Genomic DNA, 55,325 nt, shown 5'->3' with positions numbered 1-55,325 from the left:
CAGCCACAGCGGAAGCCAGCCCATCGCATAGTGCGCGGCGGGCCGCAGCCGGCCCGCATAGTGGTGGTGCAGGAACTCCGCCTTATAGGTGGCCATGTCCACCCCCACCGGGCAGTCGCTGTGGCATCCCTTGCAGGACAGACACAGGTCGAGGGCCTCCCGCACCTCCGCCGAGCGCCACCCGTCCGTCACCACCTCGCCCGCCAGCATCTCGTGCAGCAGCCGCGCCCGGCCGCGGGTGGAGTGCCGCTCCTCGCCCGTCACCCGGTACGAGGGGCACATCACCCCCGTACCCGGCCTGCTCTCCCGGCACTTGGCGACCCCCACACAGCGGCGGACCGCCGCCGAGAAGTCCCCGCCGTCGCCCGGATAGGAGAATTCGACATCGACCGGCCGCTTGGGCAGCACCGCGAAGCGCAGGTTCTCGTCCAGCCGGTACGGGCGGACCAGCATCCCCGGGTTCAGGCCGCCCGCCGGGTCCCAGAGGTCCTTGAACCGGCCGAACAGAGCGACCAGTTCGGGCCCGTACATCTTCGGCAGCAGTTCGGCGCGCGCCTGTCCGTCGCCGTGCTCCCCCGACAGCGAGCCGCCGTGCGAGACGACCAGCGCGGCCAGTTCGGCGGAGAACTCGCGGTACTTGCGCACCCCGTCCCCGCTCAACAGGTCGAAGTCCAGGCGCACATGGACGCATCCCTCGCCGAAGTGGCCGAAGGGCGCGCCCCGCAGCCCATGGCGGCCCAGCAGCGCCCGGAACTCCCTCAGATAGGCGCCGAGCCGGGCGGGCGGCACGGCGCAGTCCTCCCAGCCGGGCCAGGCCTCGCCGCCGTCCGGCAGCCGGGTGGCGGTGCCGGCGGCATCGTCCCGTACCCGCCAGAGGGCGCGCCGGGCGCGGGGTTCGGCGACCACCAGACGGCTCTCCGCGGCGCCCGCCCGGCACAGCTCCTCGGCGCGCGCCCTGGCCTCGGCCTCGCTCGCGCCGCCGGCCTCGGCAAACAGCCAGGCCGCTCCCCGGGGCAGTCCGAGGTGCCCGTCGACCAGATCGGCGGCCATCCCCTCGACCGTCAACGGACCGTATGGCAGCAGCAGTTGCGCGGCATCGGCGGCCGCGGCCTCGTCGGGGTAGCCCAGCACCGCCAGCACCCGGGCGGCGGGCGGCTCCACCAGCCGTACCGTTGCCTGGGTCAGCACCCCCAGGGTGCCCTCGCTGCCGGTGAAGGCCCGGGCCACATCGGTGCCCCGCTCCGGCAGCAGGGCGTCCAGCGCATATCCCGAGATGCGGCGCGGGAGTTGGGGGAACCCGGTGCGCAGCAGCGCCAACTCCCCGCCCACCAGCTCCCGCAGGCCCTTGGCCAGCCGGCCGGGGAGCTCATCGGTGCCCCGTCCCAGGCGGGCGGACTCACCGCCGTAGGTGAGCACCTCCAGCCCGACCACATTGTCGGCCGTGGTCCCCCAGGCCACCGAGTGCGCGCCGCAGGCATTGTTGCCGATCATCCCGCCGAGGGTGCACCGGGCGTGGGTGGCGGGGTCGGGCCCGAAGGTCAGTCCGTATTGACCCGCCGCCGCCCGCAGGTCGTCGAGGATCACCCCGGGCTGCACCACGGCGGTACGGCCTTCCGCGTCAAGCCTCTTGATCGCCCGCATATACCGGCCGAAGTCCAGCACCACCCCTTCCCCGGTGGCCTGCCCCGCGGTCGAGGTGCCGCCCCCGCGGGCCACCACCGGCACCCCGTGCGCACGGCAGACGGACAGTGCCGCCGCCACATCGTCGGCGTCCCGGGGAGCGACCACGCCGTGCGGCACCCGCCGGTAGTTGGACGCGTCCATGGTCGTCAACGCTCGGGCGGCGGCGGAGAAGTCCACATCCCCGCGCACCGCGGCCCGCAGGGCCGCCCGCAGTCCCTGAAGATCACCCATGGCCAGAGCTTGCCCGCGCCCTGCCCCCCACTACCAGTACCGCGTCTCAACGGGTGGACGCACTGTGGCACCCTTCCGCAACGGTTTACTGACGTTCCCTTCCCGATGCCGGTCAGGGAAGCCGCGGTGACCTGCGGTTCCGGCCGGGGGTCCGGGGGTTGCCCCCCGGGAAAGCGCAGTAGGCTGCCTCCGTGGCTGATATCCAGATTCCCGCTGACATCAAGCCCGCCGACGGTCGCTTCGGCGCGGGCCCGTCCAAGGTGCGTCCGGAGGCACTCGCCGCCCTGGCGGCAACCGGCACCTCCCTCCTCGGCACCTCCCATCGGCAGGCGCCGGTGAAGAACCTGGTCGGCAAGGTCCGCGAGGGCATCCGCGACCTCTTCTCGCTCCCCGACGGCCATCAGGTGATCCTCGGCAACGGCGGCTCCACCGCCTTCTGGGACATCGCCACCCATGGCCTGATCGAGTCCAAATCCCAGCACCTGTCCTTCGGCGAGTTCTCCTCCAAGTTCGCCAAGGCGGCCCGGCTGGCACCCTGGCTGGCCGAGCCGACGGTCATCGCCGCCGACCCCGGTACCCACCCCGACCCCCGGGCCGAGGCGGGCGCCGACGTCTACGCCTTCACCCACAACGAGACCTCGACCGGCGTCGCGATGCCCATCAGGCGGGTGGCCGGCGCGGACCAGGGCTCGCTGGTCCTGGTCGACGCCACCTCGGGCGCGGGCGGCCTGCCGGTGGACATCGCCGAGACCGATGTCTACTACTTCGCCCCGCAGAAGTCCTTCGCCTCCGAGGGCGGCCTGTGGCTGGCGGTCTTCTCCCCCGCCGCCCTGGACCGCGCGGCCCGCATCCACGCCTCCGGCCGTCATATCCCCGAGTTCTTCTCGCTGCCGACCGCGATCGACAACTCCCTGAAGAACCAGACCTACAACACCCCCGCCCTCTCCACCCTCTTCCTGCTGAACCAGCAGCTGGAGTGGCTGAACGGCCAGGGCGGCCTGGACTGGGCGGTCCGCCGCACGGCCACCTCGGCCCGTACGCTCTACGGCTGGGCCGAGGCGTCCAAGCACGCGGCCCCGTTCGTCACCGACCCGGCCAAACGGTCGCAGGTCATCGGCACCATCGACTTCTCCGATGACGTGGACGCGGCGGCCATCGCCAAGGTGCTGCGCGCCAATGGCATCGTCGACACGGAGCCCTACCGCAAGCTGGGCCGCAACCAGCTGCGGGTGGCGATGTTCCCGGCGGTCGACCCGGCGGATGTCGAGGCGCTGACGGCCTGCGTGGACTATGTGATCGAGCGGCTCTGACCCGCCCGGTGGGCCCGTGGCGAACGGGCCCACCGCCCCTCGACCGGTCCTAAACGGCGCCCGCCGCCGGCCGCCGACGCAGCACCAGCCAGCCGCCCACCAGCAACACCACCCACACGCCCATCACATAGAGCGCGATCCGGGTATCGGCGCTCCAGGCGATCAGCACCGTCACCACGGCGAAGAAGCCCAGGGCGAGCACATTGGTGACCGGAGCGCCCGGCATGCGATATGCCGACGCCCCGGTCCGCCCGGCGGCCACGTCCCGCCGGTACCGCAGATGCGTCACCAGGATCACGCTCCACACCAAGATGGCGCCGCCGGTCGAGACCGCCGTGATATAGGCGAACGCATGCTTGGGATCAATGGCGTTGACCAGCACACCGAGGCTCATGACCAGCGCCGAGACGCCCAGGGCGAAGGCCGGCACCCCCCGGTCGGTCAGCCGCGCCAGCACCTTGGGCGCATGCCCGTTCACCGAGGCGGTGCGCAGCATCCGGGCCGTGGAGTACAGCCCGCCCGCATTGCACGCGGACAACGCGGAGGTCAGCACGATGAAGTTGACGATCCCCGCCGCGCCCGGGATCCCGATCTTCTGGAACGCCGTGACAAACGGGCTGTCCCCCGGGTGGAACACATTCCAGCTGACCACCGACAGAATCACCAGCAGGGTGCCGATGTAGAACAGCCCGAACCGCAGCGGCAGGCTGTTGATGGCCCGGGGAATGTTCTTCTGCGGATCCTGGGCCTCCCCCGCCGTGACACCGACCAACTCCACGCCCAGATAGGCGAAGAGCACGATCTGCAGGGTCATCAGGGAGTCGTGCGCGCCATTCGGCATGACGCCCCCGTCCTTCCACAGATGGGTCACCGAGGCCGTGTCCCCGACATCGCCGAAGCCGATGATCAGCACCCCGAGCCCCACCAGGATCATGGCGACGATCGCGACGACCTTGATCAGTGCGAACCAGAACTCCAGCTCGCCAAAGGCCTTTACCGAGATCAGGTTGATCGCCGACAGCACCACCAGGGACACCAGGGCCGTCTGCCACTGCGCGACCCCGGGGAACCAGTACTTCACATAGGTTCCGGCCGCCGTGATCTCGGCCATGCCGGTGGTGACCCACATGATCCAGTACGTCCATGCGGTGGCATAGCCCCAGAAGGGGCCCAGGAATTCACGGGCGTGCTCGGCGAAGCTTCCCGACACCGGCCGGTGGGTGAGCAGTTCACCCAGCGCGCGCATCACAAAGAAGAGCACGATGCCCGCGACGGCGTACCAGATGATCAGGCTGGGCCCGGCCTGGGATATCGCGGTCCCGGCGCCCAGGAAGAGCCCGGTGCCGATCGTGCCGCCGATGGCGATCATCTGGATCTGCCGGGTGCCGAGGCCGCGTTTGTAGCCCTCCGGGGAGCCGGTGCCCGGTGGGCCGTCCGCGGGCGAGGCAACTGTGGGCGGCGTACTCTCGCCCGTTCTGGGTGGCTGCATGCGCGCGACCCTAGGTGGTGAAGAAGCCGTTTACCAGCCCATTTAAGCGGTGATACGCCGGAGTTGACCCGTTTTGGATGGGCGGGTTTTCACCGCTCCCCGGGCCTCCAGTGCGCGGGGCGGGTGAGCCCGGCCGGCAGCGTGGTCCTGGCGTCCCCCTTGGCCGCGTTGAGCTGCGACTGGGTGAGGAAGATACTCCCGGTGAGATCGGCACCGCCGAGGTCGGCATCCCGGAGGTCCGCCCCGATCAGGTCGGCCGACCTCAGGTCGGCGTCCTTGAGGTCGGCCGCGATCAGACGGGCCCCGCGCAGATTGGCACCGCGCAGACCGGCACCCCCGAGCCGGGCCCCCATGAGATCGGCCCCCCGGTGGTTGCGCTTGCGGCCCGGAACCTTGGCCCGCACCAGCTCGCTGGTGCGCAGCAGCAGGGCGTTGGCCTCGTCGCGGAGCGCCGCCACATCGACGGCCACGATGGCTTCGGCGCTGCCGAGGGTGAGGCGCTCGACCTTGTCCAGGGCACCGCGGAGATCGCCGTACAGGGGGCGGGCCGGCGGCAGGGACAGGGCCTCGGTCAGATACCGGAGCAGCTCATGAAGGTGCCGCATCACCGGGAACACCTCGGACATCCGGCGTGCCGTCCCGGGGTCCTGCCGCCAGTCCCGCCCGCCAAAGGTGACCTGCGAGACCTTCTGTCCCGCACCGAAGCAGTCGAAGACCGTACAGCCGGAGAAGCCCTTCTCGCGCAGCTTCGCATGGATGCCGCAGCGGAAATCCGCCCGCAGGTTGGCGCACGGCTTCCCGGCGTCCTTGTCCACCGCGAAGTCGGCCGAGGCCGAGAAGGGCAGCGCGACACAGCAGAGGCCGAAGCAGCTCGCGCAGTCGGCCTGCAGGTCGGTGGGGATCTGGGGCACCTGGGTGATCTCCTGCTGCTGCGTTCCGGGGCGGGGTGGGCCTCCATTCTCCCCGACCGGGCACCGTCGGCTCACCGCCCCGGTCAGGGGTGGGCCGCACAGGCCTCCCGCTATTCGGCATCCTGCGCGGCGGCGGTGGCGGTGGCCGGGAGGGCCGGGCAGAGGGCGGCGCAGAGCACAAAGGTCCCGATCACCCAGGGCATCGCCGTGGACAGGGCGTCCGTCATGCCGCCCGCCGTGTGCCCGAAGAACACCGTGCCGATCACCGCGGCGCCCAGGGCGCCGCCGAACTGCCCGGCCGTGGAGAAGATTCCGGACGCACCGCCCGCGATGTCGGCCGGGACGGCGGACAGGACGACGTTCACCAGCGGGACGATCAGGAAGCCCAGGCCCGCGCCCGCGATGACCAGCCCGGGGACCAGCGGCCAGGCTCCGGTGTGGACGGTGTCGGACCGGTCCGCCGCGTACCACACCCAGGCCAGGCCGCCGGCCATCAGCAGCGAGCCGGCCATCAGCACCAGTCGGCCGGCTTTGAGCGCAAGCGCGTCCGCGGCCGGGGCGGTGAAGAAGCCGCCGACCGAGAAGGCGACCGTGACGAGACCCGCCTGCATCGGGCTGTAGCCCTCGCCGCTCTGCAGCCAGATCGCGAAGACCAGGAAGAAACCCTGCATGCCGATCGCGAACAGCAGCTGCACGGCCATGCCCACGGAGAAGGCGGGCAGCCGGAAGGCCGACGCGGGCAACAGCGGCACGGTCGTACCGCGCCGGCGCGCCTCGAACAGTGCCAGACCGACGACGGCCAGGACACCGGCGGCGAGGCAGACCCAGCCCCACAGCGGCCAGCCGTTGGGGCGCCCCTGCACAAGCGGCAGGACAATGGCGATCAGACCACCTGCCAGTACCAGGCTGCCCAGCAGGTCCGGGCTGCGAGCCGAGCGCTTCCTGGTCGCCGGTACGAGGACGATCCCGGCGATGAACGTCGCGACGGCCACCGGCACGTTCACCAGGAACACCGAGCGCCAGCCCCAGCCGAACAGGTCGGCGCTGGTGAGCAGGCCGCCGAGCAACAGCCCGACCGCGGAGGCGAATCCGGCGACCACTCCGTACATCCCGAAGGCGGCGCCGCGCTCCTTGCCCTGGAACAGCGTGCGGAACGAGCCGAGCACCTGTGGCGTCAGTATCGCGGCCATGACGCCCTGGAACGCACGCGCCGCGATCAGCTGTCCCGGGCTCTGCGCGATTCCGCAGGCGAGGCTGGCGACGCCGAATCCGGCGGTGCCCACGAGGAAGAGCGTCTTGCGTCCATACCGATCGCCGAGGTGCCCCGAAACGACGAGCGCCGCCGCGAAGCCCAGCAGGTAGGCGGAGACCGTCCACTGCAGGGCGCTCTCGGAAGCACCCAGGTCACTCCCCAGGGACGGGATCGCCACATTGACGATCGTCACGTCGAGGAGGTCCATCAGCGCGGCCACCATCATGACGACGGCCGCCGCCCAGCGGCGTGGATGGGGTGCCGCAAGGGGTGCGGTGTCCGTACTTATCGTGGTCATCTTGGTTCCTCTGACTTCTCATGACTTCTCAGGTTTATTTCGTTCATCCAAACGAAAGACTTTCATGTGCACCGCCGCACCCACAAGTCTTTCGTTTGGACGAACGAAGTGCCTTGCTAAACTTGCGTCATGACCAGGGACGACAGCTCACGACGGGCCGAGGCGATCGCGGCTCTGACCGCCGTGGGCCGGGACTCCAGCACGGCGGCCGTCGCGTTCCACACGGCGGTCGCGGCCAGGCAGGGTCTCGGTCCCACCGAGACCAAGGCCCTCGGCCTCCTCCAGCGCCACGGCGCCCTCACCGCCAAGGACCTCGCCGAGCACTCGGGGCTGGCACCCGCGTCGGTGACCGGGCTGGTGGACCGCCTGGAGAAGAAGGGCTACGTCCGCAGGGTGAAGCACCCGACCGACAAACGCCGGGTGCTCGTCGAGTCCCGCCCGGAGAAGCTGGCGGAGCTGGCCCCGCTCTTCGATGACTGGGTGCGCGAAATCACGGAACTCTACGAGGAGTTCACCACGGAAGAGCTCGAGACCGTCATCCGCTTCCTGACGGGCGCGAATGAACGCCAGCGGGCGGCGACAAAGCGGCTGCTTCCATGACGGAGCCACCCGGCCCGGCCCGGCGGCTTTCGCGCCGTCAGGCTCGATCCAAGTCGAGCCGGTGGAAGTGGAACTGACAGTGCGTACCGCCCCGGCCGATCGTCATGGGACGCTCGAAGCGAAATCCATGACTCCCGGGATCGATGCCCTCGATCCAGTTGCCGTCGAATGCGCACATCGCCGGGGTCAGCTCGGGCGCCCCGTTGGCGGCCAAGACGTCGTGATAGAAGCAGCGGTGGATGTCCAGGAGGTAACTCCGGTCGTCATCCGTGGGGCGCCGGAAGGTGAAGCCCTCGCCGTATGAGCGCACTTCCGCCGCCTTCGACAGCCGGACCATGGCGGCGAACGGGTCCGGGGCGGCGTCGAGCGTCGCACGGGTCGCGTCCCGTACCGCATCGCCGAGCGGCGCGACGACCGCCTCCTCGATGAGACCGACGGCGACGGCGCGCCCCAGTTCGGGCAGCAACCCCTGGTAGGCGGCGACCAGGGCCAGCGTCACATGCAGGTTGTAGCGCGCGGGCGGATCGACGACGAGGGGCTCATTGGCGCTCTCGAGTTCCCGGTGCCGGGCGCGCATGGCGTCCAGGAGGCTCAACGGGAGCTCCCGCCGCCGTACTTCGGCCGCGATGTGGCCGAAGAACGCCTCGGTGACCAGGGCCATGTCGCGCTCCGCATCGGGAGCGTATTCGCCACCGCCGGCGGTTTCGAAGGGGTCGGTGTTGTTCAAGGCTGTCCTCTCGAGGATGACCGCAGCCTCGAGCACGGACCGGGAGCCTGATCGCAGCCCTGACCGCGCTCGCGACTGAGCGAGCGCATCAGCGCACTCCACCGACCAACCAGGCACTGACGAACCCCATGGATTCTGACCGCCCCAGCCTACACAACTCCCGGCGCCTGGCCAGACTTTGAGCTCTCGTCACTTTGAGCTCTCGTCACTCCCGGGCGGAGCCACGCTCCCGCCGCCACAGCAGGGCCACGGCCACCAGCCCGGCCAGGCACGGCAGTGCGCTGGGTATCGACAGCGCGACGGGCAGGACGGGGCGTCCGTACTGCCGGCCGCCGACGACATAGCAGGCGACGCACGCGGCGAGGACAAAGACGGCGGTGGACACCGGGCGGGCCCAGCACTTCCCCCGCCTGACCGCCCGGGCCATCAGCAGCCATAGGACGATTCCGGTCCCCCCGATCGCGAACAGGATGGTCAGGATGGCGGACCTGTCGCTGTCGATCAGGCTGGACTTGTAGTCGGGATAGGACTCACGCATATAGCCGGCCAGCGAATCACCGGTGGCCTGATCGACGATCGGGACGAGTACGGCGATCAGGGAGAGCGCCAGCCCGGCGTACATGACCATGACGGTGCGTCGCGTGGACGGCGACGGCGTCCCCGTCGATGCGGGTGTCGGCATCATTGCTCCTCTTGGGCGTGCACATCGAGAACCGTTCTCATTCAGAATCGTCCGAAGCTCGAATCGTAAAGTCAACCGATTATTGTGAGCCTGTGAGACAAACCCCGGGGGCAGCCACCCCTCTCGTCGAGACCGTCAGCTTCCGGCTGGGCGTCCTGGGCTCGATCGTCACGGACCAACTCGCCGAGCGGATCAAGGACCGTGAGCTCAAGCCCAAGCACCTCGGACTGATGGCCCTGCTCGATGCGCGGCCCCCGGCGTCCCAGCTGGAGCTGGCACGGACCATGGGGGTGGCACCGAGCCTGATGGTCACCCTCGCCGACCACCTCTCCGCACTGGGCGCGATCCGCCGCGACCGCGACCCGGCCGACCGCCGCCGCCAGGTCCTCACCCTCACCGACCACGGCCGCACCCTGCTGGCGGAGTGCGCCGAGGTCGCCTCGGCACTGGACACCGAGTTCACCGCCGCGCTGACGGATCAGGTGATGACGGGGCTACGGGACGCACTGCGGACGCTGGCGGCCGGCTTGGGACTGCCGACGGCGGAACGGTGAGCACCCTCACGACTCCGGAGGCCCGCGCCCGTTTCGCGGCGTCGCCGGTTGCCCGGTTTGCGACGGCCGATGAGGCGGGGGGTACCGCACCTTGTGCCGATCACCTTCGCATTGAGCAACGACGTCCTGTACTTCGCCGTCGATCAGAAACCCAAGCGCGCACAGAACCTGCGCCGCCTGCGGAACATCCAGCAGAATCCCAGGGTTTCGGTCCTCGTCGATCACTGTTCGCCGCTGGAGCAGCTGGACGTACGCGAGTTGAGCGGGCGCCAATATGCCCACCGCTCAGACGGCAATCCCCAACATCTCCGATAGACCGCCATCCCCCGGGATACCGCAGCTGGGTCCGTCACTGCGGCCTCGTCCGATCGTCTGTCTCCTGGGATGCGGAAGAGCCCAATGCCTTCGAGTAGGAGCCTGTCAAACGGATCAGCGGTGGGTGGTGAGGAAGTCGCGTCCACGTTCGTCGAGTTCGGCAGCACAGCGTACGCCGCGCGTGCGGAAGCGGGAGAGGTCGCGGCGCATGTTCTTGACCGCCTTGCGGGTGCGGACGGAGGCGACGCCGTCCATGTGGTCCATGGCCCGGCCCCAGGTGGCGCACGCCTGCTCGATGGCGCCCTGGCCGGCCTGAAGTTCAGCCTGGGCGACGAGGTCGAGGGCGATGATGCGGGCGTAGGTGCCCGCGGGGCGGCTGGCGGCAGCACGAGCGTACTGCTGGGCGGCGTTACGCGGGTCGCCGAGGGTGTCGAAGACCTTGGCAGTGCGAGAGCAGACGGTCGCTTCGATGGGCCCCCAGAACAGGGCCCAGAACGGTGTCGGGTCGCCCTTGGCCGCATCGAGGCGGGTGCGGGCCTGTTCGACGGCGCGGACAGCCTGGTGGCGTTGTCCGGTCTTGGCGAGCGCGTGGGCGCGGGTGATGTGGAACAGGGCTTCGGTGGCTGGGTCGACGTGGCCTTTGACGCGGTCCAGGCCGGTCTCGGCGAGGGCGAGGCAGTGCTCGGCGCGGTGGATCTTCATACCCTGCTGGGACATGGTCCGCATGACGAAGCCGTCGTGGCCGGGGACACCGGACTCGGCGGCGAGCGCGTAGGACTGCAGGTAGTACCGCTGGGCGAGCCCTTGTTCCCCGGCGTCGTAGCTCTTCCACCCGGCCAGGTGCACTCCGGAGGCGGCGGCGGAGAGCATCTGCCGGCGGGCGTCCTCGCTGCGGAAGCGGCCCCGGCACAGGGTGGCGACGTCGGTCATCAGGTACTGGACCAGGGCGGATCGGCCGTGCTGTCCGCCGTGGAGTTCGTCCATGGCAGTGAAGACCTGCACCATGTCGCGGACGGCGGCGACTTCGGCGTCTCCGGCGATGGCACCGCTGCGGGCAGCCACGGCGCGGTCGGCGATATCGCGGACGTAGTCCAGGGGCAGGGCAGCGGCGGCCACGGAGTAGGCCGAGGTGGCGAGGAAACGGCGGCGGTTCACGTCGGCCTCTCCTATCCGGGTCAGGGTCTCGATGGGGTCGGGACCAAGCGACAGTCCGATGCTGTCATCCCCTGAACTGGTCTGGACAAGGCCCAACTGGTCCACCGTCACCAATCGGCCCAGCAGGCGGGATAGCGCCTCGGCGAGGTATCGGGACGTGTTGCCGGCGGGCTGTGCGCCGGAGAGCCAGTGCTCGACGGTGGAGCGGTTGGTGCGTAAGCCCTCACCGGACTCGGCCGCGACGAGACGGACCATGCGGGCGACGGTCTCGTACGGCAGCCCCTTCTCATCGATCAGGGCTTTGAGCTGCGTGTTCGGTGTGCGCTTGGCCATGGACCCGCCCCGGTATACGCGATATACGGCTCCCCCGCGCTCACACGGTACCGGCCAACTCCCTTGGAGAGTTCACTGTTTGACGCACCCCAAGAATGCGGTCCCTCCCGGGCCGTGGAGGGTGAGTAAGTCCCGTTGCCGCGCGCCCGCTCGGGGTGCGCGGGACGGTGAAGTGACGGACGAAGGAGGAAGACGATGGAGACCACCGAGTCGGCGGCGTATGCCGCGCCGGTTGTGCTGGATGCGGGCGATGTCGTGGAGGTGACGCTCGGCAACCAGAACTTCGACACGGTCGACGACACCCAGTACAAGCAGGGCACCTGATCCACGCCGAGGCCGGGTGCGGTGATCGCCGCATCCGGCCTCGGCCTTTGCTGGTCCAGCTGTTGAAGGTCGAGACGGGAGGCATCACGGTGCGGTGGTGTGCGGGATGGGAAGGCGGTCCAGCGGTCCGGCAGCCCCGGGAGGGGCAGTCGGTGCAGGGCCTCGGGGAGGTGTGGTCGGTCGGCTGGCCTGGTGCCCAGGTCCGTACGGCCGGGACGGGGGCCCTCGCGCTGGCGGTGGTCGGGGTGTGCGGGGCCACCGACCACCAGCTGGACGCAGGCTTGCCGGTGGTACGGGCGGGAGGGTGGCGGGAGTTGACGCGGTGGCCCGGCTCCTTTCTGGTGATCGCCCGCAGCGGTGAGACGCTGACCGTGATCGGGGACCTGTCGGGCCTGCACCCGGTCTACTACCGCCGTGAGGCAGCTGGGACGTGGTGGGCGACCTCCGCCGCCGCCCTGGCCACGCTGGACGGGGCGCCACGCGACCCGGTCGCGTTGGCAGCTCATCTGGCGTTCGGCCAGCCCGACATCCTGACGGGCCGAGGACTGTTCCGTGCCGTGCACCGGGTGCCGACCGGGCACCTGCTTCAGGTCACCCCCGAGAGTGCTCGGACGGTGCGGTACGAGCCGGCCGAGTACGCGCCGGTGGGGCTGCGTGAGGCGGCACCGGTGGTGCGGGCGGCGCTCGCCGAGGCCGTCGCCGTCCGCTTGGACGGCCGTCCGGTGAGCGCGGATCTGGCGGGTCTGGACTCCACCACCCTGGCCTGCCTCGCTGCCCGCCACCAGCTGGTGACAGCCGTGACGTTCGCCGACGGGCGGCTGCGGGACGACGATCTCGCCTACGCGAAGCGGACCGCGGCCGCCGTCACCAACCTCCGGCACCACCCGGTGCCGGGGGCCCCGGGGACGGTCTACTACGCGGGCCTGGAGGATCCCTCCGCGCTGCCGCTGACGGACGTGCCGAACGCCTTCGCGGTCTCGGCACCGGTCAAGCGGACCGTGCTCGATACCGTGCTCGCCCACCAGGCGCCGGGGGTGCACCTGACCGGCGTCGCCGGGGACGGCCTGCTCTCCGCTCCCGCCTCCTACCTGGCTGATCTGCTGCGCGAGCGGCAGCGACGGAGGGCCTGGCAGCACGCCCAGGGCCACGCGCGGCTGCGGCAGACCTCCGTATGGCCCGTGCTGGCCCGTGCCCGCCCCGCGGCCCGTACGGGGCTGGGGGACTGCTGGCGGCAGACCGCCGCCGACCTGCGGCAGGCACCCCGGCCGTGGGTGCCGCAGGCCCGGCGCCCTCTGGCCTGGTCGCCGCTACTGGCCACGGCGGACTGGATGGCCCCGGACGTCCGCCGCCAACTCGCTGACGCCCTCACTCAGGCTGCCGACGAGTTGACCGAGGCGCCCGCGCGGCTGGCGGCGTGGACGGAGAGCCAAGACCTTGCCCGCATCGGTGGCGACGCCCGCGGGTGGCAGACGCTCGCCTGGTCCGAGCACGGCATCGAGATCGCGGCCCCCTACCTGGACAACGAGGTCCGCCGGGCCTGCCTGGCCGTGCCGGCCGACCAGCGCGGGGCACCGGGCCGGTACAAGCCCTTGCTGGCCGAAGTCTTCGCGGGCACCGACGTGCTGCCTGATTTCGTCCTGACCCGGGCCACCAAGGGCGGCTTCAACGCGCTCTCCTATGCCGGGCTCGTCCAGCACGCCCCTGTCCTGCGGCATCTGCTGGGCCCGTCGTCGCGTCTGGGGGCCATGGGGCTGGTGGCCGACGGGCCGGTGGGGAAGATGCTGGCCCGCGCGGCGGCCGGGCAGGCCACCGCCCAGGGCGCCCTTCACGCGGCCGTCGTGACCGAGGTGTGGCTGCGACAGCTCGAACAGAGGGCCACCTGGTGGGAGGTGACGGACCATGTGGCAGCTGCGTGAGGGCATCCACCCGATCCTCACCGACGAAGGCGGGGCCATCCTCAACGAGCACACCGGCCGCTGGACCTACCTCACCCCTACGGGCGCCGCTGCCGTGCTGGCCCTCCTCGCCACCACGGACGTGGACCAGGCTGCGGCCCAGTACGCGGTCGTCTGCGGGATCGGCCGCGAGCAGGCGGCTGCCGATGTGCAGGGCGTCGCCGACTCGTTGACCACGCAGGGCTTGGTCCGCACGGAACCGTCTCGCCGCCTACGGAGGTGGCGGCGATGACCACCATGGAGTCGTTCTCCACCACCCGCACCGGGCCCTTCCGCGACCGCCTGGCGGCGGCCACCGGGCTCGCCCTGGCCCTGGTGCTGCTGGCCCTGCCCTTCCGCTACACCGTCCGTGCCACCCGCCTCGCCCGCCGCACCGGCCGCCGCCCGATCACACCCGAGCGGGCCGAGACCCTGGTCGCCGCCGTCCGGCACACCGGCCGCCTGTGGCCGGTCCGGGCCGCCTGCGCGGAAATCTCGCTCGGGGCAGTCCTGGCCGCCGCCCTCCTCGGACGGCGCCTGGACTGGTGTCTGGGGGTCCGCTTCTCCCCGCCGCCGGTCGAGTACCACGCCTGGGCAGCCCTCCCCGGCAGCGGCCCGGTCGGCGAGTACACGCAGGCCGGATGGCATCACTACACCGCTCTCGTCATCTGAACCTGTCAATGAGCGCGTCAACTTGGCGCCTCATTGACACGTGTCTCTCACCCACTCGGGCCAGTTGAGGAACGCGTACCGACCCCTCCCCTAAGGAGTGAACACCGATGACCACCGTCGCCGCTGCTGCCGAGAGAGTCCCCGAGCAGCACTACACCCACCACGAGACCCGCGGCGAGACCGTGCACCGCACGAACCCGATCTTCATCCACCGAGAACTGGAAGCCCTCGACGTCCACAAGGGCATGAAGGTCGCCGAGATCGGCACCGGCTCCGGCCTGTCCGGCGGCCTGCTCGCCGAACTCGTCGGCCCCGTCGGCATGGTCACCAGCCTGGACATCGACCCATACCTGACGCGGTGGGCCAACCACATCCACGCCGAGCGCGGGCTTGGCAACATCCGCTGCTTCGCCGCGGACGGCACCGCCGGCTACCCCGACCAGGCCCCCTACGACCGGCTCGTGGCCTGGTGCACCCCGCCCCTGCTGCCCACGGCCTGGGTCAACCAGGTCGCCGACGGCGGCCTGATCGTCGCTACCCTGCCCATCGCTCCCGTGCCCAACGTGACCATCGGCGCCGTCATCCGCGTGATCAACGGTCAGCCGCAGGTCGAGTCCATCTTCCCCGGCTCCTACATCGAGACCGGCTCCTCCCCCCGCACTGACTTCTCCGTCCCCGCCCGGTGGGTCGACTGGGAGAACCGCATCCCCGCCATCTCATGGATCTCCATCACCTGGCGTCATCAGGACGACTGGCGCGCATCCGGGGCCCGAGCAGCCCTCGAGCGCCTCCGCGAGCCCGGCCACACCGAGCCATACACCGGCGGGGCGATCGACTGGGCCAGCCTGCGGACCTATCTCGCCGCCACCGCCACCGGCCATCGCCTGACCATGACGGAACTGCGGCTGAACGTCCTCGGCCTCGGCCGCTCGACCGGGGACGGCGCCGCCGTCATCGAGCAGGACGGCACCATCAGGGCCGACGCAGCGGACTCCGCCTCCCTGACCGTGTTGCGGGGCTGGCTGGCCGCCTGGGAGGAGGCCGGACGGCCCGCACCCGAGACCTACACCCCGGCCCTGGTACCCGGCTCGGAGGGCAGCGTCACCGGTTGGAACCTCCGGCTGACCCGGTAGCTCGCAGTGTGCCCCTCCAGCTCCCTGAGCTGCCCGGGGGCCTGCACCCACTGCGTGATCCGGGCGTGTCCGAGGACGAGTAACGTGCGCGGGCCCGCGCGACCGTGCGGCAGCGGATCAAGGGGTGCCGGCGCGTACGGCGGTGGTCGCCAGAGTGGTGTAGTGCATCGTGAAGCGGCTGCCCAGAGCGTCGATGGCTTGGCCGACCGCGCCCAGTATCTCGGCCAGCTGATCGGGACGAAGTCGGGTAAGGCCGCCGGTAGTGGGGAGCAGGTCCAGCCATTGGTCGCGCGTGTAGGACTGCTCCCAGTCGAATCGCCACTGTTCCGGGTCGTTGAACTGCCCGGTCTCGCGGATCCTGTCGGCGATCTTCGCGTACCCCGCTTGGTACATGTCCAGCGGACGTCGCGCCTGCTGATTGCTGAACGGGGAGTCGGGCGCCACCCGACGGTAAGCAGCCGCGAACGGCTCGGCCACCTCGGCAGGCGGCTCGAATACGTGCCCGAAGATCGCCAGGCGCCCGCTCGGACGCAGCACCTGGGCTGCCTTCACGGCGCCGGCGACCGGGTCCACCCAGTGCCACGACTGGGCGGCTATCAATGCGTCGAACACTCGGCCGGCCGGCTCCCAGGCTTCAAAGGTTGCCACCTCGACCTGCAGGCCGCGGGCTTGCGCGAAGTCGGCCATCCGCGCATCCGGCTCGACACCGAGCACGGCGCAACCGGCGGCCTGGAATTGACGGGCCGCAATGCCCGTGCCGCAGCCGACGTCGAGCACGTCAAGCCCCGGGCTCCCGGCGACGATGCGCGCCACCAGGCCATCGGGGTAGCCCGGTCGGGCCTGGTCGTAGCGTTGCGCATCCGTGCCGAAAGACTCGGCCGTCTGTCGAGCCCGATGCAGTTGCGCTGGCTCTGGTTGCTCTCGCGGTAGAGTGGGCATGCGTTCACCTTAGTGGGCGAGCGCCCATTTGCCAACGGATGCCAGGAGCCTGGCGCACGAGAGGATCTGTAAGTGCCGACCGGGGTACACCTTCGCGACGCGCGGCAGCAGCTGTTCGACGCCGCAGAACGCGTGCTGCTGCGGGATGGCCCGAACGGGCTGACCAGCCGGGCCGTCACCGACGAGGCAGCCTGCGCCAAAGGCGTCCTGCACCGGCACTTCACCGACTTCGACGCTTTCCTCACCGAGCTCGTGCTCGACCGGGCCGCACAGCTCGAGACACAAGCGCATGCGCTGCGCGAGACCGTCGGCACCGGCACCGTGGCCGATAACCTCACCGGCGCGCTGATCACCCTGTTCGGGCCGGTTCCCGTGGCGATCATCCCGCTCATCACTTTCCGGGACGAGTTGCGCGCGCGGCTGCGGCAAGCCAGGCCCGGAGGCGGCATCGCGATCCTCGCCCAGGTCACGACCGCGGTCTCCGCCTACCTGGCCGACGAGCGCGCAATGGGCCGCATCTCGGCCGACGCCGACATCGACTCACTCACCCTCTCCTTGGTCGGAGGCGGGCATCTCCTGTTCGCAGACCGCGACCCCGACCCACCGACCACGGCAACCGTCAACAAGCTGGTGACCACGGTGCTCGCCGACGTCGTGCAACGGCGGCCACGCTGAACCTGACTTGCAGCCTGCAACGGTCCGCGCCGAAAAGAGGCCCCCTCGTGCCGATCACCGACGTCCGCGAGTTGAGCGGGCGCCTACGTGTCCGCCGCTACGGCAGCGCGGCAACAGCCTCGTCCCACGGGTAGGCGCTCGCACTCACCGCGCTTGGGCATGTGCGGGATAGAGCCCCCTGAAAGGCGCAACATGACATTGCAGGGCCACTCGGAAATCAATCGCACATACTCCCGGCAACCCCTTCCTTGGGTGTTCAACCGGACACCGTCCGCCAGATGCAGTCAGCATGAGGCAGACGTCGATTGAGGAGACCAGCCGCCATGAGCGACCAACCCGCCGACACCCCGAATCCGGCGGAGCATGAGATCACTGCCAAGGTGACCGTCACCGGCCCCCGAGCTGCGCTGATCCGCGATCTGGCCGCCGTCCTGGGCCGCACCCCTGAGGCTCTGGCGATCGAGTGGGCGGCCGGGTCCCTCGTCCTCCCCGAAACACCGGTCGGTGAAGTTGTCAGCGCGGACGACTGGGGCCTTTTCAACGGCCCGACCGACTTGGCCGCACGCACCGACGAATATCTGCGTGCGGGGTTCGGGCGGTGAGCACCCCTCTGACCCACACAACTGCCGTTGTCGATACCTGCGTGTTGGTCGGCGCCTTCAACCGGAAGGGATCCGACCACGACAGGGTGGCAAGGGCATGGGTCACCCCCGGTCCCGTCCGCTGACCAGAGGCGCCATACCACTGCTCACCCCGACTGCTTGAATGCACCCATGCACGCAATGTTCGTCGGCGACTCCATGACCATCGGCAGCGTCGGTGACCTCACCTGGCGCTACCGCATGTGGCAGCACCTGTGCGCCACCTACGGCGGCCCCTTCCGCATCGTGGGCCCGCGCCGCGAGCTGTACGACCCGGCCACCGGCGAGGCCACCTCGCTCGACTACGGCTCCCCCGACTTCCCCGAGCGCTCCCGGGCGCATCTGGCCGGGTGGGGAGAAGGCTGGCATCACCTGGCGCCGGTCATCGGCGAGGCGGTACGCGCGCACCGGGCCGACACCCTGTTGGTCTCCCTCGGCCTCATCGACCTCGGCTTCTACACCGACGCCGGGCAGACCACCGCCAACGTCCGCCGCTTCCTCGCCGAGGCCCGCGCCGCCAACCCGTCCATACGGGCCGTGCTGCTGCCCGTCATCCACAACATCCGGGCCCTGAGCGAGCCGACGTTCGCCGCCGAATGCGAGCGCTTCAACGAGCTGCTCGCCAAGACCATCGCGGACCTGGACGCACCGGGCTCGCCGCTGCTGCTCGCATCGGTGCCGGACGGCTGGGACATCGACCTCGACACCTATGACGGCACGCACCCCAACGCCCGGGGCGAGCACCGCATCGCCGCCGCCTTCGCGGACGCGATGCACCAGGCGTGGGGAGTGGGCGGGCCGTACCACTGCGTAACCGGATGACCGTACGTATCGTTGTACTGCGCGGCTGTACGCGACCATGCGGCAGCGGGGAGGAGCGCCACGATGACCGTCGTAGAAGTAGCGACCGACAGGATCGAGATGGCCGACACCGGCGACGACAAGCTGGACCTGGACGCGATGTTCAACTGGCTTGAGAAGCTGCCCGTCCCCGAGGGAATCCACGCCGAGATCGTCGGGGGGAACATCTTTATGTCGCCGCAGCGGGACGTGCACTGGGAGATCATCCGCAGGATCGTCCGGGCACTGGAAGATCAGTTCGGCATGGGCGTGAAGGTGCTGTCCGATGTGCGGCTCGACTTCCCCGGGCACTTGAACGGCTTCGCTCCGGATGTCGCAAAGCTTCGCGACGATGCCACCAAGGGCGATAAGAAGCGCTGGCACAGCAAGGACGTCGAGTTCATCGCCGAGGTGATCTCCAAGGACACCGCCGCCAACGACTACGGTCCCAAGAAGATCGCCTACGCCACCGCCGCCGTCCCCGCCTATCTGATCGTCGACCCCTACACCGGACGGTGTCACCTGCACACCCAGCCCAAGGACGGCGAGTACATCAGCGAGCTCACCGTCGCCTTCGGGGTGCCGATCGACTTGTCGGAGACGCCTGTTGGGCTCACCCTCGCCACCGACGAGTTCCCCCGCGACTGAACAAGCCTCCCCCGCCGCGCCCTCGAAAGAGTCACCCTTGAGTCGATCACTCCCCAGGGCGTTGGCTAAGGGCCCATGGAGTACACGCAGCTCGGGCGCACGGGCCTGACCGTCAGCCGGATCGTCCTCGGGACGATGAACTTCGGACCGCGGACCGACGAACCGGACAGCCACCAGATCATGGACGCCGCGCTCGCCGCGGGCGTCAACTTCTTTGACACCGCCAATGTCTACGGTTTCGGCGAGGACCGGGGCCGCACCGAGACGATCATCGGGAACTGGTTCGCCCAGGGGGGCGGGCGCCGGGACAAGGTGGTGCTGGCCACCAAGGTGTACGGGGCGATGGAGCCGGGCGCGGAGAGTGAGTGGCCCAATCGGTCGCGGCTTTCGGCGTTGAACATCCGGCGCTCGGTGGAGGGAAGCCTCAAGCGGCTGCGGACGGACCACATCGATCTGTACCAGTTCCACCATGTGGACCGGGCCACGCCCTGGGACGAGATCTGGCAGGCGATGGACCTCCTGGTCCAGCAGGGCAAGATCCTCTATGTGGGGTCCTCCAACCACGCCGGGTGGCACATCGCGCAGGCCAATGAGACGGCCCGGCGGCGCGGGACCACCTTGGGGCTGGTGAGCGAGCAGTGCCTGTACAACCTCGCCGAGCGGCGGGCCGAGATGGAGGTGATCCCGGCGGCGCAGGCGTATGGGCTGGGGGTCATTCCGTGGTCGCCGCTGGCGGGCGGGCTGCTGGGCGGGGCGATCCGCAGGGCGGCGGAGACCGGGAGGTCGGCGGAGGCGCTGGCGAACACCAGGCTCCGCGATCAGGTTCAGGCATATGAGGACCTGGCCGACAAGTACGGCCTGGTGCCCGGCGAGGTGGCGCTGGCCTGGCTGCTCACCCGGCCCGGGGTGACGGGGCCGATCGTCGGGCCGCGTACCGCCGAGCAGCTCGGGTCCGCGCTGCGGGCGGCGGCGCTGAAGCTGCCGGAGGAGCTGTTGGCCTCGCTGGAGGAGGTGTTCCCGGGGCCGGGGGCATCGCCGGAGGCGTTCGCCTGGTGACACCGGCGAGCAGCCTGCGGGGGGTCATTTCACCGCTGCCACCACGGCGACGACGACAAGCATCAGGGCGAGCGCACCGGTCATGATCCGGTTCCTGGTCTTCGGGTCCACCCCTGGAGCCTAACCGCCCGGCTCAGTGCCCCAGGGCCCAGGCCCGTACGGTCTGGTACCCGGGGCGCTCACCGGGGACGCCGGAGCGGGGCAGCCTGCTGTGGATGAGCTCCAGGCGCTCGGCCGTCCAGGGGGCGCCGGTGAACTCGGCGAGCGCCTCCGCGTAGGGGCGCAGGCTCACCTTTCCGTCGGCCCGGGCCAGGGTGAGGTGGGGGTGGAAGGGGCGCGACTCGTCCACCGGTACCCCGGCGCGGCGGGCGCCCGCGGCGGTCGAGCGGGCGAGGCCGCGCAGGGTCTCCAGCTCGCCCCCGGCACCGGCCCACAGGGTGCGGTCGCCGAACCGGCCGCCGCCGGACAGCCGCAGCCGGTGCGGCGGGTGGTGGTGCGCGGCGCGGCCGAGGCGCTCGCCGAGTTCCGGGAGGAGGCCCTCGTCGACCTCGCCGAGGAAGGCGAGGGTGAAGTGCCAGCCGGCCGGGTCGGTCCAGCGCAGCCGGCCGGCCTGCGGGAGGGCGCGCAAGCGGCCGACGGCGGCGGCGAGTTCGGCCAGGGCGGATGCGGGCGGCGTCACAGCGGCGAAGAGGCGCATGGGATTAGTGTCGCGTGCATGGACACCAACGCGCTGGAGATCAGAAAGGGCGGGGAGGACGACCTCCCGCTCATCCTCGGCATGCTCGACAATGCCGTCGAATGGCTGGTGGCACAGGGCATCACGGGCCAGTGGGGCACCGAGCCCTGGTCGGTGCGGCCGCAGGCGGTCGAGCTGGTCGAGGGGATCGTCTCCGCCGGCACTCCCTGGCTGGCCGAGGCCGGCGGGATGCCGGCCGGGGCGCTCGTCCTGACCCCGCAACCCACCAGGTATGTCGCGCCGGCGGACGAGCCGGAGCGGTATGTCCAACTGCTGGTCACCGACCGGCGCTTCACGGGACGGGGCGTGGGCGCGGCGCTGCTGGCGCACGCCGTGGCGGAGACCCGGCGACAGGGCATCGGGCTGCTGCGGGTCGACTGCTACGCGGGTGGCGGGGCGAGGCTGGTCGACTACTACCGGGGGCAGGGCTTCACCCCCACGGAGACGTTGACGGTGGGTGAGAAGGAGGCTCCCGTGCAGGTGCTGGCGCAGCGGGTGTGAGGTGTCCGCCGGGGCGCGCCCCGGCGGACACCCCGGTGCGAAGCGGACACCTCGGTGCGAAAGCGCCTCAGGCCACCGTCATCGCAGCCTCCGGCCGCTCCGGTTCGCGGGGTATGAACTCCAGGTGCCGGTGGCCACGGCGCAGGTCGACCCTGAGCCGTACCCCCACCGAGCGAGCCAGCGCGATCCCCACGCCCACCGCGGCGAGCGCCGAGACCAGGCCGCCGGAGAGGAAGCCGATGCGCGCGCCATAGGTGTCGGTGACCCAGCCGACGACGGGCGCGGCCAGCGGGGTGCCACCCATGAAGACCATCATGAACAGGCTGATCACCCGGCCCCGCAGTGCGGGATCCGCGGCCAGCTGTACGCCGGAGTTGGCCGTGACGTTGATGGTCAGGCCGCACATGCCGATGGGCACCAACAGCACGGCGAACACCCAGAAGGCGGGGGCCAGGGCCGCCGCGACCTCCAGGATCCCGAACAGCAGGGCCGCGCCGAGCAGCAGCCGCCGACGGGAGCTGCCGCGGCGGGCCGCCAGCAGGGCACCGGCCAGGGAGCCGCTCGCCATCAGGGTGTTGAGCAGACCGTAGGTGCCGGCCCCGGCGTGGAAGACATCGTCCACGAACGCCGTAAGCCAGATGGGGAAGTTGAAGCCGAAGGTGCCGATGAAGCCGACCAGCACAATGGGCCAGATGAGGTCCGGGCGCTCGGCGACATGGCGCAGGCCCTCCCGCAACTGGCCCTTGCCGCGCGGGCTGCGCTCGGCGGGCTTGTGCAGTTCGCCGGTGCGTATCAGCAACAGGCCGGTGATGGGCGCGAGATACGACAGTCCGTTGCACAGGAACGCCGCGCCGCTGCCCACCGCGGTGATCATGGCTCCGGCCACGGCCGGGCCGATCAGGCGCGCGGACTGGAAGTTGGCGGAGTTGAGGCTGACCGCGTTGCGCAGGTCGGCGGGGCCGACCATCTCGGAGACGAACACCTGGCGGGCGGGGTTGTCGATGACGGTAACCAGGCCGAGCGCGAAGGCGGTGAGGTAGACGTGCCAGACCTGTACATGCCCGGAGAGGGTGAGCACGGCGAGGCCGAGGCCGGTGAGGCCGCTGGCCGTCTGGGTGATGAGCAGCAGCCGCCGCTTGGGCCACCGGTCGGCGAGGACGCCGCCGTACAGCCCGAACAGCAGCATGGGCAGGAACTGCAGGGCCGTGGTGATGCCGACGGCCGCGGAGGAGCCGGTGAGGCTGAGGACCAGCCAGTCCTGGGCGATGCGCTGCATCCAGGTGCCGGTGTTGGAGACCACCTGGCCCAGGAAGAAGAGCCGGTAGTTACGGATCCTGAGTGAGCTGAACATGCCCCCCTTGGGCGTCTGGCGCGGCAGGGAGGTGGTGCGTGCGTCGTCTTCGTGGTGGTTCGGTGCGGGTGCGGAGTCTGCTCCGGGTCCCGAACTCAAGGTGAGTTCGCCTCCTTTGACGATTTTGGCGGCTTCGATGATTTCGACGATTTCGACGATCCATCCGGTACCGGTACACGTCGGACTAGAGGTGCGCGAGCTTCTCCAGCACGGGCGCGGCCGCCCGCAGGGTGGTCCACTCGTCCTCGTCCAGCCGCCCGGCCAGCTCGGCGAGCCAGGCGTTTCGCTTGCGCCGGCTTTCCTCGAGCATGGCCTCGGCCCGCTCGGTCTGGGTGACCACCTTCTGGCGGCGGTCCTCCGGGTGCGGCTCCAGCCTGACCAGTCCCTTGGTCTCGAGCAGTGCGACGATGCGGGTCATCGACGGAGGCTGCACATGCTCCTTGCGCGCGAGCTCGCCGGGCGTGGCGGAGCCACAGCGGGCGAGGGTGCCGAGCACCGACATCTCGGCGGGGCTGAGCGATTCGTCCACCCGCTGGTGCTTGAGCCTCCGGGAGAGCCGCATCACGCCCGACCGCAGTGCGTTCACGGCGGCGGCGTCTTCGGAGGCACGGGACAGGTCCGACATGATTATTAGATTAACTCATTACTTCGTCTAAGGAAAGCGGACGGGCGTGCGACAGGGGCCCGGCCACCGCTGGACGGTGACCGGGCCCCTGCCCGGTGACTCGTGGTCGCTACTTCACGCCCAGCAGCTGCTCGATGGGGTCGAGCATGAAGTAGACCAGGAAGCAGACCCCGACCACATTCAGCAGCCAGGGGATCTCCCGCGCCCGGCGGTCGGCGATGCGCAGCAGGATGAAGGCGAGGACGCCGATGCCGATGCCATTGGTGATGGAGTAGGTGAACGGCATGGCGACGATCGTCAGGAACGCGGGGATCGCGATCGTGAAGTCGCTCCAGTCGATCTCCCGGACGTTGGCCGCCATGATCAGGAAGCCGACGACCAGCAGCGCGGGGGTCGCGGCCTGGGAGGGGACGACGGTGGCCAGCGGGGTGAAGACCAGGGCGAGCAGGAAGAGGCCGCCGGTCATCAGATTGGCCAGGCCGGTCCTGGCGCCCTCGCCGACGCCCGCGGTGGATTCCACGAAGCAGGTGTTGGCGGAGGAGGAGCCGAGGCCGCCCGCCGCGACGGCCACGCCGTCCATCATCAGGATCTTGCCCATGTTGGGCAGCTGGCCGTTCTTGTCGGTCAGTCCGGCCTCCTCGCCCACGCCGATGATCGTGCCCATGGCGTCGAAGAAGCCGGACAGCAGGACGGTGAAGACGAAGAGGCAGCCGGTGAGCCAGCCGACCTGGTGGAAGCCGCCCAGCAGACTGATGTTCCCGATCAGGCCGAAGTCGGGGGTGCCGACCACCTGGTCCGGGATCCGGGGCACGCTCAGGCCCCAGTTGACGTCGGGGATGACCGCGAGCTCATTGATCACGATCGCGATGAAGGTCATCACGACGATGCCGATGAGGATCGACCCGGGGGTCTTGCGGACGACCAGGATGAAGGTCAGCGCCAGCCCGGCCGCGAAGATCAGCACCGGCCAGCCGTGCAGCTGACCGCCCTGGCCGAGGCCCATCGGGACGGTGGTGTGGGCGCCGTCCGGGTTGCGGGTGACAAAGCCGGAGTCCACCAGGCCGATCAGCGAGATGAACATGCCGATGCCGATCGCGATGGCCCGGCGCAGCCCGTTCGGGATCGCGTCCATCACCCGCTGCCGCAGGCCGGAGGCGACCAGCACCATCAGCACCAGACCGGCCAGGACCACCATCCCCATCGCGTCCGGCCAGCTCATCTTGGGCGCGAGCTGGAGGGAGACGACGGCGTTGATGCCGAGACCGGCGGCGCAGGCGATCGGCACATTGCCGACGGCCCCCATCAGCACCGTGGTGAGCCCGGCCATCAGGGCGGTCGCCGTGACCAGCTGGCCGTTGTCCAGCTGGTGACCGAACTTGTCGTGGCCCGCCCCGAGAATGATCGGGTTCAGCACGATGATGTAGGCCATCGCAAAGAAGGTGGCCAGGCCACCGCGCAGTTCACGGGGGATGGACGAGCCCCGCTCGGAGATCCGGAAGTACCGGTCGAGGAGGTTGCCGGACGACGCCGGGGGCGGCTGCTGGGCGTCGACCGCAGCGGTGGCCGAGGAGGGCATCAAGGGGACCTCAGTCGTTTGGGCCCGTCCCGGAGAGAGGGCCTGAAGGGCAAAACAAATGGATCGTGATGGGAGGATCAAACAAAAGCCCTCCATCAGATCCGGGTCGTTTCAGTATGAATAAACAAAGCCCGAATTGCTATCTCCGCGCGTAGACCCCTATGGGTCAAGGGATCCGGGCAAGATCGGCGAGACCGGACGGACTAGGCTGGCCCGCATGACGAAGTGGACACCCACCCATGAGGCGCCGGAGCCCCTGGAGGGCAATGTCGTCGCCACCATCACCGGCGGCACCATCGTGTGGTTCGTCCTCTTCCTGGGCCAGCTGCCCTTCTACGGCTGGTTCGACGACCACGGCCATCTGTGGTGGCTGTGGACCTGCCTGGCCGGCGGCGGCCTGGGCCTGATCGGCATCTGGTACGTCCGCAAGCGGGATGCCGCGATCAAGCGGCACGCCGCGCGGCAGGCGGCCGGAAAGACGGCCGAAAGCCGCACCCCGGAAGGTGAAGCGGGCTGACGGCCCGTACCGTCGGAGGCATGAGTGATCCGGCGGAGACCGCAACGGGGGAACTCACCGGCCTCACCACGCGCGAGGTCGCCGAGCGCGTGGCCCGGGGCGAGGTCAATGACGTACCCGTACGGTCCTCGCGCTCGCTGTCGGAGATCGTCCGGGCCAATGTCTTCACCAGGTTCAACGCCATCATCGGCGTCCTCTTCCTGATCATCCTGATCGTCGGCCCCATCCAGGACGGCCTGTTCGGCTTTGTCATCGTCGCCAACACCGCGATCGGCATCATCCAGGAACTCCGCGCCAAGAAGACCCTGGACTCGCTCGCCGTGATCGGCGAGGCCAGGCCCACCGTCCGCCGGGACGGCCGGCCCACCGCCATCGGCACCGGCGAGATCGTCCTCGGCGACCTCATCGAACTGGGCCCGGGCGACAAGTGCGTGGTCGACGGCGAGGTCGCCGAGGCCGACGGGCTGGAAATCGACGAATCGCTGCTCACCGGCGAGGCCGACCCGGTGCTGAAGAAGCCCGGCGACAAGGTGATGTCCGGCTCGTTCGTGGTGGCCGGCGGCGGCGCCTTCACCGCCACCAAGGTCGGGCGCGAGGCCTATGCCGCCCAACTCGCCGAGGAAGCCTCGCGGTTCACCCTGGTCCACTCCGAACTGCGCACCGGCATCAGCCTGATCCTCAAGTATGTGACCTGGCTGATGCTCCCCGCCGCCATCGGCCTGATCATCAGCCAGCTCGTCGTGGAGCGGCACGACTGGCGGGAGGCCGTGCGGCGGATGGTCGCGGGCATCGTGCCCATGGTCCCCGAGGGGCTGGTGCTGCTGACCTCCGTCGCCTTCGCCATCGGCGTCATCCGGCTCGGCCGCAAGCAGTGCCTGGTGCAGGAACTCCCCGCGATCGAGGGCCTGGCCCGGGTCGACGTGGTCTGCCTCGACAAGACCGGCACCCTCACCGAGGGCGGCATGGACGTCAGCGAGCTGCGGCTGCTGGCCGCCGCCGAGGAGACCTACGTCCGCCAGATCCTCGGCGCCCTGGGCGACTCCGACCCCCGGCCCAACGCCAGCCTGCAGGCCATCATCGACGCCTACCCGGACGGCCAGGGCGGCTGGCGCTGCACCGAGTCGCTGCCCTTCTCCTCCGCCCGCAAATACAGCGGCGCCGCCCTCAACAGCCCCGACGGCGAGAGCACCAACTGGCTGCTGGGCGCGCCCGATGTGCTGCTGGCGGAGGGCGATCCGGCGCTCGGCGACATCGAGGGCCTCAACGCCCAGGGGCTGCGGGTGCTGCTGCTGGCCCGCACCGAGCGGGAGCTGGACGACCCACGGGTCGCCGAGGGCGTACGGCCCACCGCCCTGGTGGTGCTCGAGCAGCGGCTGCGCCCCGACGCGGGCGACACCCTGCGCTACTTCGCGGAACAGGACGTCGCGGCGAAGGTCATCTCCGGTGACAACGCCGTCTCGGTCGGCGCGGTGGCGGGCAAGCTCGGGCTGCCCGGCGCCGCGTCCACCATGGACGCGCGCAAGCTGCCCGCGAAGCGGGAGGAGATGGCCGAAGTCCTGGACCGGGGCGCGGTGTTCGGGCGGGTGACCCCACAGCAGAAGCGGGACATGGTCGGCGCCCTCCAGTCGCGCGGGCACACGGTCGCGATGACCGGTGACGGTGTCAATGACGTACTGGCGCTGAAGGACGCCGACATCGGGGTCGCCATGGGCTCGGGCTCCGAGGCGACCCGGGCCGTGGCGCAGATCGTGCTGCTGGACAACAGCTTCTCCTCGCTGCCGTCCGTGGTGGCCGAGGGGCGGCGGGTGATCGGCAACATCACCCGGGTGGCGACGCTGTTCCTGACCAAGACCGTCTACTCCGTGCTGCTGGCGGTCCTGGTCGTCTGCACCCGGGTGCCCTATCCCTTCCTGCCGCGCCATCTGACGCTGCTGTCCACCCTGACGATCGGGGTGCCGGCGTTCTTCCTGGCCCTGGCCCCCAACAAGGAGCGCGCCCGGCCGCACTTCGTGCGCCGGGTGATGCGCTATGCGATCCCGGCGGGGCTGATCGCGGGCGCCGCGACCTTCGCCACCTACCTCATCGCCCGGGGCTACTACGCGGGGCAGGACGGGGCGCTGAACGCGGAGACCAGCGCGGCGACGCTGACGCTGTTCCTGATCTCCATCTGGGTACTGGCGATCATCGCCCGGCCGTACACCTGGTGGCGGGTGGCACTGGTGCTGGCGATGGGGCTCGGATTCCTGATCGTGCTGGGGGTGCCATGGCTGCAGCGGTTCTTCGCGTTGAAGCTGGTGGGGGCCACACTGCCCTGGACCGCCGTCGGGATCGCGGTGATCGCGTCGGCGGTGCTGGAGCTCGCCTGGCGGTGGGTGGGACGGCGGTTCCCCGCCTGAAGGTCCGGCCGTTCGAGGTCAGGCAGCGTCGGTGGTCTTCTCCAGCTCGAGGAAGTTACGGATCTGCTCGCGGAGCTCGGGGGAATCGGCGTGCTTGTGCACGGAGACGGCGTGCTCGGTCGCGGCGCGGATGACTTCCTCTTCCTCACCGGAGATGGTGAGGGTGCAGTTGGTTTCGCTGGGGAATCTGCGGCAGTCGGCTACTTTTCTGGTCATGGCGGTCTCCTGGGGTGGCCCCGCTTCCAGGGTAGGCCGGGGGGGCTTGCCCCGGTCCCGCCCTTTCACCGTTTCTTGGGGCTGCGCCCCAAACCCCGCAGCACGCTGCGCGCGCTGTCCTCAAACGCCGGACGGGCTGAATGTGCCCTAGTCGAACCAGCGGGCCCGGGCCAGCTCATCGGTGCGGGAGGGATCCTCCAGCAGGGCCGCCGCCTCGAAGCGGCGTGCCCACTGGCCTGCCGCCCAGGCCAGGCCGGCGGCCAGGCCCTCCAGGGTGGTCGCGTGCAGGATGCCGTCGGGGCCGTGGCGCCAGTCCAGCTCCACGCCGTCGACGATCAGGTCCTCGTGCTCGACATAGGTGTCCGGCGCCGACGGCAGCAGGACCCGCACCCCCTCCGGCACCTGCCGGACCTCGCCCCCGCCGGCCGGGACCGGCGCCGGGACGGCCTCGCTCAGCCGTCGCACCTGCAGCAGCTCCGCCAGCGCGGCGGCCCGGTCCGGGCGCACCGGCAGCAGGCCGCGGCCGGTGGCGAGCGGCAGCAGGTCGGGGGCGTCCGCGACCAGCGCGTCCGCGGCGTCGACCACCCGCACCGTGCCGTCGACCACGGCGCGCAGCTCGTCCGGGAGCGTCACCTCGTCCGGATCCAGGGCGGCCAGCATGCCGTACAGGCCGTGCAGTTGGGCCGCGCGCACCGGGCGGCCGGGGTCCGCGAGGCGGGCCAGCAGCTCGGCCGCGCCGCCGGGCTCGTCCAGCAGGGCGGCCGCCGAGGTGCGTACGCCGAGCGCCCGCAGCACCTGCTCGTCCGCGAACCCGGCCGCGTCGACCGGCTCGTACAGCCCCTCCAGCAGGGAGTCCCGGAAGGACTCGGCGGCGCGCAGCCCGGCGGGGCGGCGGCCGTCCAGCACCGGGTGGCCGCGCAACCACCAGGCGGTGTACGGGCGTACGGATTCGGTCGTACCGTCCGGCAGCAGGACGCGCACCGGCGTGGTCAGCGCATCGCGCAGCGGGGGCCGGGCGAGCAGGGCGAGGGCCTGCGGCCAGGCGTCGTCGTCGACCAGGTCGAGGTCGCGCACGGCCACGATCTCGGTGGCGACCGGGGGCACGGGGGTGTCGGGGAGCCGGTCGAGGACGTCCTCGCACCAGACGTCCACCGCATCGAGCAGGCCCACGTCGTCGGGCTCGGCGAAGTCGTCGTCCCTGGGCTCAAGTTCATCGGGCTCGAGGACCACATCCGTGGCGCGCACCAGGGCGAAGTCGGCGAGCACCCCGACGGCGGTCAGCGGCTGGGCGCCCCAGCGCTCGGCGAGTTCCGGGTCACAGGCGGCGAGTTCGCCGGGGCGGATGACGCTCTCGAAGGGGCTGCCGGGCAGCACGAGTTCACCGGCCGGGGCGAGTTCGCCGTCCTCGTCGGGCAGGGCGAGCGCGGCCAGCCAGGGCTCGTCGCCGGGAGCGAGGTCGGCGTCACGGGCGAGCGCAAGGACGGTCTCCACCAGCTCGTCGTGGTCCAGGCCGGCTTGGTCGAGCACGGCCTCGTCCCAGATCTCACCGGCGTCGAGGGAGGCCGCGACGGCCGCCCTCACCTGCGGGGTGGTCAGGATCGCGCGGGGCGAGGAGGGCGTCGCGCCCAGCTTCTCCAGCAGCGGGTGGGCGGCGTCCGGGTGGACGACCTTCAGGCCGAGCCGGGCCAGCCGGGCCGCCTCGGCCGGGTCGGCGGGCGGCAGCAGCACCTGCCGGGGGCCGATGGCGGTGCGGCCCTCGGCCAGCGGGACGGGCAGTCCGCTCAGCCGGTCCGGGTCCACCCCGGCGAGGCTGTCGTAGAGCCGCCACCACCACTGCGGGGCGCGCTCCACCCCCGCGAGCCGGTCGACGGCCTCGCCCAGCGGCACCCGGTCGACGCCCAGCGCCCGCAATTCCGGGCGGCGTTCGAGACCGGCCGGAAGCAGACCGGGGAAGACCTCGCTCAGCACGGTCACGGTCTCCGCGCCCGCGCCCGCCACCACCTCGGCGTCCACCGGGCGCAACGCGACCGGGCCTTCGTCCGCTTCGCCCTGCTCGCCGTCCGGGGGCGCGGCGTTGCGCAGGAACGCCACCCGGGGCAGCCGCTCCAGCACCAGGCGGCGCAGCTCGGCGTCCAGGGCGCTCTGCGCCAGCGGGGAGGGCACCAGGTCGAGGGTGCCGGTGCCGAGCGGACGCCAGTCGGCCACCAGCTCGGTGTAGGCCTCCGCGGCGCGCTGCAGCAGGAAGTCGGTGAGCGGGCCCGGGGCGGTGTGGCGGCGGGTGGGCTCGAGCGGGAAGGTGGCGATGAGCAGGGCCGGGAGCCCCAGCGGTTCGTCGGTGGGGGTGGGTGCGTGCAGCACCGGCGCGGTGCGCGGTGCCCTCGGTTCGAGTTCGGCGCCCACCGGAACCGCCCAGGTCATCGACCAGTTGGGGCGCAGCCGCTCCTCCACGGGGCGGTCCGCGAGGAGCGCCGCGTCCAGCCGGCCGCCGGTTCGGTTGACGCGCCAGCGGGTGGGGGTGGCGCGGGCGGAGTCCTCGATGGTGATGCACCCAGCCTCCTGACGGTGCGTCAGTATGCGGGGGGCGGCGGACGGGGTCTCGACCACGATCTCGGTCAGGCCCGGCAGGGCCAGCAGCAGCGCGTCGTCGATTCCGGCGAGCAGCCGGGCGGCCAGGTCCTCGGCGGCGCCGTCCCGGAGCGGGAGGACGACCACGGTGTCATAGCCCTCCGGCGCGGGGCCCTCGGCGGGCAACGGGAGCCGGAGCAGGGGCACATGGCGCTCCCGGCGGCGGATCTCGCCCGCCAGGCCGGGCGCGTCCTGTGCCGCACTCTCCGCGAGCTCCCGGGCCTCGGCCAGCGACCAGCGGACGCCGCCGGAGCGGCCGAGCACGGCGGGTTCGTCGCTGACGGCGAGGACGGCGGAGAAGCCGACGCCGAAGCGGCCCACGGTGCCGGCGGTGTGGTCGGCGTCCTCGCGCTTGGCCGACGCGCGGAGCGTGGACAGCGACTCGACGCCCGCGGCGTCGAGGAGGGCGCCGGTGTTGGCCGCCGCGAGGACGGCCGGGCCGTCGTCGGTGGCGGTGTGCAGGGTCAGCCGGAGCCGGCCGGGGACACCCGCGCGGGCGGCGGCATCGGCGGCGTTCTGGGCGAGTTCGACGACCAGGCGGTCGCGGTAGCCGCCGAGCGCGAGGTCTTCCTCGGCGTTGGCGTCCTCCCGGAACCGGGCGGGGGAGGCGGCCCAGGCGTCCAGCACGCCGCGGCGCAGCCGCGCGGTCTCGAACGGGTCCGCGGTCGTGGCGTGCGCGATCGGTGTGCCGCTCACGGGTGGTCTCCCTGTCGTACGGTTGTCGGCGTCTATTGGCACCTGTTGGCGTCGCCTGTGAACGTACCGTGCCGGGTTGGCGGGTGGTGTGGGTGTGCCCCGGTCCCGCCCCCATGGCCTGAACAGCAATGGGGGCACCCCCATGACAGGCTGAAGGGCCGGAACCCCCTACGCGTGCCCCAGGTCCTCGTCCTCGTCCGGCTCCGCCTCGCCGAGCGGGAGGACGTCGACGACCGTCTCGTCGATCACCGGCGGGGCCGGCCGCGGCGGCTTGGGCATCACCGCGGCCTCGGAGTGCCCGCCGCAGCCGTACGACAGCGAGACGACATGGCCGTCCGCCGGGCCGAACTCATTGCCGCAGATGCCGAAGGCCTGGCCGAGCGAGCCGCCGATGGGGATCAGGAAGCCGCAGGTGACGCAGGAGGCCGGGGCGGCCTGGGCCATGGCGGTCTTGGAACCGTGGGTCTCGTCCCAGCGGTCGGCCGCGGTGTGCAGGCCGTACCGGGACAGCACCCGGGCCCGACGCATGCCCAGATCCTCGGCGAGGGAGGCGATGGAGCCGCGCGCGGGCGCGGTCGGCTGGGCGGAGGGCGGGCCGGCGGAGACCTCGGCGTCCTCGGCCTCGGCGAGCTCGGTCATCTCCGCGGAGACGGCGGAGTTCGGCGGCGGGGCGTCCTCACCGCTGAAGCCGGGCTCCAGGCGCAGGTCGTCGGCCTCGGTGGGGAGCAGGTCGCCGGGGCCCATGTCGCCGGGGCGCAGCCGCTCGCTCCAAGGCACCCATTCGGGGGCGAGCAGGGCGTCGGGGCCGGGCAGCAGGACGGTCTCGTCGAGGGTGACGGCCTTGGCGCGGGAGGCCCGGGCGACGGTGACGGCCCAGCGCCAGCCGCGGTAGCCGGGGTCGAGGCAGGCGAAGTAGTGGGTGACGACCCGGTCCCCGTCGGCGAGGGCCTCGACATGGCCGCCGACCTGCCCGGGCAGCGCGGCCTCCACGGCCGCCGCACGGGCCAATTCGACCGCCTCGGCGCACAGGCGGTCCGGGGTACGGCTTCGCATCGCAGCACTCACAAGAATCGATTCTCTCTTCCACGCCGTCTCACGAGTGCGCCAGCCGAGCGGCCGGGTCGGCGGACGGAGCGGACCAAAGGGCCGCGTCGACGTCCGCGCCCGAACGGCCTCGGGCGCACCTGGTCACGTCCATTCTGCGGGATCGAGACTCGGGGCGCTGCCAAGAACGACCGCCGGTGGCGCGTGAGGCACGCTACCTCGGGTGACCGCGTGGGGCATACCCGGGTTTCGCCGAGCGACCTCACAGCGCTCCGGTACGCCCCCGCGCACGCCCACCCGAATTGGGCGGACGCGCCGTGAGTGCCGTCGGTGCTCCGAGTTGGGGCAGTATGGCGTGGTGGGAGCCATCCGGTCAGCGAAAGGCGGCCCGCTCCGCCGTACCGGCCGGAGTGTCGGCCGCGCTCTGCGCAGTCCCGTCACGGCGGCCGCCCGGGGCGTCCGCAGGGCGACGAACGCGCATGGTGCGGGCGAGTCCGGCCTGGCGAAGCTGATCGAGCTGCATGCGGTGAACTCCGCGGGCGACATGATGATCACGATCGCGCTGGCCTCCACGGTGTTCTTCTCGGTCCCCACCGACCAGGCACGGGGCCGGGTGGCGCTCTACCTGGCGGTCACCATGGCGCCGTTCACCCTGCTGGCGCCGGTGATCGGGCCGCTGCTCGACCGGCTTCCGCACGGCCGCCGGGCGGCGATGGCCGGTGCGATGCTGACCCGGGTGCTGCTGGCGCTGATGATGTCGGGGGCGGTGGCGAGCGGTGGCCTCGAGCTGTACCCGGCGGCGCTCGGGGTGCTGGTGGCCTCGAAGGCGTACGGGGTGGTGCGGTCGGCGGTGGTACCACGGTTGCTGCCACCACGGATCTCGCTCGTGAAGGCGAATTCCCGGGTGACGCTGGGTGGCCTGCTGGCCACGGGGGTGGCGGCCCCGCTGGGTGCGGGGCTGCACCAGCTGGGACCGGCGTACCCGCTGTACGGGGCGTGCCTGGTGTTTGCGTTTGGCACCTATCTGTCGCTTTCGCTGCCGCACAAGGTCGATTCGGCCAAGGGCGAGGCGCGGGCCCGGCTGGCCTCGGCGGACCACCGGCACCCCCGGGTCCGGCGGCGCAAGCCCGGCCTGCGCAATGTCGGCCCCTCCGTGCTGCACGCGCTGCAGGCGAACAGCGCGCTGCGGATGCTGTCCGGGTTCCTCACCTTCTTCCTGGCGTTCCTGCTGCGGGTGCATCCGCTGGACGGGCTGAGCCCGGCGTTCTCGCTGGGCCTGGTCGCGATCGCGGCGGGCGCGGGCAATGCGCTGGGGACGGCCATAGCGGCGCTGCTGCGCTCGCGCGGCCCGGAGAAGACCATCGCCATGGTGCTGACGGTGGCGCTGGGCACCACGATCGCCACCGCGGCGTTCTACGGCTGGTTCTTCGTGGTGATCGTGGCGGCGGTGGCCGGGATCTCGCAGGCGCTGGGCAAGCAGTCGCTGGATTCGCTGATCCAGCGGGATGTGCCGGAGGAGGTGCGCACCTCCGCGTTCGCCCGCTCGGAGACGGCGCTGCAGATGGCCTGGGTGGTCGGCGGGGCGATCGGGATCCTGCTGCCGCTCAACGGGGTGCTGGGCATGTCGGTGGCGGCGACGTTCCTGGCGCTGGGCGTGGCGACCGCCGTGCGGGGCCTGCTGACGGCCGCCCGGCGCGGCTCGCCGCACCCGCGCGTGGCGTGACCGAAGTGGCCCGATAGCCTGCCCGCATGACCGCTGCGTTTTTCCGGGGCAGGCGCCAGCGCGCCGCTGCCGCCGTCGGTGCCGTAACCTTCGGGCTTGTCGCCCTCTCCGCCTGCGACAAGCCGACGCCGCTGGCGACGGTGACCGTCGGATCGACCACGGTGACCTCGGAGGCCGCCTGCTACGAGGACGGCGAGAGGCTCGACAACAAGGCGCTGGGCAAGTGCCTCGCCGAGGGGTCGCCCAAGACCATCAAGGTGAAGCCCGGCGAGAAGGTGCGGGTCGGCGTCGACACCAAGCTGGCCGACAAGGGCTGGATGGTGCTCAGCAACGGTGCCTCACTGACGGACCGGCTCAAGCTGTCGTACACGTCGCTGGACAACCAGAACGTCTTCTACGACCCCAGGACCCGCCAGGCGGTGCCGTCCACGCTGCTGTCGGTCATCACCAGTGACGGCGTGTGGAACTTCAAGCTCGAGACCGACAACGGCTGATCCGCGGCGAGGGTCCGGTGATGCGCGTACTGGTCGTGACGGCGGTGACCGCCGAGCGTGACGCGGTGACGTCCGCCGCGCCGCGCGGCCCAGTGGAACTCCCGCTGCCCGGTGGCGCGGTGCTGCACCGGGTGACGGTGGACGGCCCGGGCGCCGTGCGGCTCGAGGTGCTGGCCGCCGGGGTCGGCCCGGCCGCCGCGGCGGCGGGCGCGGCCACGGCGCTGACCGCGGCGGCGCTCGCCGGCGACCCCTACGCCCTGGTGATCTCGACGGGCATCGGCGGCGGTTTCGCACCCGAGGCGCCGCTGGGCGCCCTGGTGGTCGCCGAGCGGATCGTCGCGGCCGATCTGGGGGTGCGGACCGGCGACGGCTTCCTGCCGGTGACCGAGCTGGGCTTCGGGGTGGACGCGCACCGGGTGCCGGAGGAGCTGGTACGAGCCGTGTCCCAGACCGTCGGCGCGCTGCGCGGCGATGTGCTGACCGTCTCCACCGTGACCGGCACCGCCGAGCGGGCCGAGGAGCTGGCGGCGCGTCATCCGCGGGCGCTGGTGGAGGCCATGGAGGGCTTCGGGGTGGCCGGGGCCGCCGCCGCGCACGGGGTGCCGGCGCTGGAGCTGCGGGCCGTCTCCAATGCGGTCGGACCGCGCGACCGGGCCGCCTGGCGCATCGGCGAGGCGCTGGGCGCGCTGACCGACGCCTTCCGCAGGATCTCACCGGCACTCGCCGAGAAACCCGAGGTGCGCTCATGACCGGGCCGATCCGGATCGCCTATTCGCCCTGCCCCAACGACACCTTTGTCTTCGACGCCTGGGCCCACGGCCGCGTCCCGGACGCGCCCGCCCTGGAGGTGACCTTCGCGGACATCGACCTCACCAACGGCATGGCCGAGCGCGGTGAGTTGGATGTGCTCAAGGTGTCGTACGCGGTGCTGCCCTGGGTGCTGGAGGAGTACGCGCTGCTGCCGTGCGGGGGTGCGCTGGGGCGTGGCTGCGGGCCGCTGGTGCTGACCAGCCGGCCGGGCGAGGCCGCGGAGCTGGCCGGGAAGACGGTCGCGGTGCCCAGTGAGCGGTCCACCGCGTATCTGCTGTTCCGGCTGTGGGCGGCGGAGGAGGTGCCGGGGGACGTCGGCGAGGTGGTGGTGCTGCCGTTCCACGAGATCATGCCGGCGGTGCGGGACGGCAAGGTGGACGCCGGCCTGGTGATCCACGAGGCGCGATTCACCTATCAGAACTACGGCCTGAACTGCCTGGCCGACATGGGGCGGCACTGGGAGCAGACCACCGGGCTGCCCATCCCGCTGGGCGCGATCATCGCCAAGCGCTCGCTGGGCGCGCCGATGCTGCACCGGCTGGCCGGGGCGGCGCGGGCATCCGTGCGGATGGCCTGGGACGACCCCGAGGCATCGCGGCCGTATGTGCTGGAGCACGCGCAGGAGATGGACCCGGCGGTCGCCGACCAGCACATCGGGCTGTACGTCAACGAGTTCACCGCGGACCTCGGCGAGGACGGCTATGCGGCGGTGCGCGGGCTGCTGACCCGCGCCGCGGCCGAGGGACTCGTACCGCCCCTCGGCCCCGACGCGCTCAGCTTCCCCTAGTGCCGCGGCGCTAGACGTCCAGCTGGTCGGCGACCGCGCGCAGCATGCCCGCGATCTTGGCGCCATGCGCCTTGTCGGGGTAGCGGCCGCGCTCGAGTTGCTGGGTGACGTTCTCCAGGAGCGTGGTGAGGTCCTGGACGATCGAGGCCAGTTCATCGGGCTTGCGGCGCTGGGCGGCCGCGACCGAAGGGGTGGGGTCGAGAAGCGTCACCGAAAGCGCCTGGTCGCCGCGCTGCCCGGCGACGACTCCGAACTCCACACGCTGGCCTGGCTTGAGGGCATCGACCCCGTCCGGGAGCACCGAGGAGTGCACAAAGACGTCTCCGCCGTCGTCGCGGGAGAGAAAGCCGAAGCCCTTCTCACTGTTGAACCACTTGACCTTGCCGGTAGGCACGTCTGTCCTCGTCCTCGTACTCGTCGGGATTTTCCGGAAACTGCAAGCAAACAAAAACGGCTCTGGATAGCACTACAGCGGGTCGCAAGACCCGCTACCCCAAGGCTAATGGTCCCGGGCCCGGTGACAAGACGTCCTCGGGTGATACCTCTGCGCGTCCGGTGGTGCGGTCCCCCGATGCCTCGTAGGCAACTACCCTGCTCGGGTGAGCAATGAAACGCCCCGGTCCGGGGACCTGCTGGTGCGCATCGGCGCCATCGTCTTCCTCGTCGGCGCGGTGGCCACGCTGGCCACGGTGGCCCCGCTGTTCCTCGGCGCCGATCCACTGCCGTCCGCAGCGTACTTCGTGTGCATGCTGATGGGCGTCGGCTTCCTGCTCGCCGCCGCCGGGGTGCTGCGATCCATCGCGGAACAGCGGCGTCAGGCGCGGGCGGCCGCCGCCCGGTAGCCGCGCAGCCAGTGCCGCGTCGGCCGGCCCGATCAGCCCAACCGCCGCGCCCGCCACAGCACATACGCCGCGGAGGCGACCGCCGCCACCCGCAGCACCACCGGCCAGGTCTCCGCCAGCGCCGGACCGAGGGCCCCCTGCGGTATGGGGGCGCCCCAGCGCCCCTTGCTGCGGCCCCACAGCCAGACCACACCACCCACGGCGACCGCCCCCGGCACGATCATGACCGCCCACTTCGACTCGTTCTGCGACAGCCGCCGGGTGACATACGCCAGCGCCCAACCCGCGCCGACCACCATCCAGTTGCCGAGCACCGCGCCGACCAGCAGCAGGACGACCACCAGCAGCAGCACCGGGCTCATGGAGAGGCCGCGGCGGCCTCCTCGCCCGGTGGCCTCCTCCTCGTCGGACGCGGGCTCATCCTCCGGGACCCGCTCCACGGCCGCCGCCTCGGACGGCGGCGGCCTCAGCATCTCGGGAATCTCGATCCCCCCGACAAAGCCGTGCACCCGCTCCCCCGGGCCGGAGGGCACCGCCTCCACCCGCCACCAGTCGGCCGTCTCCCCGCCACGGCCGGGCGCGCGCAGCTCCTCCTCGGTGGCCAGGTGCGGCGGCGCGCCCGCGTCCGGGAAGCGGACCGGCCCGCCCTCCCGGCGCTGCGCGGGAACCCGGCGCGCCCGCGCCGCCTCCGACGGCGCGCCGGACGAGGCACTCGCATCGGCCACCGCCTCCGACGGCGTGCCCAGACCGTCGAGGATCCGCTGCACCGCGGCCGGGGTGTCGGCCCCCTCGGCCGCCCGGCGCCGCTCGATCTCCGTACGCAGCCGGGTCACCAGCCGCATCCGGTCACCGGAGGTGAGAGTGTGCCGCTGGGCGATGTCACCGACCCGGCTCAAATAGTCATAGACCAGCTGATCGCTCTCGATCCCCACCGGATCCCCCAAGTTCCCCCAACACATCGCCGTCACATCGACGGTACCGGGTCCGCATCGCCCCGGCGGGGAGAACGGAACGACCGATCGCGGCCCCGCCGGTGATGCGCACCGACCCGGTACCGTAAACAGAATGACCACTTCGCGGGAGACCGGCAGCGCGGGCGGCGGTACCGTCGGGGCCCCGCGCACGCTCGCCGAGGAGCTGCGCGCCCGCCCCGACGAGGCGCTGGCCGAGCTCCTGCGGGCCCGCCCGGATCTGCTCGGCCCGGTGCCCGGCGACCTCACCCAGCTCGCCACCCGCGCCGCGACCCGCGCCTCCGTGGCACGGGCCCTGGACCACCTGGACCGCTTCGCGCTCCAGACCGCCGAGGCCCTCGCGATCGCCCCGGACCCCTGCCCCTACGGGACGCTCTCCGCACTGATGACCGGATGGGGGCACCTCCCGGGCCGTCCGGACGCCGGGGCAGCGGACGACGGCCCCCGGATCGCCCGCGAACTGCCGCGCGCCGTCGCCGCCTTGCGCGCCCAGGCCCTGGTCTGGGGCGGCGAGGACCGGCTGCGCCTGGTCCGCACCGCCCGCGAACTGCTCGCCCCCACCCCCGCCCGCCCGTCACCCACCGGCCTCGGACCCACCCTCGCCGAGGCGACCACCGGAATGTCACCCGGTCGGCTGCAAGCGCTGCTGGCGGCCGCCGGACTGCCCGCCACCCACGATCCCGTGACCGCCGTCACCGCCCTGACCGAGCTGTTCGAGGACCGTACGCGGATGGCCGCGCTGCTCTCCACGGCCCCCGCCGAGGCGACGGAGGTGCTCGACAGGCTGCTCTGGGGCCCGCCCCACGGCACCGTCACCGCCGACCCCGCACCGCATCTGCGCTGGCTGCTCGACCGCGGACTGCTGCTGCCGACCGGTCCCGGCACCGTGGTCCTCCCCCGCGAGGCCGCCCTGCACCTGCGCGGCGGCCGGGCGCACCGCGCGCCCCGGCCCGCGCCCCCCGAACTCGCGCCCGTCACCGAGCACTCCACATCCGTGGTGGACGCCACCGCCGCCGGGCAGGCGCTCACCGCACTGACGGCCGTCGAGGAACTCCTCACCGCCTGGGAGGCCGAGAGCCCCCTGGTCCTGCGCGCCGGCGGCCTGAGCGTCCGCGATCTCAAGCGCACCGCCACCACCCTGGACACCACGGAGCAGACGGCCGCCTTCTGGGCCGAACTCGCCCACGCCGCAGGGCTGCTGGCCTCCGACGGCGAGGTCGACGAGCGGTACGCACCCACCCCCGGCTACGACGACTGGCTGGACCTGCCCCCCGAACGGCGCTGGACCCACCTCGCCGCTGCCTGGCTCGCCGCCACCCGCACCCCGGGCCTGGCCGGCACCAAGGACTCCAAGGGCCGTACGCTCGCCGCCCTCGGCCCCGACCTCGACCGGGCCCCGGCCCCCGAGGTCCGCCACCGCGTCCTGGCCCTGCTCGCCGAACTCCCGCCGGGCGCCACCGTCCCGGCCGACACCCTGCTGGCCCGGCTGGAATGGGACGGCCCCGCCGGGCACGAGCCGCGCGCCCGCCTCGCGCGCTGGGCCCTGGCCGAGGCCGAACTCCTCGGCGTCACCGGCCGCGGCGCCCTCGCCGCCCATGGCCGCGCGCTGCTCACCGGCGCCTCCCCCGCCCCCGTGCTCGCCCCGCTGCTCCCCGAGCCCCTGGACCACGTCTTCCTGCAGGCCGACCTCACTGCCGTGGCGCCCGGACCGCTGCGCCGCTCCCTCGCCCAGACGCTCGGCACCCTTGCCGACATCGAGTCCAAGGGCGGCGCCACCGTCTACCGCTTCGGCCCCGAGTCGGTGCGCCGCGCACTGGACACGGGCCGGACGGCCGCCGACCTCAAGGCGTTCCTCACCGAGCACTCCCGTACGCCGGTGCCCCAGCCGCTCGCCTACCTCATCGACGATATGGCCCGCCGCCACGGCCGGCTGCGGGTCGGTGCCGCCTCCTCCTACCTGCGCTGTGACGACGAGGCGGTGCTCGCCGAGCTCCTCGCCGACCGCCGTTCCGCCCCCCTGCTGCTGCGCCGGCTGGCGCCCACCGTGCTGGCCGCCCAGGCGGCACCCGAGGAACTGCTGGCGGGCCTGCGCGCCCTGGGGTACGCACCGGCGGCCGAGGGGGCCGCGGGCGATGTGCTGATCGCCCGCGGCGCCCTCGGCCGCCGCACCCCGCCCCGCAGCGCCCCGGCCCCCGTGCCGGAGGGTCCGCCCGTGCCCGACGCCGCCCTGCTCGGTGCGGCGGTGCGGGCCATCCGCGCCGGAGACCTCGCGGCGACCGCCGAGCGCAAGCCCGTCGCCGCCCCCGCCCGGTCCGCGGGCGGGCTGCCCCGCACCACCTCCGCCGACACCCTGGCGACCATGCAGGCGGCGGTGCTCACCGGGGCCGCCGTGTGGATCGGCTATGTCAACGCCGAAGGCGCCGCCAGCCAGCGGGTGATCGCCCCGATCCGGGTGGAGGGCGGCTTTGTCACGGCGTACGACCACACGGCGGACGCGGTGCGGACCTATCCGCTGCACCGCATCACCGGCGTCGCCGAGCTGGCCGACGAACCCGCCTGACGGCGGCCTCGGGGCATGCCTCAGTCGGACCCGATCTCCAGCTGGGTGTGGCCGGTGGCGTGCTGGATGCCCTCGGCCGACAGGCAGCCGGTGCCCAGCGCGTCATGCGCCAGCGCCACCGTCCGCCGGGCCGACAGCCCCTCGCCCCGGCCCCGTTCGACCTCGCCCTCCAGCACCACCAAGGTGACCGCGGCGAGCCGGGTGGCCTCCGCGGAGCTGTATGAGATCACCGACCGGCGGCCGTCGGCATAGGTGACGATCTCCCCGCTGTGCCCGCCGCTGACATCGACGCAGGAGGTGTTCATCAGCCCGACGAGCCGCCCCCTCGCCGGCGCCGACTCGCCGGGCGCGCCGGTGCAGAGGTAGTGGGCATGGGCCTCGATCCGGGTCGGCTGGGGCAGCAGGGATAGGCCGGGGCTGTAGGTGGTGCTGTCTTGTCCCGTGCAGGTGATGGACTCTTGGGACTCGCCGGTCTCGCCGGCCGAGGCGGCCGGGCTCCAGAGCAGGGACGAGCCGACCAGCGCCAGGGAGCCCAGCGCCACCGCCACACCGCGCCTACCGAACATGCACACCCCTCCGAGGGATACCGAAGCGCCTCCACCGGCGCTTTCCGGCCCCTGGCTACCCCCCGGCAGCGCGCTTCCCACCCGGCTCCGGCAGCACATCACCGCGTCCGCGCCCCTGGCGTACGCACCCCGGCGCACGGGCGTCGCGTCCATGGGCCGTCCGTGTCTTCGGCGACACGCTCCCCGTTGGCCTCTGCATGCGCACCCTCACCGCCCTCACCACCCTGGCCACCGCCCTCGCCCTGGCGACCGGAACCGCCGCCGCCGACTCGGCCGAGCACGCCGTGGTCGTCCACCACACCGCGTCCGGCCGCGGTTCCAAGGCGAACGAGACCACCGCCGCCGCCACCGCCTACTGCCCGCAGCACACCCACCTCACCGGGGGCGGCTTCGACGGCAGCCACGGCCCGGGCTTCACACCCGTCTACAGCCGCCCCACGGCCGACGGCAAGGGCTGGACCGCCGCCGTCTCCCGCACCGGCCCGGGCGCGGCGCCGGTCAAGGTCACCGCCTATGCGGTGTGCGAGAGCGAATAAGCGAACAGGCGGTGCGGCGGTCAGACCCGCCAGGAGCGGATGCGGTCGGCGCAGTCGTAGATGTCGGCGCGCTCGGCGCGGAGGTCCTTGGCCAGGTCGACCAGGCCGCCGTAGGGCGCGTCAATGCCCTCACCCGACTGATCCATGTAGGTGATCGCACAGTTGCAGGCGTAGAAGGAGTTGTCCGCCGGCAGCGGCCGCTCGTTGACGATGGTCATAAACAGGGCCGCAGCACGCCACGCCGCGTCCGGCAGTACGCCGATTCGAGGTGGATCGACCTTGTGCCGTGCGACAGCGGCGACAAGAGCCGAGAAGTCCCACACCTCGGGCCTCCCCGGCAAGCACTTGGTCTGTTCCTCCAGCAACCAGCGCAGATCGACGTGGACCTGGTCACTCACGCGGCAGCCTGGCCGGTATCGCGCTTGGGGCCGTCGGTGCCAAAGGCGTCGCGGAACAGGTCCCGCGCCTCCTCGCGGAACCGGCGGGCCGCGTCGGACGGGGCACTGAGGCGGGGATCCCTCATGGCGGCCTCGGTGATGAGCGCGGTGACGGTGGTGTTCTCCACGGCGGCACGGGCCTTGAGTTCCTGGTAGATCTCGTCCGAAACGCGGATCGTGATGGTTCTCGACATGCCGCCACAGTAAAGCGGTGCGCTTTACGACGACAAGCCCCTTCACCCCAACGAGCGACGCCCCCACTCCCCATGCGGCACACTGGACGTTTGGCCGCAGCCATACGAGCCGCACAAAACGCGAGGGTGAGGCACAGCGTGACCGGACCGCTGATCGTCCAGAGCGACAAGACGCTCCTGCTGGAAGTCGACCACGAGCGGGCCGACGAGTGCCGCCGCGCCATCGCCCCCTTCGCGGAGCTGGAGCGCGCCCCCGAGCACATCCACACCTACCGGGTCACCCCGCTCGGCCTGTGGAACGCCCGCGCGGCCGGGCACGACGCCGAGCAGGTCGTCGACGCGCTGGTCAGCCACTCCCGCTACCCCGTGCCACACGCCCTGCTCGTCGACATCGCCGAGACCATGGCCCGTTACGGGCGGCTGCGGCTGGTCAAGCACCCCACGCACGGGCTGGTCCTGGAGAGCAGCGACCGGCCGGTGCTGGAAGAGGTGCTGCGGTCGAAGAAGATCCAGCCGCTGGTGGGCGCCCGTCTCGACCCGGACACCGTGGCCGTCCACCCCTCCGAGCGCGGCCAGATCAAGCAGGTGCTGCTCAAGCTCGGCTGGCCCGCCGAGGACCTGGCGGGCTATGTCGACGGCGAGGCACACCCCATCGAGCTGCGCGAGGAGGGCTGGGCGCTGCGCCCCTACCAGCGGCAGGCGGTGGAGGGCTTCTGGCACGGCGGCTCCGGAGTGGTGGTGCTGCCGTGCGGCGCGGGCAAGACGCTGGTCGGCGCGGGCGCGATGGCCGAGGCCAAGGCGACCACGCTGATCCTGGTCACCAACACCGTCTCGGCCCGGCAGTGGAAGCACGAGCTGGTCAAGCGCACCTCGCTGACCGAGGACGAGATCGGCGAGTACAGCGGCACCAGGAAGGAGATCCGCCCGGTCACCATCGCCACCTACCAGGTGCTGACGACCAAGCGGAAGGGCATCTACCCCCACCTGGAGCTGTTCGACTCCCGCGACTGGGGCCTGGTCGTCTACGACGAGGTGCACCTGCTCCCCGCGCCCGTCTTCAAATTCACCGCCGACCTGCAGGCGCGCCGCCGCCTCGGGCTGACCGCCACCCTGGTCCGCGAGGACGGCCGCGAGTCGGATGTCTTCTCGCTCATCGGGCCCAAGCGGTTCGACGCGCCCTGGAAGGAGATCGAGGCGCAGGGCTATATCGCGCCCGCCGACTGCGTCGAGGTACGCGTCAACCTCACGGACGCGGAGCGGCTGGCCTACGCCACGGCCGAGCCCGAGGAGAAGTACCGCCACTGCGCCACCACGGCCACCAAACGCAAGGTCGCCGAGGCGCTGGTACGCAAACACCGGGGCGAGCAGACTCTGGTCATCGGCCAGTACATCGACCAACTCGACGAGCTGGGCGAGCACTTGGACGCGCCGGTCATCAAGGGCGAGACGTCCAACGCACAGCGGGAGAAACTCTTCGGCGCCTTCCGGGAGGGGGAGATCTCCGTCCTCGTGGTCTCCAAGGTCGCCAATTTCTCCATCGACCTGCCGGAAGCCACCGTGGCCATCCAGGTGTCGGGTACCTTCGGCTCCCGCCAGGAGGAGGCCCAGCGGCTGGGCCGGGTGCTCCGGCCGAAGGCCGACGGGCACGAGGCGCGCTTCTACTCGGTCGTCGCCCGGGACACGGTCGACCAGGACTTCGCGGCACACCGCCAGCGGTTCCTGGCGGAACAGGGGTATGCGTACCGGATCGTGGACGCGGACGAGCTGCCGGCTGGGGAGGATACGTGACGGCGGCTCCGGGCTCCAAGTCCGCTCGGTACGCTGGTCATCGACGCACGAGTCACGGCCAGGAGGGCTGCCATGCCTCACCAGGACATCTATGAGGTGCTCTACACGGAGCCTGCGGCACGTGACCGTGATCGCCTCGACCCGGTGCGCCGGGCCTCGCTCGACAAGGCCGTCGAGATCCTGGCCCGCGACCCGTACACGGAGCTCTCCCGGCCCGTCGGCGTGGGCGAGCAGGACCGCGAAATCCGTCTGACGTCGCAGATCGTCGCGGAGTACATGGTGTCGCGAGGGCGTCTGCTCCTGGTGGTGCTACGGATCTTCGATGACGCGGACATCCTCCTCACGGACGACTAGCGCTCAGCGCTTGATGTGCGCCTCCTCGGCGTACTGTCCGAGGAGGACGACGCTCACGGCCGCGCCCGCGAAGACCTTGATCGCGTGGAGGGCGTTGCCGAGGGCGTTGGCGGTGCCGCTCTGAGCGGCCTGGGCCTCTGGGGTGATCGCTGCGGTGGTCATGTCTCCATGATGGAATCCGCAGGCCCCCGATACATCAATCTGCCGGTGTAAACGGGCGGGCCCGGCCGTACGACTCGAGGATCACCACGCCCCCTACGGGAGGCGGACCCCGACCCTGAGAACCTCCCGGGGCGCGCGGACAATTCATTCGCGCGCCCTTTCCCTGCTGACTACAATCGCGCGTCTGCCCGCCTCCCGCGGCGACTTCCCGGGAGCGCCGCCGTCCGGACGGAAACCGGTCGGCTCCCGCTCATCCCGTCGCACCCCTGGAGGCAACACCGTGTCCGCGCACGCCCCCGACCAGCACGACCCGCTTGCCCGCGAACGCGCCCATCTCGCCTCCTCCCGTGCCGCGTTGCGCGCGATGCGCGCCGATGCCGAGTCGCTCGACATCAAGGACGTCACCGCGAACTGGGTCAACGCCGAGGCGCTGACGCACCAGATCGAGCAGCGCATCGCCGCCCTCGCCGACCTCGCGCACACCCCGCTGTTCTTCGGGCGGCTGGACTATGCGCATGCCCCGGGCGCGGGCCGGGCGGAGGGGGCCGAGAAGACCCAGAAGGCCGAGAAGGCCGAGAAGGCAGACACGGTCTACATCGGGCGCCGCCATGTGCACGACGCCGACGGCGACCCCATGGTGATCGACTGGCGCGCCCCGGTCTCCCAGCCGTTCTACCGGGCCTCCAAGAAGCACCCGCTGGATGTCCTGATGCGCCGCCGCTTCGGTTACACCGGTGGCGAGTTGACGGCCTACGAGGACGAGGATCTGACGGACCCGTCCGCCGGTGAGCAGGCCGGCAGGCTGCTCCAGTCGGAGATCGAGCGGCCGCGCGTCGGGCCGATGCGCGACATCGTCGCCACCATCCAGCCGGAGCAGGACGAGATCGTGCGCTCCGGGATCGGCGGCACCGTGTGCGTCCAGGGCGCGCCGGGCACCGGGAAGACGGCCGTCGGCCTGCACCGGGTCGCGTATCTCCTCTACGCACACCGCGAACGGCTGGCCCGCACCGGCACCTTGGTCATCGGACCCAACCGGTCCTTCCTGCACTACATCGAGCAGGTCCTGCCCGCGCTCGGCGAGTTGAACGTCGCCCAGGCCACGGTCGACGACCTGGTGGCGCACGTCGAGGTGCGCGGCACCGACACCGCGACCGCGGCCCGGATCAAGGGCGATGCCCGGATGGCGGAGGTGCTGCGGCGCGCGGTGCGGTCGGGGGTGACGATGCCGGTGGAACCGGTGGTTGTGGTGCGCGGTTCGCGTCGCTGGCGGGTCCCGGCCTATGAACTCGAGGAGATCATCCGCGAGTTGCTGGCCCGCGACATCCGTTATGGCGCGGCGCGCGACGCCCTGCCGCAGCGCATCGCCCATGCCGTGCTGGTCCGGATGGAACAGGCGGGCGAGGCCCCCGATGACCGGGTGCAGGACGCGGTGGCCCGCAACCCGGCCGTGAAGGCGGCGGTCAAGGCCGGCTGGCCGCCGGTCGACCCGGCGAAGCTGGTGCTGCGTCTGCTGTCCGACGCGGAGTTCCTCGCGGAGCACTCGGCGGGGGTGCTCTCGGCCGGGGAGCAGGAGGCGATCCGGTGGGCGAAGCCCGCCCGCGGCGTGAAGAGCGCCAGCTGGTCGCCGGCGGACGCGGTGCTGATCGACGAGGCGAGCGATCTGGTCTCGCGCACGCCCTCCTTGGGGCATGTCGTCCTCGACGAGGCACAGGACCTCTCCCCCATGCAGTACCGCGCGGTCGGCCGCCGCTGCACCACGGGTTCGGCGACCGTCCTCGGTGACATCGCGCAGGGCACCACGCCCTGGGCGACGCCCGACTGGCGGGAGGCGCTGATCCACCTCGGCAAGCCGGAGGCCACCGTCGAGGAGCTCACCCAGGGCTTCCGCGTCCCCCGCGAGGTGATCGCCTACGCCTCGCGGCTGCTGCCGTCGATCGCGCCCGGGCTCGCCGAGGCCACCTCGATCCGCGAGTCGGCGGGCGACTTCTCCGTACGGCAGGTCACCGACCTCGACGCGGCCGTGCCGGCCGCCTGCCGTGCCGCGCTCGACCGGGAGGGCTCGATCGGCCTGATCGCGGCCGATGCGCGCATCCCCGCGCTCGCCGCGGCCCTGGACGCGGCGGGCCTGCGGCATCTGGCCCCCGGCGAGGAGACCACTGCCGAGGCCCGCCTCACGCTGGTCCCGGCGTCGCTGGCGAAGGGCCTGGAGTACGACCATGTGGTGCTGGACGAGCCCGCCGCGGTGGTGGCGGGCGAGCCGGACGAGCGGACCGGGCTGCGGCGGTTGTATGTGGCGCTGACGCGGGCCGTCTCCGGGCTGGCGATCGTGCACTCGGCCCCGCTGCCGGTCCAGTTGGGGTAGGGACCGGGGCGCACCCCCTACCCCAACGCCACCAGCAGCGAATCGACCAACCCCGGGAACCGTGCGTCCAGGTCCGCCCGCCGCAGCGAGATGATCCGGTTGCGCCCCACGCCCCGGGAGCTCGTGAGCCCGGCCTCCCGCATGACCCGCATATGGTGCGAGACCGTCGACTTGTGGAGGTGCTCCACTCCGAGCGCCTCGTCGGAACAGTCGTACTCCCGGCCGCTGCTCGCATAGAGCTGGAACAGATGCAGCCGCACCGGATCTCCCAGCGCGCTCAGCACCTTCACCAGTTCGATGTCCGAGACGTCCGGCTGTGGTAGCAGTTCACCATCCACTGTTTGACACCCATCCAACAGTCGCTATTGTTTGACGCACGTCCAACCTTACCTGCCCCGGAAGGACATCCGTGCGTCTGCGCCTGCTCCTGCTCGCCCTCGGCACCTTCGCCATGGGCACCGACTCCATGGTCATGGCCGGAATCCTCGATGGGATCGCCCATGACATGGCGGTCTCGGTCTCCGCCGCCGGCCAGACGGTCACCGTCTTCGCCCTTGCCTACGCGGTGCTGGCTCCCGTACTCGCCGCGCTGACCGGCCGCTGGGAGCGCCGCCGGCTGCTGCTCACCGCGCTGGCGGTGTTCACCGTGGCCAATGCGCTGACCGCCATCGCCCCCAACTACCCGGTGCTGCTGGCCACTCGGATACTCGCCGCCGCCGGGGCCGCGCTCTACACCCCGACCGCCAACGCCGTCGCCGTCAGTCTGGTGCCGCCGGAGCAGCGCGGCCGGGCCATCGCCACCGTGCTCGGCGGCATGACCGTGGCCACGGCGCTCGGCGTCCCGCTCGGCGCCTGGATCGGACACGCCGACTGGCGCTGGACGATGTGGCTGGTGGTGGCGCTCGGCGCCGCGGCGTTCACCGGCCTCGCGGCATTGCTGCGCGGCCTCCCCGCCACCACGACCGCGCCCGGCCTCCGCGAGCGTCTGGCACCCCTGCGGGACCGCCGGGTCGTCGGGGCCGCCGCCACCACCTTCGCCTTCTTCCTCGCTCTCAACACCGTCTACATCTATCTGGCCACCGCCGTCCGCCCCGCCACGGGCGGCGACCAGGACCGGCTGAGCCTGATCCTGCTGGTCGCCGGCATCGCCTCGGTCGCGGGCAGCTGGCTCGGCGGCCGGATGGTCGACCGGGCCGGAGTGCGCACGGTGCTGCTCGGCGGCGGCGGCATCGTGGTGCTCGCCTTCGTGGCCCTGCCCTGGCTGTCCCGGACGATGCCCGGAGCGCTCGCCTATGTGGTGATCGTCTCGGCGGGCTGGGCCATCGGCGTCGCGCTCCCCCACCGGCTGGCCTCCATCGACCCCCCGAACGCGCCGCTGCTCATCTCCATCAACAGCAGCGCCCTGTACCTCGGCATAGCGGCGGCCGGCGGCACCGGCAGCCTGGCCATCGCACTGCTCGGCGGGCGCTGGTTCCCGCTGGTGGCCGCAGGACTCGCGGTGGTGGCCCTGCTCATCACGCTGGCGACCACCACCCGCACGCCCACCGCCTACGCCGCGTCGAGCGCCTCCCGCCAGGCCCGTACCGCCGCCGCGTCGACCGAGGCGCCCCAGCCCGCGGGGCGTGCCGCGCCGCCGATGTGAAAGGCGTCGATCCCCCCGCTCCGCAGCACCGGCACATGCTCCAGCCGCAGCCCGCCGCCGACCAGGATCTGCGGCTCATAACCGGGTTCGTTCCCGCGGGCCGCCTCGGCCAGCAGGGTGGCCAGGCCGTCGTCGACCCCGGACGCGGACCCGGCCGTGAGGTAGGTGTCCAGCCCCGGCTGGTCCGCGAGCTGCTTGCGCAGCGCCTCCCGGTCGGCGGCCCGGTCGATCGCCCGGTGGAAGGTCCACCGGGCGCGCGGCCCGATCACATCGCCCAGGGCGGCCACCGCCGCCAGGTCGGCCCGGCCGTCCTCGCCGAGGAACCCCAGGACGAACTCCTCGGCCCCCTCGGCACACAGCGCCCGCGCCTCGGCGCACAATGCCTCCAGCGCCGCCGCACCCCCCACGGCAAACCCGTCCGTGGCGCGCAGCATCACCCGTACCGGGATGCCGACGGCGGCCCGGACCGCCGCGAAGGTCTCCCGGGCGGGGGTGAGGCCATCGGCGGCCATGTCGCTGACCAGTTCGAGCCGGTCCGCCCCGCCGGCCTGCGCCGCTGCCGCGTCCTCGGGTCCGAGCGCGATCACTTCAAGAATTGGTCTAGACATGTAGCACAGGGTGCCACACCGCCACCCGGCGCAGAAAGCCGTGCCACACAATTGGCGCATGGCAGTCACCCCCGAGCACCCGGCCTCCCCCGCCCTGCGCGACCGCTGGGCCCGTACCGTCGCGGCCGCCCGCGGCACGGACCGGGACCTGCCGCCCCCGGAGCCCTATGCGCACGATCTCCTGGGACGCTGGGCCGAACCGCAGCGCCGCTACCACACCGTCGACCACCTGGTCGCGGTCCTGGACCGGATCGACGAACTGGCCGGCCACGCCGAGGATCCCGTTCCGGTCCGCCTGGCGGCCTGGTTCCACGACGCCGTCCACCGCCCCGACCGCTCGGCCAACGAGGAGCACAGTGCCCGCCTCGCCGAGCGCGCCCTGCCCGAGCTGGGCATCGACGAGGCCCGCACCGCCGAGGTCGCCCGCCTGGTGCTCCTCACCATCACCCATGACCCCGCCCCGGGCGACCGCAATGGCGAGGTGCTGTGCGATGCGGACCTGGCGGTGCTCGGCGGCACCCCGGAGGAGTACGCGGCCTACGCGGCGGCGGTCCGCCAGGAGTACGGCTTCGTGCCCGACGAGGCCTTCCGGGCGGGCCGCGCCGAGGTGCTGCGTCAACTCCTGGGCCTGCCCCGCCTGTTCCGCACCCCGCAGGGCCAGGACCGCTGGGAGGACAGGGCCCGCCGCAACCTCGGGGGCGAACTGGCCTTGCTGACGGCCGGGTGAGCACAACTCCCCGGGGACACTCCTACCTGCACCCGCGCCGCGCCCCCCGCCCGGCCTCCGCGGAAGGCGCCCGGCACCCCCGCCGGTCGGAGTCGACCCGCCGGTTCCGGCGCGCGGACGCATCGGCGGGAGCGGTGAGAAGGCCGAGGATCGAGGCGGTTCCGAGGGTCATGACAGCGATACGGCGCATGAAATACCTCTTATCCGGTCATCGGTGCTGGCACCTCACGGCTGCCCCCACGCCTGCCGCGACATGCGCCATGTCACCCATAGGGGGCGAGGGAAACGATCCCTCGGCGTGGCGTACGACTCGGCATGGCGTACAAAACCGCCTACCCGGCCGCCCTCTTGGGCCTCCGCAGCCCCGCCCCCCGCAACAGCCGCACCAGCTCCCTGCTGTTCACCTCGACCGCGCCCAGCCGGACCGCATCCGCATACGAAGCCTCCGGCACGTCATAGTGATCGCGGTCAAAGGCCCGGGCGGACACCCCCGCCCGGGCCGCGAACGCATGCAGCTCCGCAAAGCTCACATCGCTCACCAGGTGGGACCACATCCGGCCATGCCCGGGCCAGGTCGGCGGGTCGATATACAGGGTCACCGCCGCAACACCGAGGCCAGCGAACCCACCGGCGCCACCAGCACCGCCTGCTTGGCACACGCCCAGCGCGGGTCCGGCCCCAGCTCGGGCTCGACCTCCAGGGCATGCGCATCGCCGGAACCCGCACAGACCGGGCACAACGGCCAGCGGCCATACCTGTCCAGCAGCGCGTCCTGGACGTCCTGGGCGACGAGCCCGACGACGAACTCCGCGCCCTCCGGCCACTGCTCCACCCACCACCGCCGGCCCGCGACCGCGTCCTCGACCAGCGAGACGACATCCGGCTCCGCCACGCCGGACGCGGTCAGATCGGCGAGGACCAGCGCCCGCGCCGCATGCAGCGCCCGCTCGAGCCGCGGCGCCTGTTCGAACTCCATATGGGCCATTGTCCGGGACCCGGATGCTTGACGGCACATCGGGCTGAAAATATCTTTCACAGAGTGAGCAGCAAACTGAAAGAAACTTTCACCGACGCTCCACCCGTCCCACCCGCCCCCGCCGCACTGGCCGCCAAGGCCCGTACTCTCGGCCCCTCCATGACCCGCTCCATGCAGCGCGTCGCCGACGCCCTGGTGGGCGACCCGGCCGGCTCCGCCGCCCTCACCGTCACCGGACTCGCGGAGCGCACCGGCACCAGCGAGGCCACGGTCGTACGGACCGCGCGGGTCCTCGGCTACCCCGGCTACCGCGAACTGCGGCTCGCCCTCGCCGCGCTCGCCGCCGAACAGGCCGCGGGCCGGGCCCCGGCCGTCACCGCCGACATCGCGGTGGACGACCCGCTGGCCGAAGTCGTCGCCAAGCTCGCCCAGGAGGAGGCCCAGTGCCTGGCCGACACCGCCGCCGGGCTGGACACCGCCCAGCTGGAGTCGGCCGTCGGCGCCCTCGCCGCCGCCCGGCGCATCGATGTGTACGGCATCGGGGCCTCCAACCTGGTCGGCCAGGACCTGGTCCAGAAGCTGCTGCGCATCGGCCTGATCGCGCACGCCCCCGCGGACCCCCATCTGGCCGTCACCAACGCGGTCCAGCTGCGCGCCGGGGACGTGGCCATCGCCATCACCCATTCCGGGCGGACCACCGATGTCATCGAGCCGCTGCGGACCGCCTTCGAGCGCGGCGCCACCACGGTGGCGGTCACCGGCCGCCCGGACGGCCAGGTCGCCCAGTACGCCGACCATGTCCTCACCACGTCCACGGCCCGGGAGAGCGAGCTGCGCCCGGCGGCGATGTCCAGCCGCACCAGCCAACTCCTCGTGGTGGACTGCCTGTTCATCGGCGTCGCCCAGCGCACCTACCAGACCGCGGCGCCCGCCCTGGCCGCCTCCTACGAGGCGCTCGCCCACCGACACGACCCGCGCACCGTTCCTACGGACTGAGCAGGAGTGAGCCCGGTCAGCCGCACGCCCCGAACGGTCTTGGGCGCACTGGTTCCCCGGCGTACTCGACCCCGAGGCGGCGACACGCATCCTGTGCGTGGTCCGGTCCCGGGAGGCCGGTTCCCTACGCGACCTGGCCATATGGATACGGCCAGAGGCGACGGGGAGGCCCTGAACCATCGCTCCGGTGGAGCAGGGGCCCCGCACGCCGACACCGCACCCGGCGTCCCAGATCGCGCCGCCACGCTAACCCGGATGACCCAGGGCACCGCAAGCCCGGAAGCCGGCCATCACACCATCGAGCTAAGACGACCTCATATGCGCTCCTCGACGAGCAGTTGCCAACCCCCCGATAGAGGGCCCGCCATGACCTCGACCGCCGCCATCGCCGCACTCCGTGCCCAGCTCGCCGCGCTGACCACCGAGGGATTCCGGGCCGACCTCGCGGACATCGACCGGCTGCCGACCCGGGCCATCGCCCAGGTCATGAACGCCGAAGACGCCGGCGTCCCGGCCGCCGTCGCCGCCCAACTCCCGCGGATATCGGCCGCCATCGACGCCACGGCCGCCCGGATGGCGCGCGGCGGCCGGCTGGTCTACGCGGGCGCGGGCACCGCCGGGCGGCTGGGCGTGCTGGACGCCAGCGAGTGCCCGCCGACCTTCAACACCGACCCCGCCCAGGTGGTCGGGCTGATCGCGGGCGGGCCCGGCGCCCTGGTCACGGCCGTCGAAGGGGCCGAGGACAGCGCCGAGTCGGCCGCCGCCGACCTGGCCGCGCTGCGGATCGGGACCGAGGACACGGTCGTCGGCATCTCCGCCTCCGGCCGCACCCCCTACGCCATCGGGGCCGTCCGGCACGCCCGCCAGGCCGGTGCCCTCACCATCGGGCTGTCCTGCAACGCCGGTTCGGCACTCGGCCGGGCCGCCGAGCATCCCATCGAGGTGGTCGTCGGGCCCGAACTGATCGCCGGATCCACCCGGTTGAAGGCGGGCACCGCGCAGAAGCTCGTCCTCAACATGCTCTCGACCATCACCATGATCCGGCTCGGCAAGACCTACGGCAACCTGATGGTCGACGTCCGGGCCACCAACGACAAGCTGCGCGCCCGCTCCCGGCACATCGTCTCGCTCGCGACGGGCGCCTCCGACCCGGAGATCGAGGCCGCGCTGGCCGAGACCGACGGAGAGGTGAAGAACGCAATCCTCGTCCTCCTCGGCGGCGTCGACGGCCCGACGGCCGCCCGCCTGCTGGCGGAGTCCGGCGGCCGGTTGCGCACCGCCCTCGGCCTCGCGGCAAAGGACTGACCAGCACCCAGGCAAGGCACCATGGCACCGAACCCACCAAACCCACCAGACGCACCGAACCTACCGGACGGCATCGCGGCCGCCGTCCTCCCCCTGCTCGGCGGCCCCGGGAACCTCACCTCGGTCGCCGCCTGCATGACCCGCCTACGGGTGGGCATCCGGGACGACTCCCTGGTCCGGGACGCCGAACTACGGGCACTGCCCGGAGTGTTGGGAGTGGTCGAGGACGGCACATCCCGGCAGATCGTGCTGGGCCCGGGCACGGTCGCCCGGGTCGCTCCCGAACTGGAACGCCTGCTGGCCGCCCGGCCGCCCACGGCCGAGGCGCTCGCCGAGCGGGGCGCGGAGCTCAGGGCCGAGCGCGGGGCCCGCAACGCCACCCCGGCCAAGCTGGCGCTGCGCCGCATCGCACAGGTCTTCATCCCGCTGATCCCGGCCCTCATCGGCTGCGGCCTGATCGCGGGCCTGGCCGGGCTGCTGGCCAACCTGGGCTGGGCGCCCTCGCTCGCACCGGCGCTCACCGCCATCGCCTCCGGCTTTATGTCGCTGATCGCCGTGTTCGTCGGCTACCACACCGCCAAGGAGTTCGGCGGAACCCCCATCCTGGGCGGCGCGGTCGCGGCCGTCATGGTCTTCCCGGGCGTGGACCGGGTGTCCGCCTTCGGGGTGAAGCCGGCCCCCGGCCAGGGCGGGGTCATCGGCGCGCTGGCCGCCGCGCTGCTGGCCGTGGGGGTGGAACGATCCTGCCGACGCCTGGTGCCCGAGGCACTGGGCGTGCTCGTCACCCCGGCCCTCACCGTCCTGCTGCCGGGCCTGGCCACGGTCTACGGGCTGATGTACGCGGCCGGTGAACTCTCCACTCTCATCGGCCACTTCGCCGACTGGCTGCTGACCAACACCGGCGCACCGGCCGGCTTCGTACTGGGCGGGCTGTTCCTGCCGCTGGTGATGCTGGGCCTGCACCAGGCCCTGATCCCCGTCCACACCACCCTGATCGCCGAGCAGGGCTATACCGTCCTGCTCCCCCTGCTGGCCATGGCGGGCGCGGGTCAGGTGGGCGCGGCGATCGCCGTCTACCTCCGGCTGTCGCACAGCCCTTCCATCCGGCGGACGGTGCGCTCCGCCCTCCCCGCGGGCCTGCTGGGCATCGGCGAACCGCTCATCTACGGCATCTCCCTCCCGCTGGGCCGCCCGTTTGTCACCGCCTGTGTGGGAGGCGCCTTCGGCGGCGGCTTCGTGGGCCTGCTGGGCCAGTTGGGAGACAGAGTCGGCACCACGGCCATCGGCCCATCGGGCTGGGCCCTCTTCCCGCTCCTCAAGGGCAACCACGGACCGGTCCGGGCGCTGGCGGTCTACGGCGCGGGGCTGCTGGTGGGGTACGCGGTGGGGTTCGCGGCGACCTATCTGTTCGGGTTCGGCCGACGGGTGTCTCCCGAAGGCCATACGGACTGACTCACTCAGCTCGCCGACCAGGTGCGGATCTCGGCTGCCGCGGCCCGTACATCGAGCCCCTCCGCGACACGGTGGACCAACTCGATGGCCTTTTTGCCCTCCACTGTGACCTGCTGACCACTTGCCGCCAGATAGGCGGCTGCGACCACCGCCGCGAAGTGCTCATTGGCGAACTCCAGCGCCGGCACCCGCACCAGTTGGTGGAGCAACGCTGCCGCACGGTGGTGGGCTTCCGCATAGACAGGCACGTCGATCACCGCATCGGCATGGCGCGCGACAGCCGCGGCAAGCGAGCCACGTTAACTGAACTAGTTGGCGTCTTTTCGCAGGTCAGTGACGTTTCCACGG

At 71.8% G+C, this 55,325-nt stretch carries 58 protein-coding genes (1 of these 58 running past the window's edge); 32 read left to right on the top strand and 26 right to left on the bottom strand.

Translation table 11 applies throughout. The features are described from left to right. Positions 1-1,914 carry the 5' portion of an FAD-binding and (Fe-S)-binding domain-containing protein gene (locus tag ABCR83_RS19415; RefSeq protein ID WP_462696329.1) on the bottom strand. Its footprint begins 951 nt before the window's first position, so 1,914 of the gene's 2,865 nt are visible here — the first part of the coding sequence; the start codon lies at positions 1,912-1,914; its stop codon lies off the left edge, out of view. 191 nt (positions 1,915-2,105) lie between these two features. On the opposite strand from ABCR83_RS19415, the gene serC reads away from it, so the two are divergent. Beyond that, positions 2,106-3,224, top strand: coding sequence for a phosphoserine transaminase (gene serC, locus ABCR83_RS19410; protein WP_462696328.1), 1,119 nt, complete (start codon positions 2,106-2,108; stop codon positions 3,222-3,224). A 49-nt stretch (positions 3,225-3,273) separates the two neighbouring features. On the opposite strand, the gene ABCR83_RS19405 is transcribed toward serC, so the two are convergent. The 3 genes from ABCR83_RS19405 to ABCR83_RS19395 all read right to left on the bottom strand — a co-directional run bounded on the left by ABCR83_RS19405 (position 3,274) and on the right by ABCR83_RS19395 (position 7,174). Further along, positions 3,274-4,713: an amino acid permease gene (locus tag ABCR83_RS19405; protein ID WP_462696327.1), complete on the bottom strand. Its 1,440-nt coding sequence runs from the start codon at positions 4,711-4,713 to the stop codon at positions 3,274-3,276. Between the two features lie 89 nt (positions 4,714-4,802). After that, positions 4,803-5,633 (bottom strand): pentapeptide repeat-containing protein, encoded by an 831-nt coding sequence (locus ABCR83_RS19400; RefSeq protein ID WP_462696340.1) that lies wholly within the window; start codon positions 5,631-5,633, stop codon positions 4,803-4,805. Positions 5,634-5,734: 101 nt separating this feature from the next. Beyond that, positions 5,735-7,174 carry an MFS transporter gene (locus tag ABCR83_RS19395; protein WP_462696326.1) on the bottom strand — a complete coding sequence of 480 codons (1,440 nt, stop codon included), beginning with the start codon at positions 7,172-7,174 and terminating at the stop codon, positions 5,735-5,737. Positions 7,175-7,303: 129 nt separating this feature from the next. Here ABCR83_RS19395 and ABCR83_RS19390 point away from each other — a divergent pair, with 129 nt between their 5' ends. Beyond that, on the top strand, positions 7,304-7,774 hold the full coding sequence (locus ABCR83_RS19390) for a MarR family winged helix-turn-helix transcriptional regulator (protein WP_462696325.1): 471 nt from the start codon (positions 7,304-7,306) through the stop codon (positions 7,772-7,774). A gap of 37 nt (positions 7,775-7,811) precedes the next feature. Here the strand turns inward: ABCR83_RS19390 and ABCR83_RS19385 are convergent, their stop codons facing one another. Next, a complete protein-coding gene (locus ABCR83_RS19385) occupies positions 7,812-8,501 on the bottom strand; it encodes an L-2-amino-thiazoline-4-carboxylic acid hydrolase (protein WP_462696324.1) in 690 nt (229 codons plus the stop codon). A gap of 205 nt (positions 8,502-8,706) precedes the next feature. Further along, positions 8,707-9,183: a hypothetical protein gene (locus tag ABCR83_RS19380; RefSeq protein WP_462696323.1), complete on the bottom strand. Its 477-nt coding sequence runs from the start codon at positions 9,181-9,183 to the stop codon at positions 8,707-8,709. A 92-nt stretch (positions 9,184-9,275) separates the two neighbouring features. On the opposite strand from ABCR83_RS19380, the gene ABCR83_RS19375 reads away from it, so the two are divergent. Together ABCR83_RS19375 and ABCR83_RS19370 are read left to right on the top strand one after the other, a co-directional pair. Further along, on the top strand, positions 9,276-9,737 hold the full coding sequence (locus ABCR83_RS19375; protein ID WP_462696322.1) for a MarR family winged helix-turn-helix transcriptional regulator: 462 nt from the start codon (positions 9,276-9,278) through the stop codon (positions 9,735-9,737). 93 nt (positions 9,738-9,830) lie between these two features. Beyond that, entirely contained in the window at positions 9,831-10,052 is a 222-nt protein-coding gene (locus ABCR83_RS19370; protein ID WP_462696321.1) for a PNPOx family protein, read from the top strand. Between the two features lie 114 nt (positions 10,053-10,166). Here the strand turns inward: ABCR83_RS19370 and ABCR83_RS19365 are convergent, their stop codons facing one another. After that, on the bottom strand, positions 10,167-11,540 hold the full coding sequence (locus ABCR83_RS19365; protein ID WP_462696320.1) for a hypothetical protein: 1,374 nt from the start codon (positions 11,538-11,540) through the stop codon (positions 10,167-10,169). 195 nt (positions 11,541-11,735) lie between these two features. Between ABCR83_RS19365 and ABCR83_RS19360 the strand changes: the two genes are divergently transcribed. The 5 genes from ABCR83_RS19360 (at position 11,736) to ABCR83_RS19340 (ending at position 15,603) form a co-directional block, all read left to right on the top strand. Continuing rightward, positions 11,736-11,864, top strand: coding sequence for a lasso RiPP family leader peptide-containing protein (locus ABCR83_RS19360; RefSeq protein ID WP_462696319.1), 129 nt, complete (start codon positions 11,736-11,738; stop codon positions 11,862-11,864). Positions 11,865-11,953: 89 nt separating this feature from the next. Continuing rightward, the gene (locus ABCR83_RS19355) at positions 11,954-13,780 is read left to right on the top strand and encodes an albusnodin/ikarugamycin family macrolactam cyclase (RefSeq protein WP_462696339.1); all 1,827 of its coding nucleotides are present in this window, start codon (positions 11,954-11,956) and stop codon (positions 13,778-13,780) included. Further along, positions 13,764-14,051 (top strand): PqqD family peptide modification chaperone, encoded by a 288-nt coding sequence (locus tag ABCR83_RS19350; RefSeq protein ID WP_462696318.1) that lies wholly within the window; start codon positions 13,764-13,766, stop codon positions 14,049-14,051. The genes ABCR83_RS19355 and ABCR83_RS19350 overlap by 17 nt, the downstream gene beginning before the upstream one ends. Further along, positions 14,048-14,470 (top strand): lasso peptide biosynthesis B2 protein, encoded by a 423-nt coding sequence (locus ABCR83_RS19345; RefSeq protein ID WP_462696317.1) that lies wholly within the window; start codon positions 14,048-14,050, stop codon positions 14,468-14,470. The genes ABCR83_RS19350 and ABCR83_RS19345 overlap by 4 nt, the downstream gene beginning before the upstream one ends. Before the next feature lie 107 nt (positions 14,471-14,577). After that, on the top strand, positions 14,578-15,603 hold the full coding sequence (locus ABCR83_RS19340) for a protein-L-isoaspartate O-methyltransferase family protein (RefSeq protein ID WP_462696316.1): 1,026 nt from the start codon (positions 14,578-14,580) through the stop codon (positions 15,601-15,603). 117 nt (positions 15,604-15,720) lie between these two features. On the opposite strand, the gene ABCR83_RS19335 is transcribed toward ABCR83_RS19340, so the two are convergent. Next, positions 15,721-16,542 (bottom strand): class I SAM-dependent methyltransferase, encoded by an 822-nt coding sequence (locus ABCR83_RS19335; RefSeq protein ID WP_462696315.1) that lies wholly within the window; start codon positions 16,540-16,542, stop codon positions 15,721-15,723. 72 nt (positions 16,543-16,614) lie between these two features. Here ABCR83_RS19335 and ABCR83_RS19330 point away from each other — a divergent pair, with 72 nt between their 5' ends. The 5 genes from ABCR83_RS19330 (at position 16,615) to ABCR83_RS19310 (ending at position 20,402) form a co-directional block, all read left to right on the top strand. Further along, on the top strand, positions 16,615-17,217 hold the full coding sequence (locus tag ABCR83_RS19330; RefSeq protein WP_462696314.1) for a TetR/AcrR family transcriptional regulator: 603 nt from the start codon (positions 16,615-16,617) through the stop codon (positions 17,215-17,217). Between the two features lie 323 nt (positions 17,218-17,540). Next, on the top strand, positions 17,541-17,819 hold the full coding sequence (locus ABCR83_RS19325; RefSeq protein WP_462696313.1) for a hypothetical protein: 279 nt from the start codon (positions 17,541-17,543) through the stop codon (positions 17,817-17,819). Between the two features lie 171 nt (positions 17,820-17,990). Next, positions 17,991-18,680, top strand: coding sequence for a GDSL-type esterase/lipase family protein (locus ABCR83_RS19320; RefSeq protein WP_462696312.1), 690 nt, complete (start codon positions 17,991-17,993; stop codon positions 18,678-18,680). A 63-nt stretch (positions 18,681-18,743) separates the two neighbouring features. After that, positions 18,744-19,346: a Uma2 family endonuclease gene (locus ABCR83_RS19315; RefSeq protein ID WP_462696311.1), complete on the top strand. Its 603-nt coding sequence runs from the start codon at positions 18,744-18,746 to the stop codon at positions 19,344-19,346. Between the two features lie 75 nt (positions 19,347-19,421). Further along, positions 19,422-20,402 carry an aldo/keto reductase gene (locus tag ABCR83_RS19310; RefSeq protein ID WP_462696310.1) on the top strand — a complete coding sequence of 327 codons (981 nt, stop codon included), beginning with the start codon at positions 19,422-19,424 and terminating at the stop codon, positions 20,400-20,402. Positions 20,403-20,535: 133 nt separating this feature from the next. Here ABCR83_RS19310 and thpR read toward each other — a convergent pair whose 3' ends face one another. Next, entirely contained in the window at positions 20,536-21,099 is a 564-nt protein-coding gene (thpR, locus tag ABCR83_RS19305) for an RNA 2',3'-cyclic phosphodiesterase (protein ID WP_462696309.1), read from the bottom strand. A gap of 18 nt (positions 21,100-21,117) precedes the next feature. On the opposite strand from thpR, the gene ABCR83_RS19300 reads away from it, so the two are divergent. After that, entirely contained in the window at positions 21,118-21,639 is a 522-nt protein-coding gene (locus ABCR83_RS19300; RefSeq protein ID WP_462696308.1) for an N-acetyltransferase family protein, read from the top strand. A gap of 67 nt (positions 21,640-21,706) precedes the next feature. Here ABCR83_RS19300 and ABCR83_RS19295 read toward each other — a convergent pair whose 3' ends face one another. The 3 genes from ABCR83_RS19295 to ABCR83_RS19285 form a co-directional block, all read right to left on the bottom strand. After that, positions 21,707-23,089, bottom strand: a complete 1,383-nt coding sequence (locus ABCR83_RS19295; protein ID WP_462696307.1) for an MFS transporter — start codon at positions 23,087-23,089, stop codon at positions 21,707-21,709. 85 nt (positions 23,090-23,174) lie between these two features. Next, complete coding sequence (locus ABCR83_RS19290; protein WP_462696306.1) at positions 23,175-23,615, bottom strand: MarR family winged helix-turn-helix transcriptional regulator; 441 nt, start codon at positions 23,613-23,615, stop codon at positions 23,175-23,177. Positions 23,616-23,724: 109 nt separating this feature from the next. Next, complete coding sequence (locus ABCR83_RS19285) at positions 23,725-25,191, bottom strand: NCS2 family permease (protein WP_462696305.1); 1,467 nt, start codon at positions 25,189-25,191, stop codon at positions 23,725-23,727. 217 nt (positions 25,192-25,408) lie between these two features. Between ABCR83_RS19285 and ABCR83_RS19280 the strand changes: the two genes are divergently transcribed. Both ABCR83_RS19280 and ABCR83_RS19275 read left to right on the top strand, forming a co-directional pair. After that, a complete protein-coding gene (locus tag ABCR83_RS19280; protein WP_462696304.1) occupies positions 25,409-25,708 on the top strand; it encodes a DUF2530 domain-containing protein in 300 nt (99 codons plus the stop codon). A 20-nt stretch (positions 25,709-25,728) separates the two neighbouring features. After that, entirely contained in the window at positions 25,729-28,104 is a 2,376-nt protein-coding gene (locus tag ABCR83_RS19275) for a cation-translocating P-type ATPase (protein WP_462696303.1), read from the top strand. Positions 28,105-28,122: 18 nt separating this feature from the next. On the opposite strand, the gene ABCR83_RS19270 is transcribed toward ABCR83_RS19275, so the two are convergent. From ABCR83_RS19270 to ABCR83_RS19260, 3 genes are all read right to left on the bottom strand, one after another. Next, on the bottom strand, positions 28,123-28,320 hold the full coding sequence (locus ABCR83_RS19270; protein ID WP_462696302.1) for a DUF1059 domain-containing protein: 198 nt from the start codon (positions 28,318-28,320) through the stop codon (positions 28,123-28,125). Positions 28,321-28,467: 147 nt separating this feature from the next. Beyond that, on the bottom strand, positions 28,468-31,641 hold the full coding sequence (locus tag ABCR83_RS19265) for a sacsin N-terminal ATP-binding-like domain-containing protein (protein ID WP_462696301.1): 3,174 nt from the start codon (positions 31,639-31,641) through the stop codon (positions 28,468-28,470). 168 nt (positions 31,642-31,809) lie between these two features. Beyond that, positions 31,810-32,694 carry a DUF3027 domain-containing protein gene (locus ABCR83_RS19260; protein WP_462696300.1) on the bottom strand — a complete coding sequence of 295 codons (885 nt, stop codon included), beginning with the start codon at positions 32,692-32,694 and terminating at the stop codon, positions 31,810-31,812. Positions 32,695-33,043: 349 nt separating this feature from the next. On the opposite strand from ABCR83_RS19260, the gene ABCR83_RS19255 reads away from it, so the two are divergent. The 4 genes from ABCR83_RS19255 to ABCR83_RS19240 are packed head-to-tail and all read left to right on the top strand — an operon-like array spanning position 33,044 to position 36,499. Continuing rightward, entirely contained in the window at positions 33,044-34,408 is a 1,365-nt protein-coding gene (locus ABCR83_RS19255; RefSeq protein WP_462696299.1) for an MFS transporter, read from the top strand. Positions 34,409-34,434: 26 nt separating this feature from the next. Beyond that, on the top strand, positions 34,435-34,902 hold the full coding sequence (locus ABCR83_RS19250) for a DUF2771 domain-containing protein (protein ID WP_462696298.1): 468 nt from the start codon (positions 34,435-34,437) through the stop codon (positions 34,900-34,902). Between the two features lie 20 nt (positions 34,903-34,922). Then, the gene (locus ABCR83_RS19245) at positions 34,923-35,651 is read left to right on the top strand and encodes a futalosine hydrolase (RefSeq protein WP_462696297.1); all 729 of its coding nucleotides are present in this window, start codon (positions 34,923-34,925) and stop codon (positions 35,649-35,651) included. After that, a complete protein-coding gene (locus ABCR83_RS19240) occupies positions 35,648-36,499 on the top strand; it encodes a 1,4-dihydroxy-6-naphthoate synthase (RefSeq protein WP_462696296.1) in 852 nt (283 codons plus the stop codon). The genes ABCR83_RS19245 and ABCR83_RS19240 overlap by 4 nt, the downstream gene beginning before the upstream one ends. A gap of 10 nt (positions 36,500-36,509) precedes the next feature. Here the strand turns inward: ABCR83_RS19240 and ABCR83_RS19235 are convergent, their stop codons facing one another. Then, positions 36,510-36,893, bottom strand: coding sequence for a cold-shock protein (locus ABCR83_RS19235; protein ID WP_462696295.1), 384 nt, complete (start codon positions 36,891-36,893; stop codon positions 36,510-36,512). 205 nt (positions 36,894-37,098) lie between these two features. On the opposite strand from ABCR83_RS19235, the gene ABCR83_RS19230 reads away from it, so the two are divergent. Then, positions 37,099-37,341 carry a hypothetical protein gene (locus ABCR83_RS19230; RefSeq protein ID WP_462696294.1) on the top strand — a complete coding sequence of 81 codons (243 nt, stop codon included), beginning with the start codon at positions 37,099-37,101 and terminating at the stop codon, positions 37,339-37,341. A gap of 32 nt (positions 37,342-37,373) precedes the next feature. Here ABCR83_RS19230 and ABCR83_RS19225 read toward each other — a convergent pair whose 3' ends face one another. Beyond that, a complete protein-coding gene (locus ABCR83_RS19225; protein WP_462696293.1) occupies positions 37,374-38,273 on the bottom strand; it encodes a hypothetical protein in 900 nt (299 codons plus the stop codon). Between the two features lie 133 nt (positions 38,274-38,406). Between ABCR83_RS19225 and ABCR83_RS19220 the strand changes: the two genes are divergently transcribed. After that, entirely contained in the window at positions 38,407-40,872 is a 2,466-nt protein-coding gene (locus ABCR83_RS19220; protein ID WP_462696292.1) for a helicase-associated domain-containing protein, read from the top strand. Between the two features lie 20 nt (positions 40,873-40,892). On the opposite strand, the gene ABCR83_RS19215 is transcribed toward ABCR83_RS19220, so the two are convergent. Then, positions 40,893-41,438 (bottom strand): hypothetical protein, encoded by a 546-nt coding sequence (locus tag ABCR83_RS19215; protein WP_462696291.1) that lies wholly within the window; start codon positions 41,436-41,438, stop codon positions 40,893-40,895. A gap of 197 nt (positions 41,439-41,635) precedes the next feature. Between ABCR83_RS19215 and ABCR83_RS19210 the strand changes: the two genes are divergently transcribed. Continuing rightward, positions 41,636-41,974, top strand: a complete 339-nt coding sequence (locus tag ABCR83_RS19210; RefSeq protein WP_462696290.1) for a hypothetical protein — start codon at positions 41,636-41,638, stop codon at positions 41,972-41,974. A gap of 20 nt (positions 41,975-41,994) precedes the next feature. On the opposite strand, the gene ABCR83_RS19205 is transcribed toward ABCR83_RS19210, so the two are convergent. Both ABCR83_RS19205 and ABCR83_RS19200 read right to left on the bottom strand, forming a co-directional pair. Continuing rightward, positions 41,995-42,372: a toxin Doc gene (locus tag ABCR83_RS19205; protein WP_462696289.1), complete on the bottom strand. Its 378-nt coding sequence runs from the start codon at positions 42,370-42,372 to the stop codon at positions 41,995-41,997. Continuing rightward, the gene (locus ABCR83_RS19200; protein WP_462696288.1) at positions 42,369-42,605 is read right to left on the bottom strand and encodes a hypothetical protein; all 237 of its coding nucleotides are present in this window, start codon (positions 42,603-42,605) and stop codon (positions 42,369-42,371) included. The genes ABCR83_RS19205 and ABCR83_RS19200 overlap by 4 nt, the downstream gene beginning before the upstream one ends. 138 nt (positions 42,606-42,743) lie before the next feature. Between ABCR83_RS19200 and ABCR83_RS19195 the strand changes: the two genes are divergently transcribed. Together ABCR83_RS19195 and ABCR83_RS19190 are read left to right on the top strand one after the other, a co-directional pair. Next, on the top strand, positions 42,744-44,393 hold the full coding sequence (locus ABCR83_RS19195; RefSeq protein ID WP_462696287.1) for a DNA repair helicase XPB: 1,650 nt from the start codon (positions 42,744-42,746) through the stop codon (positions 44,391-44,393). Positions 44,394-44,465: 72 nt separating this feature from the next. Continuing rightward, the gene (locus ABCR83_RS19190) at positions 44,466-44,747 is read left to right on the top strand and encodes a type II toxin-antitoxin system RelE family toxin (protein ID WP_462696286.1); all 282 of its coding nucleotides are present in this window, start codon (positions 44,466-44,468) and stop codon (positions 44,745-44,747) included. A 3-nt stretch (positions 44,748-44,750) separates the two neighbouring features. Here the strand turns inward: ABCR83_RS19190 and ABCR83_RS19185 are convergent, their stop codons facing one another. After that, positions 44,751-44,909: a hypothetical protein gene (locus ABCR83_RS19185; protein ID WP_462696285.1), complete on the bottom strand. Its 159-nt coding sequence runs from the start codon at positions 44,907-44,909 to the stop codon at positions 44,751-44,753. Positions 44,910-45,189: 280 nt separating this feature from the next. On the opposite strand from ABCR83_RS19185, the gene ABCR83_RS19180 reads away from it, so the two are divergent. Further along, on the top strand, positions 45,190-47,271 hold the full coding sequence (locus tag ABCR83_RS19180) for a HelD family protein (RefSeq protein WP_462696284.1): 2,082 nt from the start codon (positions 45,190-45,192) through the stop codon (positions 47,269-47,271). 17 nt (positions 47,272-47,288) lie between these two features. On the opposite strand, the gene ABCR83_RS19175 is transcribed toward ABCR83_RS19180, so the two are convergent. Then, entirely contained in the window at positions 47,289-47,609 is a 321-nt protein-coding gene (locus ABCR83_RS19175) for an ArsR/SmtB family transcription factor (protein WP_462696283.1), read from the bottom strand. Between the two features lie 71 nt (positions 47,610-47,680). On the opposite strand from ABCR83_RS19175, the gene ABCR83_RS19170 reads away from it, so the two are divergent. After that, positions 47,681-48,913 carry an MFS transporter gene (locus ABCR83_RS19170; RefSeq protein ID WP_462696281.1) on the top strand — a complete coding sequence of 411 codons (1,233 nt, stop codon included), beginning with the start codon at positions 47,681-47,683 and terminating at the stop codon, positions 48,911-48,913. Here ABCR83_RS19170 and ABCR83_RS19165 read toward each other — a convergent pair. Then, positions 48,820-49,521, bottom strand: a complete 702-nt coding sequence (locus ABCR83_RS19165) for a copper homeostasis protein CutC (RefSeq protein WP_462696280.1) — start codon at positions 49,519-49,521, stop codon at positions 48,820-48,822. The genes ABCR83_RS19170 and ABCR83_RS19165 overlap by 94 nt on opposite strands. Before the next feature lie 58 nt (positions 49,522-49,579). On the opposite strand from ABCR83_RS19165, the gene ABCR83_RS19160 reads away from it, so the two are divergent. Beyond that, positions 49,580-50,248 carry an HD domain-containing protein gene (locus tag ABCR83_RS19160; RefSeq protein WP_462696279.1) on the top strand — a complete coding sequence of 223 codons (669 nt, stop codon included), beginning with the start codon at positions 49,580-49,582 and terminating at the stop codon, positions 50,246-50,248. A 332-nt stretch (positions 50,249-50,580) separates the two neighbouring features. On the opposite strand, the gene ABCR83_RS19155 is transcribed toward ABCR83_RS19160, so the two are convergent. Both ABCR83_RS19155 and ABCR83_RS19150 read right to left on the bottom strand, forming a co-directional pair. Then, positions 50,581-50,847 (bottom strand): DUF4031 domain-containing protein, encoded by a 267-nt coding sequence (locus tag ABCR83_RS19155; protein WP_462696278.1) that lies wholly within the window; start codon positions 50,845-50,847, stop codon positions 50,581-50,583. Further along, positions 50,844-51,224 (bottom strand): hypothetical protein, encoded by a 381-nt coding sequence (locus ABCR83_RS19150; protein ID WP_462696277.1) that lies wholly within the window; start codon positions 51,222-51,224, stop codon positions 50,844-50,846. The genes ABCR83_RS19155 and ABCR83_RS19150 overlap by 4 nt, the downstream gene beginning before the upstream one ends. Before the next feature lie 63 nt (positions 51,225-51,287). Here ABCR83_RS19150 and ABCR83_RS19145 point away from each other — a divergent pair, with 63 nt between their 5' ends. The 3 genes from ABCR83_RS19145 to ABCR83_RS19135 all read left to right on the top strand — a co-directional run bounded on the left by ABCR83_RS19145 (position 51,288) and on the right by ABCR83_RS19135 (position 54,977). After that, a complete protein-coding gene (locus ABCR83_RS19145; protein WP_462696276.1) occupies positions 51,288-52,220 on the top strand; it encodes a MurR/RpiR family transcriptional regulator in 933 nt (310 codons plus the stop codon). A 366-nt stretch (positions 52,221-52,586) separates the two neighbouring features. After that, positions 52,587-53,525, top strand: a complete 939-nt coding sequence (murQ, locus tag ABCR83_RS19140) for an N-acetylmuramic acid 6-phosphate etherase (protein ID WP_462696275.1) — start codon at positions 52,587-52,589, stop codon at positions 53,523-53,525. A gap of 21 nt (positions 53,526-53,546) precedes the next feature. After that, positions 53,547-54,977, top strand: a complete 1,431-nt coding sequence (locus ABCR83_RS19135; RefSeq protein ID WP_462696274.1) for a PTS transporter subunit EIIC — start codon at positions 53,547-53,549, stop codon at positions 54,975-54,977. 5 nt (positions 54,978-54,982) lie between these two features. Here the strand turns inward: ABCR83_RS19135 and ABCR83_RS19130 are convergent, their stop codons facing one another. Continuing rightward, positions 54,983-55,234 (bottom strand): hypothetical protein, encoded by a 252-nt coding sequence (locus tag ABCR83_RS19130; protein WP_462696273.1) that lies wholly within the window; start codon positions 55,232-55,234, stop codon positions 54,983-54,985. Positions 55,235-55,325: the final 91 nt, after the last annotated feature.

Source organism: Streptomyces xingningensis, from assembly GCF_054957865.1.
Note: the sequence above shows the minus strand (reverse complement) of the source record. Positions and strands in the feature narration are given on the sequence as shown.

Excerpts from the sequence above, each read along its gene's own strand:
- ABCR83_RS19320 (WP_462696312.1), top strand. The coding sequence starts at position 17,991 with ATGCACGCAATGTTCGTCGGCGACTCCATGACCATCGGCAGCGTCGGT.
- ABCR83_RS19160 (WP_462696279.1), top strand. The coding sequence starts at position 49,580 with ATGGCAGTCACCCCCGAGCACCCGGCCTCCCCCGCCCTGCGCGACCGC.
- ABCR83_RS19200 (WP_462696288.1), bottom strand. The coding sequence starts at position 42,605 with ATGTCGAGAACCATCACGATCCGCGTTTCGGACGAGATCTACCAGGAA.
- ABCR83_RS19390 (WP_462696325.1), top strand. The coding sequence starts at position 7,304 with ATGACCAGGGACGACAGCTCACGACGGGCCGAGGCGATCGCGGCTCTG.
- ABCR83_RS19240 (WP_462696296.1), top strand. The coding sequence starts at position 35,648 with ATGACCGGGCCGATCCGGATCGCCTATTCGCCCTGCCCCAACGACACC.
- ABCR83_RS19150 (WP_462696277.1), bottom strand. The coding sequence starts at position 51,224 with ATGGAGTTCGAACAGGCGCCGCGGCTCGAGCGGGCGCTGCATGCGGCG.
- ABCR83_RS19380 (WP_462696323.1), bottom strand. The coding sequence starts at position 9,183 with ATGCCGACACCCGCATCGACGGGGACGCCGTCGCCGTCCACGCGACGC.
- ABCR83_RS19290 (WP_462696306.1), bottom strand. The coding sequence starts at position 23,615 with ATGTCGGACCTGTCCCGTGCCTCCGAAGACGCCGCCGCCGTGAACGCA.
- ABCR83_RS19315 (WP_462696311.1), top strand. The coding sequence starts at position 18,744 with ATGACCGTCGTAGAAGTAGCGACCGACAGGATCGAGATGGCCGACACC.
- ABCR83_RS19245 (WP_462696297.1), top strand. The coding sequence starts at position 34,923 with ATGCGCGTACTGGTCGTGACGGCGGTGACCGCCGAGCGTGACGCGGTG.
- ABCR83_RS19350 (WP_462696318.1), top strand. The coding sequence starts at position 13,764 with ATGTGGCAGCTGCGTGAGGGCATCCACCCGATCCTCACCGACGAAGGC.
- ABCR83_RS19260 (WP_462696300.1), bottom strand. The coding sequence starts at position 32,694 with ATGCGAAGCCGTACCCCGGACCGCCTGTGCGCCGAGGCGGTCGAATTG.
- ABCR83_RS19340 (WP_462696316.1), top strand. The coding sequence starts at position 14,578 with ATGACCACCGTCGCCGCTGCTGCCGAGAGAGTCCCCGAGCAGCACTAC.
- ABCR83_RS19190 (WP_462696286.1), top strand. The coding sequence starts at position 44,466 with ATGCCTCACCAGGACATCTATGAGGTGCTCTACACGGAGCCTGCGGCA.
- ABCR83_RS19395 (WP_462696326.1), bottom strand. The coding sequence starts at position 7,174 with ATGACCACGATAAGTACGGACACCGCACCCCTTGCGGCACCCCATCCA.
- ABCR83_RS19285 (WP_462696305.1), bottom strand. The coding sequence starts at position 25,191 with ATGCCCTCCTCGGCCACCGCTGCGGTCGACGCCCAGCAGCCGCCCCCG.
- ABCR83_RS19215 (WP_462696291.1), bottom strand. The coding sequence starts at position 41,438 with ATGTTCGGTAGGCGCGGTGTGGCGGTGGCGCTGGGCTCCCTGGCGCTG.
- ABCR83_RS19345 (WP_462696317.1), top strand. The coding sequence starts at position 14,048 with ATGACCACCATGGAGTCGTTCTCCACCACCCGCACCGGGCCCTTCCGC.
- ABCR83_RS19325 (WP_462696313.1), top strand. The coding sequence starts at position 17,541 with ATGAGCGACCAACCCGCCGACACCCCGAATCCGGCGGAGCATGAGATC.
- ABCR83_RS19270 (WP_462696302.1), bottom strand. The coding sequence starts at position 28,320 with ATGACCAGAAAAGTAGCCGACTGCCGCAGATTCCCCAGCGAAACCAAC.
- ABCR83_RS19365 (WP_462696320.1), bottom strand. The coding sequence starts at position 11,540 with ATGGCCAAGCGCACACCGAACACGCAGCTCAAAGCCCTGATCGATGAG.
- ABCR83_RS19300 (WP_462696308.1), top strand. The coding sequence starts at position 21,118 with ATGGACACCAACGCGCTGGAGATCAGAAAGGGCGGGGAGGACGACCTC.
- ABCR83_RS19185 (WP_462696285.1), bottom strand. The coding sequence starts at position 44,909 with ATGACCACCGCAGCGATCACCCCAGAGGCCCAGGCCGCTCAGAGCGGC.
- ABCR83_RS19310 (WP_462696310.1), top strand. The coding sequence starts at position 19,422 with ATGGAGTACACGCAGCTCGGGCGCACGGGCCTGACCGTCAGCCGGATC.
- ABCR83_RS19335 (WP_462696315.1), bottom strand. The coding sequence starts at position 16,542 with ATGCCCACTCTACCGCGAGAGCAACCAGAGCCAGCGCAACTGCATCGG.
- ABCR83_RS19405 (WP_462696327.1), bottom strand. The coding sequence starts at position 4,713 with ATGCAGCCACCCAGAACGGGCGAGAGTACGCCGCCCACAGTTGCCTCG.
- ABCR83_RS19360 (WP_462696319.1), top strand. The coding sequence starts at position 11,736 with ATGGAGACCACCGAGTCGGCGGCGTATGCCGCGCCGGTTGTGCTGGAT.
- murQ (WP_462696275.1), top strand. The coding sequence starts at position 52,587 with ATGACCTCGACCGCCGCCATCGCCGCACTCCGTGCCCAGCTCGCCGCG.
- ABCR83_RS19280 (WP_462696304.1), top strand. The coding sequence starts at position 25,409 with ATGACGAAGTGGACACCCACCCATGAGGCGCCGGAGCCCCTGGAGGGC.
- ABCR83_RS19275 (WP_462696303.1), top strand. The coding sequence starts at position 25,729 with ATGAGTGATCCGGCGGAGACCGCAACGGGGGAACTCACCGGCCTCACC.
- thpR (WP_462696309.1), bottom strand. The coding sequence starts at position 21,099 with ATGCGCCTCTTCGCCGCTGTGACGCCGCCCGCATCCGCCCTGGCCGAA.
- ABCR83_RS19210 (WP_462696290.1), top strand. The coding sequence starts at position 41,636 with ATGCGCACCCTCACCGCCCTCACCACCCTGGCCACCGCCCTCGCCCTG.
- ABCR83_RS19135 (WP_462696274.1), top strand. The coding sequence starts at position 53,547 with ATGGCACCGAACCCACCAAACCCACCAGACGCACCGAACCTACCGGAC.
- ABCR83_RS19220 (WP_462696292.1), top strand. The coding sequence starts at position 38,407 with ATGACCACTTCGCGGGAGACCGGCAGCGCGGGCGGCGGTACCGTCGGG.
- ABCR83_RS19250 (WP_462696298.1), top strand. The coding sequence starts at position 34,435 with ATGACCGCTGCGTTTTTCCGGGGCAGGCGCCAGCGCGCCGCTGCCGCC.
- ABCR83_RS19165 (WP_462696280.1), bottom strand. The coding sequence starts at position 49,521 with ATGTCTAGACCAATTCTTGAAGTGATCGCGCTCGGACCCGAGGACGCG.